We start from the raw sequence: 40,605 nt of genomic DNA, 5'->3' as shown, positions 1-40,605 counted from the left end.
TATAAGGAGTAGAATCTTGGCAGAAAGTTTGGATTTTATTTAAGTTTGGATTTCTGAATTTATGTGGATGAATACGCCGAAGATCTGTCTTTCTTCCAAGCTCCCGGAGTCTTATCTCCACTCCACTGATTTTAAGTCGTTCATTCGGCGCATCGAGAGTCACAAAAAGAGCCGGACTTTCATCGGTTCTCAGTTCAAGATAGTCTTGCAAATGAAGCTTTGCCTTAGCATCAAAGTAGACTTTTCTCTCCTTACCGCCTTTTCCAAACACAACACATTCTCGCTCCTCAAAGTCAATATCGGAAACATTGAGATTAACAAGTTCCCCTACACGTATTCCGGTGGAGTAAAGCAGATCAACTATGGCAAGATCTCTCTTACAGGAACAGTTGTCACGAAGCCTCTCTATATCTTCATCGGATATCACTTCTTTGACCTGCTGATTGGTTTTTATTTTATGAATACGTCGCATAGGACTTTTCAAGATATAATTTTCTTCTTCGAGCCACGAAAAAAAGCTTGAGATATTGCGGCGAATGTTATCTACTGTAACCTTCCCGCAATTATTGATTTTCTGATAATCAGAAAGATAATGTCTCATATCCTCGGTAGTTATTCTCCTGACAGAAAGTTCCTGCTGCTGAAGCATTTTTTCAACGGTTACACGATAATACTGTATAGTTCTCTCAGAACATCCTTCTATGGCTTTGGCATCAAGGAACATACGAAGATATTCTGAATTAGAAATTTCTTTCTTCTCTTCTTCTCTTTCCGCAAAAACTCTCAGCATTACTTCCTGAAGCTTTTTCATTTGCGGAACCGAGAGATACTCTGACATTTCATTAAGAATGGTTACAACCTTTTCCTCCATGCTGGTACGCCCTTTCATTACCAGCATCCTTCAACCATTCTCTTTACTATAATCACTTTCGGCCATTAACAAATTTTTCATAAAATAGGCTTTTACATTAGTAGTCAGCAATAAATCCGAAATAATAATCTTACAGTAAACCGACAGATTGCTAAAAAGATCCCGTTGGTCATTTCATTTTGACCAACGGGATCATCATTATCCTTTCAACAGTTTCTCAAGTTCTTCCATCTCTCTTGCAATATCTGCTTCTATGGCTTTTATATTTGCCATGATTTCTTCTGTTGGCGGGTACTCCACCTTCTGATACTCAACTTCTTTGTATTTGTTGATTGAAAGGTCGTAGTCATTGTCTACGATTTCGTTTTTAGGAACTATAAAAGATTTCTCTGTTCTCTTTCTTTCTGCTTCTTTGTCAAGATTTCTATATCTTTCTATGATATCCGGTATATCATTTTCCGCCACCGGATTACGTTTATCATCAAGGCTGAATCCGTCCGCTGTCATGTCATAGAACCAGACTTTATCTGTTCCGCCATGACCTGTTTTGGTGAAGATCAGAATGGCCGTTGATACTCCGGCATATGGTTTGAAAACACCTGACGGCATGGAGATAACCGCCTCCAGTCTGTTCTCTTCCACGATTTCCTTACGGATATCCTTATGAGCTTTTGATGAACCGAAAAGCACACCGTCGGGAACGATGCATGCGCATCTTCCGCCCACCTTCAGCATACGAAGGAAAAGCGCCAAAAACAGAAGCTCTGTCTTCTTGGTTTTACATACCTTAAGAATATCTCCCGATACGGATTCGGCGTCGAGACTTCCCTTAAACGGTGGATTTGCGAGAATCAGAGAATACTTGTCGTGGTCAGGATTCTGATCTGACAAACTGTCTCTGTATTCTATGAAGGGATTCTCTATTCCGTGAGTCATCATGTTCATGGCGCCGATACGAAGCATAGTTCTATCCATATCGAAACCATGGAACATGGAATTCATGTAATGAGCTTTCTTATCTTTGTTGAAGAATATCTCCTCTTTTCGTTTTTCCTTGAGGTACTCTGCGGCTGATACCAGGAAACCCGAGGTTCCGCAGGCCGGGTCGCATATGATTTCGTCAGCTTTTGGATCTACCAGCTCCACCATCATACGGATGATATGTCTCGGTGTTCTGAATTGACCTGCAAGACCTGCTGATGCAATTTTATTCAGCATATACTCATATACGTCACCGCGCACATCTGTTGACTGAATCTCACTCATTAGCTGATATATTTCATCAAGAGAGTCAACAACCTTGGAAAGAAGTAAAGGCGTCGGCAGTTTGAAGATGGCATCATCCATATATTTGGAATACGCGCTGTTTTTGTCGCTGTGAAGTCCCTTTATAAAAGGAAATACCCACTCCTGCATCACTGTATACATTCTGCCGGCAGGAAAATCATGGAACACTGACCACTTAAGCTGTTTTCCGTCTATGGTTCGTTCACCTATCTTTACTTCCTCAGAAAAGATGCTCTTGTAGGGAATACCCAGCATGGCACTTTCTTTCTCTTTCTTGTTATCTGCATCATCCAAATCCCTGATGAACATAAGATATGTAATCTGTTCGATGACTTCCAGCGGATTCACAAGTCCTCCCGCCGCAAATACATCCCAAAGCCCGTCTATCTTATTTTTCAGCTCACCTGTAATCATTGGTTTTCTCCCATATCTTATTATGCTTTATACCAAGATGTATATTTCCTTCCAATCTAAGCATGCATCATTATACTCCTGATAAAAAAATGTGGGAAGCAGAGCTTCCCACTCATTAAACTTCATTTCTTCATCGATTCTATGGTCGGAAGGTTAATGTAAATCTCGGTGACATTATATTACTCGGAAAATCTCTTAAAAACAAGAAAAGTCCGTTCTTTAATGTCTGCCATTCATCATTTCATCATCCCATTTCTTTTTCCCACACAAAAGGTTCCTACGATATCGCCAAACACATTATTGGCAGTGTTAAGAGGATCTGTTATGGCATCTATACCTATAAAAATCGCAAGTGCTTCCATAGGCACATGGAACTGCATAAGAAGTACTGACATACATATGGTTGAAACACCGGGTATTCCAGGAGCTCCAAAAGAAAGTAAGACAATAGTCACTATCAAAGATACGATCTCGCCGCCCGATAATTCAACTCCGAACACTTTTGCCAGAAACAGCGTGGAGATAGTAAGGACTACTACAAATCCATCCATATTTATGGTTGCTCCAAGTGGAATGGAAAATGAATACAGCTTGGGAGAAATATTAAGCTTTTTATCACAGGTATCCATAGTAAACGGCATGGCAGCGCTGCTTGAAGACAGGGCAAAAGCATTTAGCCAGGCCGGTACGGCATTTTTAAAAAAATCAAAAGGATTGCTTCCTGTCATAATAAAAACTATGGTTAAATAGAACACCAGCATCACTATCATTCCAAGTAAGATACAGAAGAACAATGACAGCAGCGTCTTTATCAAATGGAAATCCATAGTCATAACCATAGATCCTATAAAAGCAAACACTGCTATAGGCAGACACTTTGTAATGGTAGAAGCCACCCTAAGAAACACATCGTTTGCCGCAGAGATAAAAAAAGTGATTTTCTCAGTCTTTTCACCCATAAGCGGCACCACTCCTCCAACAAGTATGCCAAGGAAAATAAGCTGCAGTGTAGCGGAATCAACAAAGGCACCAACAAAATTGTCAGGAACTATCCCGATAATCGTATCAAGGATGCTGACCGTCTCCTGTTCTCCGACCTGTTGTGTTGCACTTATCATGTACGAAAGTTCATTAAAGGTTCCCGGATTTATGATATTATATGCAGTAAATGCAACTATGGTAGCTACAAAGGTAGTCATGGCATAAAAGCCCATGACACGGACACCTATCTTCCCCAATTCACTGAGATCTGTAATGGAAGAAACCGACGCAGCAATGGAAAAGAATATAAGGGGAGCAATAACTGCTTTTAAAGCATTTAAGAATATGGTCTTTATTGTCATAAACACATATTCATTTATTGCGTTACATATATTGCCGCTTAATGCAATTCTCATGAAGCTGCAAAGGATTACCGCAAGAAGCATTGAAAACAAAACATTTATAAGATTCTTTTGACTTGATATTCCCGCAGTTATGACAATCTTATTGGTTCCGTTTCTGTAGCTCTGTCTGATAATATCGCTGTTGGCATTGATTATCATGTTCCTTATAGCAGCCTCGGCATTGGGAGCGGATTCATAGTAGTCGAAGTCAGAATTGAAATTCACTGTCCCTGCCTTTACTTCATTCCTGCTTTCACTCATAAATGTTATGGTGGTTTTTCCCAAAAATCTTTTTACACGTATGATCACAGGACGATTTTCTTTTGTAACCTTAAAGAGCTCAACGAGACACTCCTCCGCAAGAAGCACTGCCTTTGACCTGTCCTTGACACCGGTCTTGCATTCTGTCAGCCTGTTTTCTATAAATTCTATGGCATTTGTTAAGTTTCCCTGCTCCGGCGACACTCTTACAGTAAATTCTTTCATCCCCGCCTCCTATTTTACAATTGAATTCACTTTTTAAACATATTGTTGTTTCATGCATTAAAAATGTCAGTAAATTACTATATCAGTTTTATCGTCACCATCGGATTTCTTATAATTTTTTCGTGAAATGATCCTCATCAGGATGCACATCTATACAAAAAAACTGCCGCATCCGGATTTTTTTATCCTTCATGCGACAGTCTTTGCTTCAGGAAAACGCTGATTAAAGTGTTTCCTTAATATGCTTTATATTTCTGCGGTGTATTTCTTCTCACCTGCTTCACGAGCTCATCATTGCCCTCGATATACATACATACCTTGTTTCCGTTTCTGACATAAATATATGCATATTTCTTATCTTCAGGGCCGTTGCCGGAATAGTCGAGAATCTTTGCATTTCCCATCTCAGTCTTTGCTGCATCCGAGTTCTTCGGTGCAAAAAGAACCAGTTCCTCAGCGTTTGTCTCTACGATCTTTCTTCTGCGGGATTTGTTAAGAACTTCATCCAGCTCGAAACTTCCGCCGAAATAAGTGTATTCGTATTCTACACTTGAAAAAAGCCATATCCCATAGTCTGCGGCGATCATTGCAAGAAGCAAAAGCAGTGCAAAGGCATACTGAAGTGCCAGAAACAGTGATATCACCGTAAGAACCAAAGCTCCCACAAAGGCTGCCTTCCAGTAAACAGGATCATTTCTTTTCACCATGCGCTCTACATATTCATCCATATATCTCTCCGTTCCGCCGGGTCATATGATTCATCGGCATATCTTTTAGTTTAGAAAAAAGCCCGAACTGCTTTTTCGCAGTCCGAGCTTAATTATACGAAATTTATATTCGAGGTGCAAACGTAATGATGCTTCCCTCTACAAGCATAAAGTCCTTAGGATTGCTCCGTTGCTTCGCAACTCTCGCAATCCTACAGATATTCGCAAATCGCTCCTCTCTCTTCGTTCGAGTAGCTTTTTTGCTCATATCTGTTAGCGTCGCCAGAACAAAAGTGCTCTTGAAAGCAAGCTTTCAGATCACTTCCGTTCTGCGACCGGGCTTTATACACTTACATCATTCCCATTCCTGGATTTGGCATAGCTGCAGGAGCCTGAGGTTCCTTTATATCAGCAACAACCGCTTCTGTTGTAAGAAGTGTTGAAGCAACTGATGCAGCATTCTGAAGAGCTGTTCTTGTTACCTTAGCAGGATCAAGGATACCAGCCTCAAGCATATCTACATACTCCTCGTTAAGAGCATCGAAGCCCTGTCCTTCTCCGGACTCCTTAACCTTGTTAACGATTACTGCGCCCTCAAGACCTGCGTTTGAAGCGATTGTGAAAAGAGGAGCCTCAAGTGCCTTAAGGATGATTCTTGCACCAGTCTTCTCATCACCCTCAAGCTCTTCAACAACCTTCTGTACAGACTTCTGAGCGTGGATGTACGCTGTTCCGCCGCCTGCGATAACACCCTCTTCAACTGCTGCACGTGTAGCATTGAGAGCATCCTCCATGCGGAGCTTAGCTTCCTTCATCTCAGTCTCAGTAGCAGCACCTACGCGGATAACTGCAACACCGCCTGAAAGCTTTGCAAGTCTCTCCTGAAGCTTCTCTCTGTCGAAGTCAGAAGTTGTTGTAGCGATCTGCTGCTTGATCTCAGCGATACGAGCCTCGATGTTAGCCTTCTGGCCCTCACCGTCAACGATGGTTGTCTTCTCCTTGGAAACCTTGATTGACTTGGCACGTCCAAGCTGCTCCATAGTTGTATCCTTGAGCTCAAGGCCGAGATCTGAAGAGATAACCTGTCCGCCTGTAAGGATAGCGATATCCTGAAGCATTTCCTTACGTCTGTCACCGTAGCCCGGAGCCTTAACAGCAACAACGTTGAATGTTCCTCTTAACTTATTTACGATAAGAGTTGTAAGAGCCTCACCCTCAACATCCTCAGCGATGATGAGAAGCTTAGCGCCGCTCTTTACGATGTTCTCAAGTACAGGAAGGATGTCCTGAATGTTTGAGATCTTCTTGTCTGTGATAAGGATGTAAGGATCATCAAGATTTGCTTCCATCTTGTCCATATCTGAGCACATGTAAGCTGAGATATATCCTCTGTCAAACTCCATACCTTCAACTACATCGAGCTCTGTAAGCATGGTCTTTGACTCCTCAACAGTGATAACACCGTCCTTGGAAACCTTCTCCATAGCGTCGGCAACCATCTCACCAACGTGCTCGTCACCTGCAGAGATACCTGCAACCTTGGCGATCTGCTCCTTGCCCTTTACCTTTGAAGACTGAGACTTGATTGACTCAACAGCAGCCTGAACTGCCTTGTGGATACCCTTACGAAGGATGATAGGGTTAGCACCTGCCTCAAGGTTCTTCATACCTTCCTTAACGATAGCCTGTGCAAGAACTGTAGCAGTTGTTGTACCATCACCGGCAACATCGTTTGTCTTTGAAGCAACCTCACGAACGAGCTGTGCACCCATGTTCTCGTAAGAATCCTTAAGCTCGATCTCCTTTGCGATAGAAACACCATCGTTTGTGATAAGTGGAGCACCATAGCTCTTATCGAGAACTACGTTTCTTCCCTTAGGTCCGAGTGTAACCTTAACTGTATTTGCAACCTGGTCTACGCCAGCCTCAAGTGCTTTTCTGGCCTCAACGCCATACTTAATTTCCTTAGCCATTTTGAATTCCTCCTAAATGTCTGAATTACTTCTCAACGATAGCGAGAATGTCGTTCTGCTTAACAACTGTATACTTCTGTCCGTCAATCTCTACCTCGGAACCGGCATACTTTGAGAAAAGAACGTGATCACCTACCTTAACCTGCATGGTGATGTCCTTACCATCAACAACTCCGCCAGGACCAACAGCAACAACAACTGCCTGACCAGGCTTCTCCTTGTCATTCTGTCCAGGAAGAACGATACCGCTGGCTGTTGTCTCTTCCATCTTCTCTTTCTCGAGAACTACTCTGTCAAATAATGGAACTAACTTCATCTGATTGACCTCCTAATTTATTACCTTCATAGGTTTTGTATGCGGGTCTTCTGCCAATGCTTATCTATAGACCTTTGTGAAAACCCTCATGGGCACCGGATATCTAAAAATCCGATAACCTTACTATCATTACCTCTGTGCCTTTGACATCTACAACTTATCTCTAGCAACAAATCGTATTATAAAGCCCGCTATTAGCAACGTCAAGCGTCGAGTGCTAATAATTTAAATATTTCACATTTGCTTCACAAATGGATATAAAAAAATCCGCGCTTCTGTTTAAAAAGCACGGATTTTTAACCTTTATCAGCCTATATCCACTTTCGGCAGATCAAGTTCTTTGATCGTTGCCACCATTCTGATGAACACCACACATATGATACTCAGAGACATTGCCACTCCATTTTCAACCTGTGAACGCAGCAGAAAAATATATGTAAGACACCCAAGTATGGATGCTATGGCATATATGTGCTTGCTGAAGATCATGGGTATCCTTTTGACTATTACATCCCTTATGAGTCCGCCGCCGGCACCGGTCATCACTCCCATGAAAACCAAAAGGAAAAGATTGGTTCTATATCCTGCCGCCATGGTCATGTTCACACCATATATACTGAAGAGCCCCAATCCCAGGGAATCAACTATGTTGTTCATGTTTTCGATCTCTCTGGTATGACTTAAATAGTAATCTCTCTGCCGGTAGGCAAGAATGAATACCAAAAGGGATGTGACCACCGATACTATAATATTCGGATAATTGAAAAAATTGGGCGAAGGCACCAGACCAAGCAGTGTGTCACGCATCACTCCGCCGCCCATAGCTGTAATAAGCCCTAAAAGGATCACTCCGAAGAGGTCCGTTCTTTCTTTTATGGCTATCATCGCACCTGAAATTGAAAAGGCCACTATTCCCGCCATATCCACTATAAAAATAATATTATCAAAATCTGTATGCATATACATATTTAATTATTTCGTACCAGTCGGAATAAACTCAAGCCTCAATCGCATCCCAAGGCCTTTTGCAATTCTCTTCACCATAGCAAGACTTGGATTTCGTGTACCGTTTTCTATGCGACTTATATCAGCCTGTGTGATACCGGTTTTTACCGCCAGTTCCCTTTGGGTGATATTCTGTGCATTACGCGCCTCAATTAGTGCCTGTATAATATCATACTCTGGTTGTAATGCATCATACTCTGCTTTTACATCAGCATTTTGCAATGCTTTTTCTTTATAATCTTTATACCTACTCATTGCAATACCTCCGCTCATAATCCGCTTTATATTTCTTTGCTAATTCAAAGTCTGCTTTCGGCGTCTTTTGCGTTTTCTTTATAATAGCTTCAGTATCATAGAATTCAATTTCATACATACTATTTCTCCTATAGTTACAATATGTCGCATTCGACATATTGTCAATAATTTCCATATAAAAATCAATCTATACGGATGATATCAGAGAACCGTAACTTTGCATATTGTCTAAAAAACGACTATATTGCCCCATTTAATCAACAAATTAAATCAGGCAGGAGGGATTTATCCACTCCTGCCCGGTTTGTCATTTTCAGAATTTTCCTTTTTTCCTGTACCACTTATAGAAGCATATACAGATGATGGCACTTAGAAGCGAGCCCGCCGGAGCCGCAAGACCCATGGCGTAAAGTGAATCAGGACTTAATTCCGTTGCAAGCCATGCTCCCGGAATACGCACCAGAAGCACTGACAGCACGTTGTGTATGAAACTTAGTATAGAAACATTGCAGGCGCTGAAATATCCGGAAAATGGAAAATGGATTCCCGCCACAACGCAGTCCAGCACATAGGTCCGCATGTACTGAACAGAAAGCTCACGTACAACAGGGTCTGATGTAAACATTGAGAAAACCGGCCCTGAAATGAACTGAAAAAGTACCGCAAATATAAGTCCGATTCCGGCTGACATCATGACTCCGTACTTCAAAGTCTGACGGGCCCTCACTCTGTCTCCCGCTCCTATGGACTGGGCGGCGATGGTGGAGACTGTGGAAAGCATGCTGGAAGGCACCAAGAACAGGAAACTGATTGTTTTTTCAACTATACCTACCGCCGCAGAAATATCCACGCCTCTTCGATTTGCGATCACAGTTATCACGAGAAATCCGATCTGAACGAATCCGTCCTGACAGGCGATGGGAAAGCCGACCCCCAGTATCTTTTCCAGCACCTTTCTGTCAAGCATGAAATCCGCCTTATGTACAACAAAAAGCTTTTTCTTCACTATGGCCATCAGGGCAATGACTACACTTACTCCCTGAGCCAGCACTGTACCGTAGGCGGCACCGGATGCCCCGAGTGCCATGGGGCCCATGAAAATGAGGTCAAGAACTATATTCACAAAGCAGGCGATGGCGATAAACATTAGCGGACTCTTTGAATCTCCCATGCCTCTGAATATAGAACTCAGTATGTTGTAAGCTATGATGAACGGAATTCCCGCAAAGCAAATGGTGAGATAACTGACGGTTCCCGGCACTGCCTCAACAGGCGTTGAAAGAGCCGAAACTATGGGGTGAATGGTCATGATTAGAATCACAGTAACTATCACTGCGACTCCTGCGAAAAGCGTCACCGTATTTCCGATGGCGCGGCTAACCTTTTTCTCATCCTCAGCTCCCACGAACTGACCGATCATGACTGTCGAACCCATAGCGAGTCCCACCAGCATAACCGTAACCATATGCATGACCTGTGAACCAATGGAAACTGCGGAAATCACATCCGCACCGTTGAACTGCCCTGCTATAAGAAGATCCGCAAGCCCGTAGAGAGTCTGCAGAAAGAAACTGAGAAGATACGGCAGTGAGAACCATATCATATTATGTAAAAGATTTCCCTTGGATAAATTATGTTGTGCCAATGCTGCCTCCCGTAAAAAATGTGTCCTATCTCACAAATTTTAATTTGACGCAAGGGATTTTACAACAGCATTTAGTGAATATCAGGCATAAATCAACTATTAAACTAAATATACGCACGCAAACATTTCGTGTGTATATTTAGTTTAATGAACCACCATGCAGAGTTGGTATAGATATAAATATAAACTGCCGCACCGAGATGGGAGTCCCATCTGTCGGTACGGCAGTTCTATTATGTCCGCTTCTTTTCTTTCTTCTTCCCACCGCGGTTCACATAAACTATCAGCAGTATAAGAAATACCAGTCCGGCGATGGCAGCTGCTATTTTACCTGCAGGAAGCTCCTGCTTTGTGATAAGGATGTCAAGCGTCCTTTCGCCCGTAACAAAGACGAGATAATCTCCGAAATCCTCCGTAGCCTGCTCATGTCCGTTCACAGATAAGCTATATCTGCTCCATTCCGGTTTATGGACGCGGATCTTACGTTCAGTAAGTGCGTCTTCAGGGATCTCAACCAGATAGTGGTTTTCCTCCGGCATGGAGAAGCCGAGCACATCCTCTTCCATGAACTGTCCATCCACCATGATGACAGGTTTATTGCTGTCCTTATAGTTCTCGGGTGCGTTCAGAAGTGCCACCGGCAGATAGTAAGAGGCATTGACAACCAGATCATCCTCGATGACCGTATCCATGGGAGCATCCCACTGTATGAAAAAGCCCTCCTTTTCTTCCGGCTCAGGGAACGGCACATCCTTAAGAACAGTTCCGGGCTTTGCTTCCTGCATGTCAAGCAGCATGCCTCCCATCCTGAACTGTACAAGCAGCGTGCCGATGGGCACAGATGACTCTTCCGCAAGTCCTGCATAGTCTATGTTGTCGATGGCTCCGTAGTTTCCTCCGAAGTAGACATTACCCTTAAGTTCCGAAGCATCCAGCTTCTCAACCTGTCCCGAAACCGCCCCGGCGTACTCCTCTTCTCCGAGGATGGTAACCGCCGCACTGTTGTCAGTCAGTGTCGTTCCGTAGCCGCTGATTCCACCAACATTTTTCTTTCCTGTGATACGGCATCTTGCAGTATTTTTATTGAGCTTTCCATCTGCGAAGCCCGCAATTCCGCCTACAAAATGTCCATCCTGAGCTTCCACATCACCTGTGTTTTTACTGTCTGTGATGTAACCTGTCTCCATCTTTCCGCAGATACCGCCGGCATAGTTTCCGCGACCTTCAACACTTGCCTGATTTTCAGATTCTATCACAACAGCCGACACTCCGAAGCTGTAGTCCAAAGAGCGGTCATTTGATCTCCGTATATCCTTGTCGGGATCAAGGTCGAATTCTATGCCAATAGTACCTACGATGCCTCCGACTCCTATGTCTCCTGAAATGTTTCCCGAATTTCTGCAGCGATAGATCCTGGAGGTTGAATTCTCATTATTTGAAGTGTCCTTAAATAGGTCTTTCTCATCAAGCTTCCCGTTAAGACGCTCACGTTCATTCCGCAGCAGATCGGTAATGCTGTTGAAACGGCTGTTGATAGCACTTAGATTGTCCAGTACCTCGATGCTGTCATCCCGTCCGAAAGCGCTCAGGCTGTCAAGCTGTGAAGAAAGACTGTCAAGCTGTGCATAAAGATTGTTCCCTGCCGCACGCACCACCGGATTACTATCCATATGTATATTGACCCTTCCCGGTAAGCCGGACAGAGTTCCTCCCACAGAAGAGCTGAACCTAGAAAGACCGTAAGAAGCATCATCTATACTGTTCAGAGAATTAAGGAGATTGCTGACCGATGATTTAAGCGCTGTTTCCCTGCGGGAAAGATCAGTCTGTACAGCCCCGGATACTATGAGATCCCTCTGCTGTCTTAATCCATCGAGATAAGTACGTATAGCCTGCACATCCCCCATCATCTGGTTTACATGGGCTACTCCATCTGAAATTCTCGCCTTTCTCTCTTCCGGAGTTTCAGGCAAAAGATTGTTTTTTGCTTCATTTATGAAGTTACTGCTGTAGCTAAGATCCTCTCTGAGCTGATTATTACGGGCAATCAATGCATTTTTATCATCCTCTGACAAAGAAAACGCATACGCAATATCGTCAATCGAGGCATTAAGACTATCCGACATACTGCTGAGACTGTCAAAGCTGTCATCCAGATAATCCATGTCACCGCCTATATCCCCTGTGGCATCAAGTATGGTCTGTGAATTGGTGTTTATGGATTCTGAAAGCTCGTCAAAACGGTCCAGAGAGGCATTGTATATGGTATTTGTGGAGTTCTTTACCTCTGTCAATGTCTTTGAGATCCCATTCAGTCTCGCATAGGTACTGTTGGTTATCCCCTCTGTGGTATTTAGGGTATCCGTAACCAGAAGATTTATGGAATCGATCTCATCCGATATGGAGGCAAGCACATCCTTTGAGAAATCCAAAGTTATCTCCGGCTGCTGCTGTCCTGCTATACCTCCTGTGTCCTTTCGTCCGAACACAGCGCCCTTGTTCACGGAATCCTCGATGGCTCCGCCGTTTCGTCCGGCTATACCTCCTGTGTTGTATCCCAAATGGCTGTATCCTGTGATTCCGGAAGTCTCACAGTTCCGTATGGTTCCGCTCTTCAGGTTATAGCCTGCGATACCACCTGTATCTATCCTTGTCTTGAAATTCTCCACATTATTAATGGAACGGGTTATGAGAATATTTTCCAGAATATCCTTGATGTCCTCAGTGGACACACCTGAATCCCGGACCGAAGTATTGACCCTCGCGGCACTTGTACAATCCTCGATAAGCCCCGCATTCCTTCCGGCTATGCCTCCGGTACCGTTGTCACCCTCCAGAGTTCCGGTCACATGGCATGCACGGATGATACCTGTCTCCCCGTTCACTGCAGCCAGAATTCCCGCCGTGGTTTTTCCGTTCACAGTGCTGTTTACAGTGACACCTTCCACAGTACCGTAATTTTCCGACACAAAGGCAGCCGTTCTGTCACGTTCCGATGTGTTCACAGATGTAAGCTCCAAAGCGAAGACACTACCCTCAGAACCTATGGTACGAAACATCGGATCCTCTGATCTTACATTTGTGATCTTATGATTATTTCCCTTAAATGTTCCGTTAAAGTAGGAAACCGCAGGAAATGTTTTTTCAGAAGAAAAATCCAGATCCGTATTGAGGCTGACTGTCATTCCGTCGGACCAGACATTGGAACGGCACTGCTTCGCAAAGTTCTTATAATCCTCCATTGAGTTAATATCAAAGCTATGGGTCTTACCTGCTTCCGCCGCAAATATAATTCCTGACACCATCACTGAGACAGTCAAGATCATCCCGAAAAATATGGAGGCTTTTACAAGGTATTTATTCATTCTCTTCATGATCCATATACTCCTCGATATTCTGTCCTTCATTCTCCGCAAGCTTCTGAATGTCCCCGGAAATGATTGACGCCCGCACATCTCCGCGCACGATGCCGTGTACTGTACCGATGATCTGTCCGTCGATATGACCTGTTATCCTTCCATCGACCCTGATGATGCCGCTTTCCGCCCTTGCCTTGATGGGTCGCGCAACAGAGAACTTCGTTATGGCGATGATCTTATCTCCCAAAAGGAGGATCTGGGGCAAAACGAAAAGAACCAGAAACATCGAAAGAAGAGTTCCTCTGCCAATGCTTTGCCCGATACCGGCGATGGCTCCGTCGGATGTGAGAAAACCGATAACGGTTCCTGCGATGGCCAGGATGGAGCCCGAAGTAATGATGGTCGGAAAGGCAAAATTTACTGTTTCAATGATTGCCTCCTTACGGCCCATGGTCTTACGATTCTCGTCATATCGCGATCCGATAACGATTGCGTAGTCGATATTTGCACCCATCTGAATGGAAGAAACGATAAGGTAGCTTATGAAGAATATATTTTCCTTCATAATGGTCGGGAATGAGAAGTTTATGAATATTGAACCCTCGATGACCATGATAAGAAGGAGGGGCATTCCCACGGATTTGAAGGTAAACAGCAGGATCACAAGTACGAACAGCAGTGATACCACTGAAACGATGATGTTATCAGTCTCGAACTGGCTTCCCAGATCCATTTCAGATGTGGATTCACCCACTATCAGAACCTTATGAGCAGGATCTTTATCCATTTCATCCTCAAAGATGGGATCTATCTTTCTGTGAAGTCCCCTGAGAAAACTAAAGGTCTCAGCGCTCTCCTCAGGAAGGTTCAGGTATACAAGCATTCGCTCGTAGCTTTCTCCCCGAAGCTGCTTTTTTGCCATCACAAGCTTATCGAAGGTGTCGTCTATTTCCGCACGATCCTCCTCATTGAGTTCCACATAGCCTTCGTCTATTTTATCGTGAAGGAACATGAATACATCGATGAATGGTATCTTGTATTTGTCGATTCCTCCGATGATATGTCCGTATTCATCCCTGTCTGAAGCGTACATGCTGTACACCATGGCCGCCACATCATAGTCAAGATCCGCCATCTCCGAGAACTGTCTCGGAGTCAGAGGCTGCGAAACCATGTACCCTCCCTTGGCTTCAGTATTGGAAAGGGACGTAACACTTTTCACCTCCGGCATGGACTCAAGCGATGCCGCAAGACGTGATATCTTATAGTAATCATGGCTCGGCATGTTAATGGCGATCAGGTTATTGCTGCCAAAGGTATCCCTGATCATATCCTCCGTGATCTGAGCCGCGCTCCTGATGGGAGTCTTCAGATTGGAGTAGCCGTAAACATAAGGACACTTGGAAGAAATGAAATATCCCATAGCGATGATCACCAGAAATACAGGTGGTATAAACTTCTTTGTCGCGTACGCAAAACGTCCCACAAAAGGAATCTTTGGGACAAGATTTTTATGCTTCGTCTTCATCATGATGTTTGAAAACAGCACAAGAAGCCCCGGCATCAGAGTGAATACCGCAAAGAGGCTTATGATGATGGATTTTGTAAGGGTAAGTCCCAGATCTCTGCCCAGTCCGAATCCCATGAACAAAAGGGCCAAAAGTCCCGAAATAGTCGTCAGGGAACTGGATGTGATCTCCGGTATAGAGTGGCTAAGCGCTATGATCACCGCATCACGGGTGTCATAAAACTCCCTCTGCTCCTTGAAGTGATTACAGAAAATGATGGCATAGTCGATGGAAAGTGCCAGCTGAAGAACGATGGCAACAGAGTTGGAAACAAATGAGATAGTTCCCATCATATAATTGGTTCCCTTATTGATAAGAGCCGCAGAACCAAAGGTAAGAAGAAGCACAGGAACTTCTCCGAAGGTTTCAGAAGTCAGTATAAGCACCAGAACAACAACCGCTGCCACTATTACGATGATGACCTGCATCTCCTCTTCGATGGCTTCCGCCTGCACATCTCCAAGAGTCGTTGAGATATGAAGATCGTAGGAGCCAAGAGATTCTTTAAGGGCATTCAGAGAATCCAGACATCGCTCATCATCTTCGGGATATTTGAAGACCACATCAAAAAGCGCGGAAGAATCATTATAATGCTCCCGTATCTCGTCTATGGTGAGTTCCTCATCTTCCTTGGCTATTTCTCCCGATGCCGGATTCAGATATGCCGGAAGAAATCCCGTTTCAAACACACCCGGTGTCCCCTTAATGGTATCACACACGGAAAAGGCCTCCCTGAGGGAAATGTTAGAAACCATGACTTTGGCTGAGCCAAAGGTAGTATACTCACTCTCCATCAGATTCATGGCCTGTTTGGTCTCAGTATCTTCACTGAGATATGCCGAAAGATCATTTTCCACAGACACCCAGTTCTGTGAAAACACCGAGAAGATGATCAAAATGAAATAAATAAGAAAAAACAGATTTCGTTTATCCACGATAAACGAACATATGGCTACCAACGGTGATTTCTGATTTTCCATCCCCAACACTCTCTTTCTAAATACCCGTCTTTTTTCATCAAAACCTCTATAAGTACTATGTGTTTTTCTAAGCAGCGCCCCATAAAACGATACTTACACATATCCTTGTAACTTATTTCGTCTTAAAAAAAAACATAATAAGATATTTTTTCAGGAAAGCTCATCCTCAGGATAAAAGCTTTGTGCGACGCAATTTTCAACAGGCTGGTGCTACAACCTACGCCCTTACGAGCACGACCCACTCAGTGACGCATAACAGTCTTTTCACGAAAAAAAGCCACCGCACACTTACATGTACAGTGACGTTGATGTATCTTCCATTTCAGCCGGAGGAATTATTATTTGCCTGGGCCGGAGGACAATCCATTAAAAAACGTTGAGCGAGGACGTGAAAAATTTAATTCAGCCCCCTTAGAAGCACTTAGTTTATTTTCCTTGACTCCCTCGACAACGCTGAGTTTCCATCAGGGAAACTCAGTGATTGGCGAGGGCTTAGTGCTTCTTAGGGGGCTGAATTTTGATTTTTCCGCCGCAAGCGACCCGTTTTTTGAGGATGTCCTCCGGTCCACGGCTAGAATTTATTTTCCGGATGAACCGTTACAATTCAGCTGAACAGCATCCTGAAGGCTTCCATCTCCGCGTCATCCTGTGAGGAACCATTGTCCTCGAAGTGATTTACGGCAGCCAGGACCTTCTGGTAGTCGTTGGGAACGATCTTCTTGAAGCTCGGAAGGAATCTGTCGAAGTTCTCAAGTATCTCTGTTCCAAGCTCTGAACCTGTTTCCAGAACATAGTCCTTCAGTATATCCTTGAGCTCCTTTATGTCATAACGCTCTGTGACCTCCTGAAGAGATACCATGTCCTTGTTGAGCTTAAGATACAGAGTGTGATCCATATCAAGAACGTAAGCAACTCCGCCGGACATACCTGCAGCAAAGTTCTTTCCGGTCTGTCCCAGGATCACCGCACGACCGCTGGTCATGTACTCAAGCCCATGATCTCCGCAGCCCTCCGCAACAGCCGTAGCTCCCGAGTTCCTGACGCAGAATCTCTCTCCCGCTACGCCTTCCACATAGCACTTTCCGCTGGTCGCACCATAGAGGGCCACATTACCGATGATAATGTTTTCACTCGGACGGAATGCACTGTCCTTAGGAGGTGTAACGATGAGCTTTCCGCCGCTTAAGCCCTTGCCGAATCCGTCATTGGCATCGCCACGGAGTCTTATGGTAAGGCCCTTCGGAATGAATGCGCCGAAGGACTGTCCGCCTCCGCCGTAAGCATTGACAACAAAGGTATCGTCCTCAAGCTCAGGTCCCTTTGCTCCTAGCCAGAAACGGTCTGTGATCTCAGAACCGAGGATGGTTCCGAAGGTACGGTTGGTACTTGAGACCTTCACCTTCTCCTCATGATGCTCACACTTATCCATGGCATCCTTGAACTTGGGAAGAAGTGTGGCCTCATCCACTGTCTTCTCCAGATGGAAATCGTAAACATGCTCAGGATCGAAGTGACGAACATTCTCAGGAAGACCTGCAAATTCAGGATCCAGGATCTTTGAAAGATCAACCTTGGAGGCTCTCTTTGTATAAGAAGCTCTCTCCTCGGAAACTCCGAGACAGTCGGTACGTCCAACCATCTCCTGTACGGTTCTGAATCCGAGCTCTGCCATGATCTCACGCATCTCCTGAGCTATGAACTTCATGAAATTCATAACGTACTCAGGCTTGCCCTTGAACTTGGCGCGGAGCTTCTCGTTCTGGGTGGCTACACCGAAAGGACAGGTATCCTTGTTGCAGACACGCATCATCATGCAGCCGAGGCTTACAAGGGCTGTTGTTGCGAAGCCGTACTCCTCTGCACCGAGAAGTGCTGCGATAACGACATCACGTCCTGTCATGAGCTTACCGTCCGTCTCCAGCATTACCCTGTTACGAAGACCGTTTCGGATAAGGGTCTGATGAGCCTCTGTGATACCAAGCTCCCATGGAAGTCCTGCATGGTGGATGGAGGTCATAGGTGCGGCACCGGTTCCTCCGTCATAGCCGCAGATATGAATTACCTGAGCTCCTGCCTTTGCAACACCGCAGGCAATGGTTCCAACTCCGTTCTCGGAAGCAAGCTTGACCGAGATTCTGGCACGGCGGTTTGCGTTCTTTAAATCATAGATAAGCTGGGCCAGGTCCTCGATGCTGTAGATATCATGATGAGGCGGCGGTGAAATAAGTGACACACCTGGAGTTGAAAATCTGGTCTTTGCGATCCATGGATATACCTTCTTTCCCGGAAGGTGTCCGCCCTCGCCGGGCTTTGCGCCCTGAGCCATCTTTATCTGAATCTCGCTTGCAGAATTGAGGTACGGGCTCGTTACGCCGAAACGTCCCGAAGCCACCTGCTTGATGGCAGAGTTACGCTCTGTTCCGAAACGTGAAGGATCCTCTCCGCCCTCACCTGAATTGGACTTTCCGCCGAGACGGTTCATGGCGATGGCCATGGCCTCATGAGCCTCGAGAGAGATGGAACCGTAGGACATGGCTCCTGTCTTGAAGCGCTTCACGATGGACTCAACTGGCTCGACTTCGCTTAAGGGAACCGGCTCCTGCTTCGGCACGAACTTCATGATTCCTCGAAGTGTATGAGGAACCGGGGACTGGTCCACCATGGCGGTGTACTCTTTGAATTTCTTGTAATCCCCCTTCTGAACAGCCTTCTGCATGGTCATGATGGTCTTCGGATTGTACAGATGGTCTGCCTTGTCCTTGCCGCGGAAGAAGTTTTTGCTGTTAAAGCATGCGGCATCCGGTGCGTCAACATTTTCACCCATAGGATCGAATGCAAGCTCATGTCTCCATGTCACGCTCTCAGCCACATCCTCGATGCCGATTCCTCCGACTCTTGAAACGATGCCCGTAAAATACTTATCAACGAACTCACGGCTAAGACCGATGGCCTCAAATATCTTTGCAGACTGGTAGGACTGGATGGTTGAGATTCCCATCTTTGCCGAGATCTTGACTATTCCGCCCATTACAGCCTTGTTGTAATCCTCGATGGCTGTATGTGTATCCTTGTCAAGTATGCCCGCCTCGATGATCTCCGCTATGCACTCATGCGCAAGATATGGGTTGATGGCTCTGGCACCGAAGCCGAGGATGGTTGCGAACTGATGCACATCACGGGGCTCCGCAGACTCAAGAATAAGGGAAACCGCAGTACGCTTCTTGGTGAGGACCAGATGCTGCTCCACGGAGCTCACCGCAAGAAGTGACGGAATAGCCACATGGTTCTCGTCAACTCCCCTGTCGCTCAGGATGATAATGTTGTAGCCCCTCTGGTATGCACGGTCCACAGAGATATTGAGCTGCTGGAGAGCCTTCTCAAGTGAAGTGTTCTGGTAGTAAAGAAGCGAGATCACTGCTGTCTTGAAGCCGGGCTCGTTAAGCTCCTTTATCTTCAGAAGCTCAACTCCCGTAAGAATAGGATTTGAGATCTCCAGAACCCTGCAGTTGTCAGCATTGTCCTGAAGGAGATTTCCGTCGGAACCAAGGTAAACTGTGGTGTCCGTAACCACCTTCTCACGAAGTGAGTCGATAGGCGGGTTGGTAACCTGCGCAAAAAGCTGCTTAAAATAGTAGAAAAGAGGCTGATATTTCTTGTCGAAAACCGCAAGAGGCGTATCGTGACCCATGCAGGATGTTGCCTCCACACCATTCTGAGCCATTGGCAGGATGATGTCCTTAACGTCGTCGTAGGTGTAGCCGAAGACCTTGTAAAGCTTCTCTCTCATTTCTGCAGAGTGAGTCTCCACCTTATGATTCGGAATCCTGATGTTCTCAAGATGCAGGAGATTTCTGTCAAGCCACTCTCCGTAAGGAGCCTTTTCAGCATAATGCTTCTTTATCTCCTCATCCGAAATGATCCTCTGCTCCTTTGTATCCACGAGGAGCATGCGGCCCGGCTGCAGTCTTGACTTTTCAACTATATGCTTCGGGTCAATGTCAAGAACTCCGACTTCTGAGGCAAGAATAAGCCTGTTGTCATCGGTAATGTAATATCTTGAAGGGCGGAGTCCGTTTCTGTCGAGGGTCGCTCCCACCACATCACCGTCTGAGAAAATGATGGCTGCAGGACCGTCCCATGGCTCCATCATAGTTGCATAGTAATGGTAGAAATCCTTCTTCTTTTCATCCATGAAGCGATTGTGCTTCCATGGCTCCGGAATGGTAACCGACATGGCAAGAGGCAGCTCCATACCGTTCATGTAAAGGAACTCGAGGGTGTTGTCCAGCATAGAAGAATCCGAGCCGTTTCTCTCAACAACAGGGAAGATCTTCTCCACTTCCTTCTCAAGGAACGGGCTCTGCATGGTCTCTTCACGTGCCAGCATTCTGTCAATGTTTCCGCGGATGGTATTGATCTCACCGTTGTGGGCCAGCATACGGTAAGGATGGGCTCTGTCCCAGCTTGGAGTTGTGTTGGTAGAGAATCTTGAATGGACAATGGCTATGGCTGTCTTGTTGTCGGCATCACGAAGGTCGTCATAGAAGGCACGAAGCTGTCCCACCAGGAACATTCCCTTGTAAACGATAGTCCTGGAGCTCAGTGAACAGATATAGGTGTCCTCTGAGGACTGTTCGAACTCTCGTCTCAGGACATAGAGACGTCTGTCGAAATCGATGCCCTTATCATAAGCCTCAGGGCGCTCGATGAAGCACTGCTCGATATGGGGCATACAGTCAAGAGCCACCTTGCCGAGGATCTCAGGATGTGAAGGCACCTCTCTCCATCCGAGAACCTTGAGTCCGTTCTTCTTCGCGATCACCTCGAACATACGCTTCGCAAATGCACGCTTCTTCTCGTTTTCAGGGAAGAAGAACATACCTACACCGTAATCTCCAGCTTCCTTTACAGCGATTCCCGCCTTCTTTGCGGCCTTTTTGAAAAAGTCATGACAGATCTGAATAAGTATTCCTACACCGTCACCCACCTTTCCGGAGGCATCCTTTCCTGCTCTGTGCTCCAGCTTCTCAACGATGCTTAAGGCATCATCAAGGACCTTGGTGTCCTGATGTCCGTCAATGTTTACAACTGTACCTATACCGCAGGCATCGTGCTCCAGATCCTCCGGGTGACGATCCTTAACAGGGTTCCATAATTTGTTGTGGCCGCGATAGGCTCTTGGAACCACATAAGAGTTTCGGTCCCTGGCATCAGCAGCCTTCTGGTTTAATTTTCCATAATTGTCCATTTGTATACTCCCTCTAAACTCGTATTCCATCTCAGGATAGCCGGGATTTTTAAAAGCTGCTGCACTGTCCCAGCCCCAAAATCCCATCAGAGTGCCCGTTAAACGGGCTTACCTGAAATCGGACTATCACTAAAATGAATGTCACTATATCCAACTTTTAGATTTGTCATATCTAAAGGTAATAAAAGTTCCATGTTGCAAAGCATGCAGGAATGAATAATCACTCCTGCATGGTGGGTTTTTACATTTTTGATTTATCTTCAAAAATGTATATTTTTTCATTTTACATATACTTCCGCCCTTCTACACGGGGGGCTTTCGCACATGTGTGAAGGACGAAAGCATTGTTCTTTATCTCAGTGAGAAAAGAAGCTTTGAATATGTAGGATATGGCAGATCGCTCTCAGGGATCATTGCCTCTGCTGCATCCACATGAACTCTCAGAGCATCCATGTCTGAAAGTACGCGGTCATGGTATGCCTTTGCCTGCTCAAGGCTGTCCTCAAGCTTCTCTGTATCTGAAAGGTCTGCTTCCAGCTTGTCAACTCCCTTTCTGATCTCCTCAGCCTCTGCATCAAGCTTTGTGAGGATACCTGTTTCAAGGGCACATGCTGCACCCGGAATCAGCTGCTTCTTTGAAAGTGCTGTAGCTGTTACTGCTGTCTGATACTTGAAAAGACCCTCTGTGAAGTCCTTCTTTACCATCTCAAGCATGGTGAGTGCCTCGATACGGATGGTCTTTGAGTAGTTCTCAAGGAATATCTCATAACGTGAGTCGATCTCAGTCTCAGTGAATACCTTGTGTCTGATGAAGAGCTCCTTGTTCTTCTCAGCCACAAGTCGAGGCATCGCCTCAGGAAGTGAACGAAGGTTATAGAGACCTCTCTTCTCAGCTTCCTCTACCCACTCGTCTGTGTAGCCGTTTCCGTTGAAAACGATTCTTCTGTGCTGGTCGAGAAGCTCCTTGATATATTTCTTTGTGTCTTCCTCAAATGTCTCAGGTGCGAAGGTCTCAAGCTTCGCTGTGATCTGATCCAGAGCCTCTGAAACTGCAGTGTTAAGTACGATGTTAGGATCTGCAACAGAAAGTGATGAACCCGGCATACGGAACTCGAACTTGTTTCCTGTAAATGCAAAAGGTGATGTTCTGTTACGGTCTGTGTTGTCCTTACGGAAATGAGGAAGTACGTGTGCACCTGTCTCCATCTGAAGTGCTGCATCAGACTTGAAATCAACCTCACCGTTCTCGATTGATTCAAGAACTCTCTCAAGAGCGTCACCTACATATACAGATACGATTGCAGGAGGTGCCTCATTTGCACCAAGTCTGTGGTCGTTTCCTGCTGTTGCAACGGAAACTCTCATGAGATCCGCATACTCATCGATACCCTTGATGATGGCCATAAGGAAAAGAAGGAACTGTGTGTTCTTCTCAGGAGTCTTTCCGGGATCCAGAAGGTTCTCGCCCTCTGATGTCACCATGGACCAGTTGTTGTGCTTACCTGAACCGTTGATACCCTCAAATGGCTTTTCATGTAAGAGACATGCGAAGTTATGCTTGTCAGCTACCTTCTTCATGATCTCCATGGTGAGCTGGTTGTGATCAACAGCGATATTGGCAGTCTCAAATACCGGAGCAAGCTCATGCTGTGAAGGAGCTACCTCATTGTGCTTTGTCTTTGCAGGGATTCCAAGCTTCCAGAGCTCTTCATCAAGGTCATGCATGAATGCGGATACCTTTGGCTTGAGAACACCGAAGTAGTGATCCTCCATCTCCTGTCCCTTAGGAGCGCTGGCACCGAGAAGTGTACGTCCTGTAAGAAGAAGGTCCAGTCTGTCCTTGTAAAGATCCTTATCGATAAGGAAGTACTCCTGCTCTGAACCTACGGTCGTGTCAACTCGTGTAACACCTGTCTTTCCGAGTACATGAAGGAGCTTGGTTGCTGATTCGCTGAGTGTCTCCATGGAACGAAGAAGCGGAGTCTTCTTATCCAGAGCCTCGCCTGTGTATGAGCAGAAGGCTGTAGGAATGTAAAGTGTTCCATCCTTGATAAATGCAGGTGATGATGGATCCCATGCAGTATAGCCTCTTGCCTCGAATGTTGCACGGAGACCGCCTGAAGGGAATGATGAAGCATCAGGCTCACCCTTTACCAGCTCCTTTCCGGAGAACTCCATGAGCACGCCGCCATCTGCTGTCGGAGTTATAAAGCTGTCGTGCTTCTCAGCTGTAAGACCTGTCATAGGCTGGAACCAGTGAGTATAATGTGTTGCTCCCTTCTCCAGTGCCCACTCCTTCATGGTTGCGGCTACTGTATTGGCAACGTCTATCTCAAGATGTGATCCGTTCTGGATGGTCTTGTGAACAGCCTTATAGATGTCCTTCGGAAGTCTTTCTCTCATGATCTTGTCACTAAAAACAAGGCTTCCATAAATTTCAGAAATAGTAGATGTACTCATAACTTTCCTCCTTCATACTTCTTGCTTTTATATCTTGATAAAAGTGCAGATTGCCAAGTGTCCAGCACTCCTTCAACTGCATATATAAACAGGGGACAATGGCGCAGAATCCAAAATAGATCCGGAACGCCATTGTCCCCTGTTTTTACTGTATTGATTATAAATTTTATATGGATAGGATATTTGTGCTCCTATCTCTTTAAATCTTATTTATTCGTGACGATTCGTCCGCTCTCGCGGATCACCTTCACTGCCACTTCCCTTCTGGTGACGGAGGTATTCATGGCCTGCCGCTCCAGATATTTGTGGGCTTCCGCCTCAGTCATACCCTCTTTTTCGATGAGCAGGCACTTTGCCCTGCTTACATAACGCTCATCCTCCAGCTTCCTCTGAAGCTTCTGATTCTCATTCATGAGATTCTGCATCTTCCGGCCCATGACCAGAAGCAGGCGGATAGTCGCCGAAAAAGATGTGGGGCTCATGGGCATCGCCAGTATCATGATGCCTGAATCTCCGGCACGATACAGTGCCTGCTGGTACACATCCTTGCTGACCAGAAGCAAAATGCTCATGGCCGGGTACTTGGAAGCGAGATCCATCGCAGATTGAAGTCCAAACTCATCCGGAAGAGGTGTATGGATGATAAGCAGTTCGAATTTTTCCTCTGCAAGTTTCTGCTTGACTTTAGTCATGGAAGGCTGAAATGACATTTTGCCAAATCCGGAAGGCAGTATCCCCTTGATCTGGCCAGCTATCTTTTCGGCAGCAGCCGCAATCATCACGCTGCTCCCTTGCTCCGCTCTCTCCATGTTTATCTCCCTAAAACGGTACTTTTGCAGTACCAGATATCCTCAAAAAACCAGTTCATACGCCCGGCATGCGCCGGACTTCTCATTCTCCGAAATAACTTTCGGAAATTTTTTCATCCTACAGTTCTTCTCCTGAGTAAGCTGCAAGATAACCCTCCGGAAGAAGCATCTTCACAAAGTCTGAACCCTTTGCGTAAGCGATGGCCTCATCAAGTGACTGTGGAAGTCTCTTGAGTCCGTCGGTAATCGTAGTATCCGCCTTGAAAAGATTCACATCCAGCGGCTCCATAGGCTGAAGATGTCTGTCTATGCCGTCGATTCCGGCATAGATAAGAAGTGTGAATGCCAGATACGGATTGGCTGTCGGATCCGGTGAACGAAGCTCGATCCTTCTGAGATCCGATCTTGTTGCCGGAATACGTATAAGCTGTGAACGGTTCTGTTCAGACCAGCTTACAAACTTTGGCGCCTTCATGTCACCAAGTCGCTCATAGCTCTCTCTGGTAGGATTCAGGAACAGTGATATCTCTCTGATATGCTCGAGGATACCTGCCATGAACTGATCCGTATAATCCTTTCCATCCGAAGCCTCTACAGAAATATTTATATGCATTCCGTTTCCCGGCTGATTCGGAATCGGCTTAGGACTGAAATCAGCCCACACACCGTCTGAATTTGCTATGGATTTAACCACCCACTTGAAGGTGGAAGCATTGTCCGCAGCAACCAGCGGATCTGCATAACGGAAATCAACCTCGTTCTGTCCCGGTCCCATCTCATGATGACTGGACTCAGGTCTGATGCCCATATCCACAAGGGCAAGGCTAATGTCTCTTCTTATATTCTCACCGTGATCCTCGGGAGCGATATCCATGTAACCGGCCGTATCCTGAGGGATCATGGTACGGTTTCCGTTTTCATCAAGCTTGAAGATATAGAACTCAACCTCTGTTCCGAAATTTACCTTAATACCCTTATCGGAAGCGAACTCAACAGCCTTCTTCAGAAGCCAGCGGCTGTCTCGCTGAAACAGACTTCCGTCTGGATACTCTATATCGCAGAACATCTTTGCAACTCTGCCGTCGAGAGGTCTCCATGGAACTATGGACATGGTGGTCGGATCCGGTCTCAGGAAAAGATCTGAGTGAACCTCAGCACCAAAGCCTGCCACTGAACTGGCGTCAATGCTTACACCTTCTGTAAATGCACGCTTAAGCTCATCCGGCATGATTGCTATATTCTTCTGTACGCCAAATACATCAAAGAATGCGAGTCTTATAAATTTGACGTTTTCCTCTTCAACAAACTCGAGGACGTCTTCGTACGAATTCATTTCTTCCACCTCTAATTTTTCATAGGTCGTAAATATTGTATTACTTAAATTCATCTTAGTAAACTCGCTTTATTAATTGTAATGTGTTATGAAAAATTTTAAGTGCCGAAGGTGCGAAGAGCCTCGATATCGACTTCCGGCACTCATGTGATCAATATACACTGTTATGTTATGTCTCAAAGTCCCGAAACGAATTTCTCAAATCGCTCCATGGCTTCCTTTGTATTCTCGTGAGTTGAGAATGCTGTCAGACGGAAGAACTTCTCTCCTGACTTTCCGAAGCCTTCTCCCGGTGTTCCCACCACATAAGCCTCCTTCAGAAGCCTGTCGAAAAAGCTCCAGCTGTCCATATCACCCGGGCACTTGAGCCAGATATACGGTGAATTCTTTCCGCCGGTATAGTAAATATGAAGCTTATCCATGGTATCTGTGATGATCTTTGCGTTCTCACGATAATACCTGATGTTCTCCTCTATCTCCTTCTCGCCTTCCTCAGTAAATACCGCCTCGGCACCTCTCTGAGTGATATAGCTTACGCCATTGAACTTTGTAGTCTGGCGGCGAAGCCACATCTTGTTGAGCTTTCCTCCGTCTCTCTCGAGATCCTCCGGAACCACTGTGTATCCGCATCTTGTTCCTGTAAAACCGGCCTTCTTTGAAAGGCTGCAGAACTCGATGGCTACATCTTTTGCTCCAGGTATCTCATATATGCTGTGAGGATAGTCACCTGTGACGAAACATTCATATGCAGCATCAAACAGGATGATGGAACCGTTCTCCTTCGCGAACTCTACCCACTTTTTAAGAGCCTCTCTGTCATATACAGCTCCTGTAGGATTGTTCGGACTGCAGAGATAAATGATGTCAGCCTTGTATTCCGGTGAGGGCATCGGTAAAAATCCATTCTCTTCAGAAGACATGGCGAAAATAGTCTTTCGACCTGCCATCATGTTGGTATCTACATATACAGGATAAACCGGATCGGTTACCAGTACGGTATTGTCCTCGCTGAACAGATCCAAAATGTTTCCGAGATCTGACTTGGCTCCGTCAGAAATGAAGATCTCATCAGACTTAAGCTCTACACCGAACTTTGTGTAGTACTTGCGGATAGCTTCCTTAAGAAAGTCATAACCCTGTTCAGGCCCGTATCCTCTGAATGTCTCTGCCTCTCCCATTTCTTTTGCAGCAGTGACCATTGCATCTACTACTGACTTGGGAAGGGGTCTGGTTACATCACCTATTCCCATACGGATAAGTTTATTTGATACTTCAGGATTCTCAGACTGCCACACACGTATGCGTCTCGCAATCTCAGAAAAAAGATAGCTTTCATTAAGCTTCAGATAATTTTGATTGATCTTTGCAGACATTTTTATACTCCCCAGTATTATTGCATAAGTCCTGTACCACATAGTGCGAAGCCATGCGTAGGACTTATAAGCTGCGTAAAACGACGAAAGGACAACATACCCCCGGTTTAAACCCGGACGCCGTTGTCCTTTGCGTTTCATTATACGGACAGATAATTGGATGTCAAGAAAATTTACCGCAGTAAAAAATCAAATAATTTCATGTCAGATATTCCATGGTCCCACATAAATAAAACTCTTCCTCTAATTAATGAGTTCCTGTTTCACCATCAGTCCGGGGATATAATTCAAAATTTTATATTGACAATCCTTTTCTGCCGCGCAATAATCATGAACCATAAAGACGGCAAAGGAGTCGGTTTTCAACCCGGGTTCTTTGCCGTCTTTTGTTGTTTACAATTATTTTTTCGGGAGTATTAGTATGTGTAGTATCATTGGATTCTGTGACAAGCGCGCGCAGTTCGAAGTCGTAAAGACAGCGCTCTTAAAAACTGTATCAAGAGGACCTGACGCAACAAGGATAGTTGACACAGGTAACGGTTACCTCGGTTTCAATCGTCTTTCCATAATGGGGCTTAATGAAGCCGGAATGCAGCCTTTCAATCTTGACAGTTCATGGGTAGTCTGCAACGGTGAGATCTACGGCTTCCGTTCCATGAAGGAGCGCCTTTCAACACAGGGTTATACATTTAAATCCGATTCAGATTGTGAGATTCTTCTCCCTCTTTATAAAGAATACGGAACAGACATGTTCAGAATGCTCGATGCTGAATATGCTCTCATCATATATGACGCAGAAACCGGGTCTTACATAGCAGCCAGGGATCCTTTCGGAATCCGTCCGCTCTATTATGGAAAGACTGATGACGGAATCATGACCTTCGCCTCAGAGCCAAAGAACCTTGTGGGTCTTTGCCATGAGATCAAGCCATTCCCGCCCGGACATTACTATAAGGATGGTGAGTTCCACTGCTATCATGATATTTCCAGAGTAAATAAATACAACAAGCGCGATGACCTCGAGGCTATCAGCACTCACATCCATGACCTTCTCGTAAAGGGCGTGGAGAAGCGCCTTGATGCTGACGCTCCTGTAGGTTTCCTCCTCTCCGGCGGTCTCGATTCATCTCTCGTTTGTGCCATTTCTGCAAAGCTTCTTAACAAGCCTATAGAGACCTATGCCATCGGTATGGACATCGATGCCATCGACCTTAAGTATGCAAGAGAAGTTGCCGACTTCATCGGTTCAAACCACCACGAAGTCATAATTAACAAAGATGATGTTGTCAATGCTATCGAGCCGGTCATCGCAGCACTTGGAACCTACGACATCACAACCGTACGTGCCTCTATCGGTATGTACCTTTTATGCAAGGCAATTCACGAGCAGTCAGATATCAGAGTGCTTCTTACAGGTGAGATCTCCGATGAGATCTTCGGTTACAAGTACACAGACTTCGCTCCTTCTGCAGAGGAATTCCAGAAGGAAGCCGAGAAGCGTGTCCGCGAGCTCCATATGTACGACGTTCTTCGTGCAGACCGCTGCATAAGCGTAAACTCTCTCGAGGCAAGAGTCCCATTCGGTGACCTTGATTTCGTTGATTACGTAATGCATATCGATCCTGAGAAGAAGCTCAACAAATACAACAAGGGTAAATATCTCCTTCGTCACGCCTTCGAGAAGGATCACATCCTTCCGGAAAGCATCCTCATGCGTGAAAAGGCTGCATTCTCAGACGCAGTTGGTCACTCATTAAAGGATGACATCGCAGAATTCGCCGAGGCACATTACACTGATGAAGAGTTCAAGGAGAAATGTGCTCAGTATACTCATGCCACACCGTTCACCAAGGAATCTCTTCTCTTCAGAGAGATCTTTGAGAAATACTATCCGGGTCAGTCAGAAATGGTCGTTGATTTCTGGATGCCTAACAAGACATGGCCGGGATGCAATGTAAACGATCCGTCAGCTCGAGTACTTTCAAACTACGGAGACTCCGGAAAATAATTTCCGGTCTCAACGGATATGTTCCGCACTCACCTATATTGATACCTTTTTTCTGTTTTTTGGAACTATCCGGTTTTTCAAAAGCCCCGGTGGCTCCCTCGAATCAAAATCGAGGGTAATAACGAAGTTTACGGCTACAGCCGATAAACTTATACTCCCTATAAGCAAAAGCTCCACCTCATTATGAGACGGAGCTTTTGCTTTTCTTATGTTTTCAATCTTTCTTTGCATCCATCAGAGCCCAGTAGGTATACTTTCCTTCTTTATAGGTCTTGAACACACCTGTTACACAGATATCCTCTCCCTCTTCCGGGTAGTCCTCAGGAAATGTATAGTCATCTGTAAGCATGAACTCTACTCCCTGTGAGCAGCAGGCCGTTGCATCCTGAATGATGCAGGCATAATGATCTCTGTTCTTTTCATCATCATGATATATTGTAAAGCTTCCATTCATCCTTACAGTCTTCCCTATGTAAGACATGGGATCCATCATCATGTTGTAGACCTCGGCAAAAACCATGGTACTGGACAGTGCTGTCAGATCCACATCTATACCATCGTTTTTTTCTGAAGCCTCCTCTGAAGCAAGCCCCTGATAGTATTCTAAATATGTCTGATCCTCTGATATCTCTTCATTTACACCGGATGATTCTTCCTTTGACTCTGATTCAGTCCCATTTCCCTTACTCGGGTCAATGTTATCCTTTTTCTTATCCTCTTCTGCCATTCCTGCTGCGAGAACGTCACTGACACCTTTGGTCTGATTTACATTCAGCCCCGTGGCAGCCGCATTATCACCGCATCCCGACAAGCTTGAAATCACCAGAACACAAAGGAATAATCCTATAATTCTTTTATATTTATCCATATATGTATATCTACACTTCCATTGAACATTCCTGATCTCATCGCACCATCCCGATCAGATAACAGACTCCGAAAGCAATCACATCCACCACCACTATAGTGGAACCCACAGGTGTTCCCGCAAGAATCGAAATGATGATCCCGAAGAAAGCACATATCACCGAAAGGACCGCTGAACAGATGGTGACCGCCTTAAAGCTCCGGAAAATGCGCATGGCTGACAGCGCCGGAAAAATGGACAGGGCCGATATCAGAAGTGAGCCTACGAGATTCATGGCAAGCACAATGATCACAGCTATCACCACCGCTATCAAAAGGTTGTAGCTGCCGGCATTTGTGCCTGTGGCCTTCGCGAAATTCTCATCAAAGGTAACCGCAAAGATCTTGTTGTAAAACAGCACGAAGATAACAACTACAGCTACGGACAGCACCGTACAGAGCCATACCTCTCTTTTTGTCAGGGTCAGTATGGAGGTGGATCCGAACAGGGTGCTGCACACATCCCCGGACAAATTTGAGGAGGTTGAAAATATATTCATAATGAGATATCCGAATGCCAATGCTCCTACCGAGATCATAGCGATAGCAGCATCACCCTTTATCTTCGCATCCTGTCCCGTCCGAAGTAGCATAATGGCGCTTATTATGGTGACAGGCAGAACCAGAAGCATCTGATTCGTCAGATTAAAAACACTGGCGATGGCTATAGCTCCAAACGCCACATGAGACAATCCGTCTCCTATGAAGGAAAATCTCTTAAGTACCAGAGTTACCCCTAAAAGAGCCGAGCACAGTGCGATCAGGACTCCAACTATTACCGCATATCTCACAAAAGGATAATGCATATACATCGAAAGCTTCTCTAACATTATGCCGCACCGCCTTTCTGTTTCATCATGAATCTTCTTCCGGCATTACTCTTCAGGTAATCGTTCCTGGTGCCGTAGAACACTTCGTCCCCGATATGAAGAATGTGACTTGCATACCGCAATGCAGCCGAAATGTCATGGGATATCATGATCACCGTGATACCCTCAGCATTAAGTCCGGCGATAAGTTCATACATCTCCGCAGTGACTTTAGGGTCGAGCCCCGATACCGGCTCGTCAAGAAGCAGTATCTTCCTGGTGGCGCACAGTGCTCTCGCAAGAAGAACTCTCTGCTGCTGTCCGCCGGACAATTCGCGATAACAACGATTCCTTAGATCTGTGATACTCATTCTTTCCATATTTTCTTCCGCAAGACGCTTCTCTTCCCTTGTATAAAAAGGTCTGAGACCGCAGCGACTCTGACATCCCGAAAGAACGATCTCCCACACAGATGCCGGAAAATCCTTCTGGACCACAGTCTGCTGCGGAAGATAACCTATCTCATTTTTTCTCAATCCATCACCGGTCAGGATCTGACCGCTGACAGGCTCCTGAAGATGGAGCAATGTTTTCATCAGTGTGCTTTTGCCGGAACCGTTCTCTCCTACGATGCAAAGATAATCGCCCATATTTACAGAGAAATTCAGATTCTCAACAATAGCGCGTGAATCATAACCCAGGGCCAGATTCTGAACAGTAATTAATGCCATAAATTCTCCTTTATTCCTATGTCTGAGACTTTCAAACCCATCCTTTAAATGTCTGTTCCCTACTCTCAGTCCGAAGACCTTCCTTTAATCCAGTGCTTCCTTCAGTACTGAAAGATTGTTTTCCATTACAGAGAGATACGTCGTTCCATTCTTCACATCTTCTCCTGTTGTTGCCTGCATGGAATCCAGCGTAAGTATCTTCTGATTTTTCGCACCGGTATTCTGAACTATAGTTTCTGCGATACGATGATCCGGTCCCTCTATGGTCATGACAGCAGGAAGAGAAAGCTCATCCACCTTCTTTGAGAGGAAGGAAACAGTCTCAAAGCTTGCCTCGGTCTCTGCAGAACAGCCTACAAAAGCGGCAAAATAATCGAGTCCGTAATCATCAACCATATATCGGAACGGGAAACGATCTCCGAACAAAAGTGTGCGGACGGAAGCCCCGTCAACTGCAGCCTGATAATCCGCATCAAGCGCCTGAAGCTTTCCGATGTAGTCAGCTGCATTTTTCTTATAGGTCTCAGCATTGGCATGATCTATGGTCTGTAATCCCTCTGAGATCTTCTGTGTCAATGTCTCTGCATTTCTAAGTGAGAGCCACACGTGCTCGTCGTATTCGATCTCACCTTCTTCGTGATGATGGTCGTGATCTTCCGGCTCATGTCCTTCATGATGCTCACCTTCTGATTCATGCCCATCATGATGCTCTTCTTCATTCTCATGGTCATGCTTTTCTTCAGCATTTTCATGATCATGATCTTCTTCATCATGGTCATGCTCTTCCTCCTGCATGCCTTCCACTACTTCTTCCTCCTTGACGGAATCTCCGAGGCAGTCCAGAAGATTTATGACCACCATGTCTTTGTTCACGGCTTCCTTGAGGGCATCAGCTACCCACTCGTCCGATTCACCGCCCACATATACAAACATGTCGCAGGAGGATATCTTTATGATGTCATCCGCCGTAGGCTGGAAACTATGGAGATCCACGCCCTTGTCGATAAGCATGGTAACTTCAGCATCAGCCGGATTCTCACCGAGGACATTCTTTACCCAGTCATACTCAGGGAAAATGGTTGTAACGATCTCTACTTTGTCATTACCTGACTCAGGCTTGACCTCGACACTGTTAAAACCACACGCAGAAACAGAGGCTCCCATCAAAACGGCAGCCATAGTAAGAGAAATAAATCTTTTCACGATATAAAACCTCCAGATATATTCAATTTTTGATACACAAAAAAGGGTGAACCATCTTTTTCACCTGTACCGGTACGGCGAATTTCAGAATTTTACCGAAAAGAATATAGTCCGCCCATATGGAGGTTTTTTTAATTATTTAAACGGATTTTTCTTGAGACGAGGGTTTCCGCAGTTAATGAAGCCGTAACAGGAAACGCCGCTAAAAGAATAAAAATGAATGGAGCGATAGAGTCTGTATGCAAATCTATCCCGCCGCCAACCTGACGAAGGGTATTCTCACACTGATTGATGCATGCACAAATCGGACACTCTTCGCCTGTACAGTCATGAACGGACTCTGAAGCTATGACAGAAGCAGAAAACAGCACGATAAAAAGCATCATGAATCCCATGATGCCGGCAGCTATTCTTTTTGAATCTGTCATTCTAAACATCGCAGCTTCCTCCATTGAAAAATATAAATACCATTTTTTATGTTCATTTGTCAATCAATTTGCAAGTTATTTTCAAATTATAACCTTATCGCCGCATCTCACAGCTTTGCTGTTCGATTTCGCACGGCCTTATCGCAAAAAAAGACGCAGTCATCAACGACTGCGTCTTCAGGTTTATTAAATTCTTATACAATGAATATTGAAAAATCGACCGCACACTGCATGGATCATCACTTTTTAGCCTTTTTCTCCTCAGGAGTCTCTTCTGGCTTTTTCTCTTCAGCCTTCACATCCTCCTTTGACTCTTCCTCAGCCTTCTTCTCGGTCTCTGCTTCAGCTTCCTTCACAGCCTCTCCATCATCAACCTTCTCAGCTTCAGCTGCAGTTTCCTCAGAAACCTCTGATGCAGGCTTCTCATCCTCCACAGTGTAGAACTCGATCTCTACCTCATCATCGGATACTACATCCTCGTCACAGATATCGAGATCTTCGTCGTCTTCATCATCCTGCTCTCCCAACTTCTCATTGAGAACATCCTTTACTGTTCTGTAGGCATCCTTACCGGCATCAACACAAAGATTCTTTGTATCAATCGCCAGATTCTTGGCAGCATATCCCAGATCCTTTGCTGCAGCCTTTATCTCATCCTTTGCCTGACCGTTCTTAAGTGTAGTATATGATCTCTTGGCAGTATCCTTAACTTCCTGAGCAGAATCAAGAACATCTGTAAAGTCCTTGTCAACCTCCTCAGAAAACTTCTGATACTTGTAAAGATAAGATACCACTGCTGCAACTCCGCCAACAAGTGCAGCCAATCCTAACAGACTACCAAAACCTTTTTTTCTAGCCATATATGTATCCTCCATCCTGGGCAGACACGCCCTTTTAATACTTTATCGAAATATTCAGATATGACTCCATCATATATTTTTCATGGTTCATATTCAATATAAATTATACATGATGCTACTCACAAATAACAAATTATTCTTTTATTTCTGATTGACAATTTATTTTTCCATCTTTAAAATGTCAAAAACAGGTTAGGGGATACTAACCAGAATTAGGCATCTCTAACCGCTCTAACATATCTTTCTTTATCACATGGAGGAACATGAAAAAAATAGCTATATACGGAAAAGGCGGTATCGGCAAATCCACCACCACTTCCAATCTGTCTGCCGCACTCTCAGAGATGGGTCTCAAAGTCATGCAGATCGGCTGTGACCCAAAGGCAGACTCCACCAAAAATCTCATGGGTGGAAAACGGATCCCCACTGTTCTCGATCAGATCTCAAAAAAAGGTGATGACCTCACCCTTGAAGATATAACCTTCACCGGATACGGAAACATAATCTGCGTTGAATCCGGCGGTCCTACTCCCGGAATCGGCTGTGCCGGAAGAGGCATTATAACAGCCTTCGAAAAGCTTGAGGAGCTTCACGCCTACGATGTTTATGACCCAGACATAGTTCTTTACGACGTTTTAGGCGATGTGGTATGCGGCGGTTTTGCCATGCCCATAAGAGGCGGATATGCCGATCAGGTCATCATAGTTACTTCCGGTGAGATGATGGCGCTTTTTGCAGCCGACAACATCTCCCACGCTATCCGTAACTTCGGAAAACGCGGTTATGCCCGGCTGGCAGGTTATATACAGAATTCACGAAACGTGGAAAACGAAGATTCCATCGTCTCACAGGCTGCGTCAGAAAATGACACGGAGGTCCTCTATATAGTTCCACGTGACGGAGCGGTCCAGCTTGCGGAAAGCGAAGGAAAAACCGTAATAGAAGCTCTTCCTAAAAGCGAAATGGCTGAACGCTACAGACAGCTGGCCAGAAAGGTCATGGAGGTGACAGATGCAGTGCTTGTGTAAAGGCGGTCTACATTATGATGCACCAAGTAAGGGTGACTACGGAATATGCCGCATGGGGCTCATGGTCCCTGAAAGCATAGAGCTTTTTGTGGGACCTTCTGCCTGTGGAAGACACGGGGCGCTGGGAGCCATAAAAAACGGTTACAAAGACAGGATCTTTTATCTTTACCTTAGTCAGAGCGATATAGTCAGCGGCTACGACGACCTCATAGGTGATGCTGTGGCAGAGGTCCTTGCTACTCTCGAAAAAAAGCCGAAAGTCATCGTCATGATATTCACCTGTCTCGACGATCTCATCGGAACAGATCACGAAGCCCTGAAGGAAGCATTGAGCGACAGGTTCCCCGGCATAGTTTTCCAGTCATCCCATATGAATCCCATAAAAACAGATACCTCTGAGCCACCTGCTCAGGCGATTCAGAGAGATATTTACAGAACCATAGCTACAGACTTCGAGAACAGGGGTATAAACCCGGCAGATATAGAAAAGGATGCTTATGTCAATATCCTGGGCGCTTATGAACCGCTTCCCGAAAGCTGTGAGCTTAACCGGATCGCTCCTTTAAAGCATGTGACCGGCTACTCCTCTTTTTCGGACTTTACAGCTATGGCATCCTCTCGTCTCAATCTGATACTCACCCCCCTAGGCAGGCTCGCCGCAAAGGATATGGAAAAGAATTTTCATATCCCCTATCTCGAAGTGCCTGTAAGCTTCGACCCGGATGAAATTTCCGAAAGCTATAAAGCGATAGCACAGGCTCTCGGCTTGGAAACTGTCCCTGATCTTGAAGCTGACAGAAAAGCCGCGGAGATAGCTGTGGAACGAGCCAGAGCTCTGGTGGGCGACCTTCCCGTCATAGTGGACTCCTCTGCCACCTATCACCCCTTCGGTATGGCAAAGGCGCTCCTCAGTTTCGGTTTCAATGTTATCCGCGTGGAAGCTGAGGCTGTCATTAAAAGCGATGAAGACCATATGGAATGGATACGGGCTCATCATCCTGAGGTAGAGTTCTACAGACCCGATTCCTGCGAAGCGGTACTCTTCGATCACAGACTCACAGAGAGCCTCTCTATCGGAATACAGGCCGCATATATGGCAAAATCCCGTTATATCGCAGATATGTTCGCAGACCTTCAGATGTTCGGCTATGACGGAATCGTTTCACTTATGAGGCGAATCACAGAAGCTTATCAGAATCCCCGGGACCTGAAACAATTGATCAATGAATATGGATTGGTGATTTAAATGGCACAACTTTGTTTGTATTTACCGCCCTTCTCTCCGGATTATTCCGGTGCAGGGGCAATGTTATTTGACCTCGATGCTCTGACAGTCATGCATGACGCCGGAGGCTGTACAGGTAATTATACCGGTCACGATGAGCCCAGATGGTATGACTCAAAGGCTACCGTATTCTGCTCAGGCCTCCGCATGATAGATGCGATAATGGGAAATGACCAGAAACTTAAGGACAATGTCTACGCCGCAATAAAAACATTAAACCCTGAATTCGTGGCTCTGGTAGGAAGCCCTGTTCCCATGGTCATCGGTATGGACCTAAAGGGACTTGCGCATGAGATCGAATCAGAGACAGGGATCCCTGCCATCGGAATAGAAACCACCGGAACAGACTACTACGATGCAGGCGCCTTTAAGGCGGCTAAAGCCCTCCTTGATAAGTTTTGTCCATCGGAAAAGCAGGCGGACAGAACCGCAGCCGTGAGTCTGAACTCACAGATGACAAAACCGGATACAGAGAATCTGACAGCCAAATCCACAGCCGTGAGTCCTGAAATACAGACAACACCCCAGGCTGCTACATATAATAGTGAACTTTCCGACACACTTCTCTACAACATCCTGGGTGCAACTCCTCTCGATTACGAAAGACCTGAGGACCTCGACCACCTGCAGGATGTCTTGAACAGAAGCGGCTTTTCTCTGATCGCCCGCCCGGGTTACGGCTATAACCTTAGTCAGCTCAGAAATATGGGGCAGGCTCATGTAAATATCGCGGTTTCACATGCCGGATTCCTCACTGCTAAATACATGGAAAAGAAATACGGCATACCCTATCTCTGCGGCGTTCCATTGGGAGAAAAGAATCTTACTCTATATGCGGAAAGACTTAAGGAGGTGGCTTTAAGTAAGAAATCAGAAATGTTCTTCTCTGAACCATTTTCCGGTAATGGCGAAAAAAAGAACGCTCTCATAATCGGTGACCAGATCATAAGCGAATCCCTGAAACATTATTTTAGAGATCATTTCAATGTCACAGTCGGATGCATCTTCACCCCGGACAGGGACATCTCTTCCTCTTCCGTTCTTAACCTCAAGAATGAAAAGGAAATAAAAAAGGCTCTCTGTGATGAAAGGTACAGTGTTCTGATAGCCGATCCTCTGTTTGAAAAGCTTCTTCCGAAAAATCACAAAAAGCTTTTTCTGCCACTTCCTCAATATGCCGTTTCCGGTGATATCTACCACAAAGACGCTAAACCCTTTCTCGGGAAATATTTCGACGATATGCTTCGAAATTCCCCTTTATCTGACATTGCCGGTTCAAATTACCTCTCCTCTATTGCGAGCGGATTTTAAGACCGGCTTACTGAATCACAGAAAAAGTCCATTCAGGGTCATAAATCCCTGAATGGACTAAGTGTATCGAACATTCAAGCAGGTATTTAAGAATCGACTTAAACCTTCGATTCAAAACCATACAAGTTATAAGGAGAAAACAATGAAAAAAAATCTTTATTTAACCCTTGCTCTCGCCGGCATGCTGGCACTCACAGGATGCGGCAATGCCTCCAACGAAGTTCCTGAGGCCGGCTCCACATCTTCTGCAACAGAAACAGGTGAGGCTGCCTCTTCGGAAGCTGCATCAGAGAAACCATCTGATGAAAGTTCAGCTGATGTAAAAGACACTGCTGCTGATTCCGCAGATACTATTACCGTTACAGACATGAACGGCAGAGAGGTAACTGTTCCCAAGGATCCGGACAGCGTTGTTCTCACAGCTCTTCCGCTTCCCAGCATTTACGCCCTGACAGGTGCGCCTATAGAGAATCTGAAGGGAATACATCCGGGCTCAACAAGTGCCATAGCGAACAGCATCATGGGTTCCATGTACCCGGACCTCGTTGGAATCGCAGATAACTTCGTGGAAGGTCAGGACATAAATGTCGAGGAACTTCTGAAGATCGATCCTGACGTAGTCATCTACTGGGGAGAATATGAAAACCAGTATGAAGCATTAAAATCAGTGAACATCCCGGCTGTCGGCGTCTTTGGCGAAAAAGGCGGCAATGTTGTGGATACACTGAAAACATGGGTAGGCATCATGGGTCAGCTTTTCGGAACAACAGGAAACACTGACAAGGTAATCGATTATGCAAATGAGGCTCTCAAGGAGGTAGATGAAAAGGTTTCAACTCTCTCTGATAAGGAAAAGCCAAAGGTACTCTACCTTTATAATCACAGCAAAGAGCAGATCTCTGCATCCGGTTCAGGCTTCTACGGCGGCTTCTGGATCGATGCAGCCGGCGGCAACAATGTTGCTAAGGAGATCGAGAATTTCGGTGACGTAAACATGGAGCAGATCTATGAGTGGGATCCTGACATCATTATCCTGACCACATTTACAGAGACCATGCCTGATGATCTCTACAACAACAGTATCGAGGGACAGGACTGGTCACAGGTTTCTGCAGTAAAGAACGGCAAGGTCTACAAGGAGCCTCTTGGTGTTTACCGCTGGTATGTTCCATGCGGAGACACTCCTCTCATGGTTAAGTGGATGGCAAAGACTCTTCATCCTGAGCTCTTCGACTATGACATGATCGACGAGATAAAGAAGTATTACAAAGAGTTCTATGATTACGATGTAACTGACGAACAGGCTCAGGGCATACTTGATGCATCACCTGAGGCTGCCAAGGGAACAAGCTGGAACGCCACAAGATCGGGTAAGTAATAGGCATGAACAGAGATAAACGTTTTAGGCTTATCTTCTGTATGGCTGCAATTATCACACTTATAGTGATAATTGCAGCTTTGTGCATCGGAAGATACACCATATCCGCAGGAGATGTCATCATATATCTTATTTCCGGAAGGGAAAATGACCCCATGCTGAAAACTCTCATGTGGGGTGTCCGCATCCCGAGAGTCATCATTGCCTTCATCACAGGTGCCGGACTTTCAGTATCCGGTGTTGCTCTGCAGGCCATGTTCGGCAACCCTCTGGTGAGCACCCACGTTCTGGGTGTCTCCTATAGTGCCGGTTTCGGCGCAGCTTTAGGTATACTGCTGTTCTCCCACTTCGCCTATGTGGAGACCTTCTCCATGATATTCGGCTTCGTAGGAATGTGCCTCACCTACATCATCAGCAGAAAAAAGGACACAAACAGCACTCTGATGCTGGTCCTTTCAGGCATCATCGTAGGATCGGTTTTTGAAGCATTGACATCCTTCATAAAGTATATAGCCGACCCCGAGCAGAAGCTTCCATCCATCACATACTGGCTCATGGGAAGCATGGCAGGCTCATCCATGTCCAATGTGCTCTATGCCCTCCCTCTCATCGGCACTGCAGTGCTTCTTCTGTGGCTCATACGATGGAGGCTCAATGTCATCTCCCTTTCAGAGGATGAAGCTAAGTCACTTGGTATAAACCTGAAACAAACGAGACTTCTGGTAGTTATCGCAACCACAGTTATAGCCGCCACAGTGGTGTCCATGTGCGGAGTCATTTCCTTCGTCGGACTTGCCATACCACATCTCACACGTATGCTGGCTGGCAATGATCACAGGCAGCTCCTGCCCTTGAGCATACTGACAGGCGCCACCTACATGATCATCATAGACACCTGCGCCCGGAGTCTCACTGCAGCGGAAATTCCGCTTTCCATACTTACAGCACTGGTCGGAGCTCCTATTTTCGCACTTATGCTCCGCAGAACAGGAGGTGCCTGGAATGCTTAAAGCCAGAAATATCAGTTTTTCCTATAAAAAACATGGTCCCATGCTTTTTGAAGATCTCTCCTTCGATGTACCGAAGGGCTCAACTCTCGCCATACTTGGACCAAACGGCGCAGGAAAGACCACACTGCTCCGCTGTCTCATGCATTTTCTCACTTTAAAAGATGGTGATGTAAC

At 45.6% G+C, this 40,605-nt stretch carries 30 protein-coding genes (1 of these 30 cut by a window edge); 7 read left to right on the top strand and 23 right to left on the bottom strand.

Going from position 1 to position 40,605, the window contains the following annotated elements:
- The 17 genes from BXO88_RS05825 to BXO88_RS05740 all read right to left on the bottom strand — a co-directional run.
- Positions 1-871: tyrosine-type recombinase/integrase (locus BXO88_RS05825; RefSeq protein WP_078036811.1), on the bottom strand; the 871-nt coding region annotated here is incomplete at its 3' end.
- Positions 872-1,069: 198 nt separating this feature from the next.
- Positions 1,070-2,572: a class I SAM-dependent DNA methyltransferase gene (locus BXO88_RS05820; protein WP_078036801.1), complete on the bottom strand. Its 1,503-nt coding sequence runs from the start codon at positions 2,570-2,572 to the stop codon at positions 1,070-1,072.
- A gap of 236 nt (positions 2,573-2,808) precedes the next feature.
- Positions 2,809-4,443: a dicarboxylate/amino acid:cation symporter gene (locus BXO88_RS05815; protein ID WP_078036800.1), complete on the bottom strand. Its 1,635-nt coding sequence runs from the start codon at positions 4,441-4,443 to the stop codon at positions 2,809-2,811.
- 236 nt (positions 4,444-4,679) lie between these two features.
- Positions 4,680-5,171, bottom strand: a complete 492-nt coding sequence (locus BXO88_RS05810) for a DUF6106 family protein (protein WP_078036799.1) — start codon at positions 5,169-5,171, stop codon at positions 4,680-4,682.
- A 329-nt stretch (positions 5,172-5,500) separates the two neighbouring features.
- Positions 5,501-7,123 (bottom strand): chaperonin GroEL, encoded by a 1,623-nt coding sequence (gene groL, locus BXO88_RS05805; RefSeq protein ID WP_078036798.1) that lies wholly within the window; start codon positions 7,121-7,123, stop codon positions 5,501-5,503.
- 25 nt (positions 7,124-7,148) lie between these two features.
- Positions 7,149-7,439: a co-chaperone GroES gene (locus BXO88_RS05800; RefSeq protein ID WP_044993547.1), complete on the bottom strand. Its 291-nt coding sequence runs from the start codon at positions 7,437-7,439 to the stop codon at positions 7,149-7,151.
- A gap of 306 nt (positions 7,440-7,745) precedes the next feature.
- Complete coding sequence (locus BXO88_RS05795) at positions 7,746-8,405, bottom strand: trimeric intracellular cation channel family protein (RefSeq protein WP_078036797.1); 660 nt, start codon at positions 8,403-8,405, stop codon at positions 7,746-7,748.
- Positions 8,406-8,411: 6 nt separating this feature from the next.
- Positions 8,412-8,699, bottom strand: coding sequence for a helix-turn-helix domain-containing protein (locus tag BXO88_RS05790; RefSeq protein ID WP_206099967.1), 288 nt, complete (start codon positions 8,697-8,699; stop codon positions 8,412-8,414).
- Positions 8,692-8,817, bottom strand: a complete 126-nt coding sequence (locus BXO88_RS16965) for a hypothetical protein (protein ID WP_256363650.1) — start codon at positions 8,815-8,817, stop codon at positions 8,692-8,694. Before BXO88_RS16965 ends, BXO88_RS05790 begins: the two co-directional genes overlap by 8 nt.
- Before the next feature lie 195 nt (positions 8,818-9,012).
- Positions 9,013-10,344 carry an MATE family efflux transporter gene (locus tag BXO88_RS05780; RefSeq protein WP_330395090.1) on the bottom strand — a complete coding sequence of 444 codons (1,332 nt, stop codon included), beginning with the start codon at positions 10,342-10,344 and terminating at the stop codon, positions 9,013-9,015.
- Between the two features lie 233 nt (positions 10,345-10,577).
- The gene (locus BXO88_RS05775; RefSeq protein WP_078036796.1) at positions 10,578-13,718 is read right to left on the bottom strand and encodes a hypothetical protein; all 3,141 of its coding nucleotides are present in this window, start codon (positions 13,716-13,718) and stop codon (positions 10,578-10,580) included.
- On the bottom strand, positions 13,702-16,251 hold the full coding sequence (locus BXO88_RS05770; protein ID WP_078036795.1) for an MMPL family transporter: 2,550 nt from the start codon (positions 16,249-16,251) through the stop codon (positions 13,702-13,704). Before BXO88_RS05770 ends, BXO88_RS05775 begins: the two co-directional genes overlap by 17 nt.
- Positions 16,252-16,855: 604 nt before the next feature.
- A complete protein-coding gene (gene gltB, locus BXO88_RS05760) occupies positions 16,856-21,499 on the bottom strand; it encodes a glutamate synthase large subunit (protein WP_078036808.1) in 4,644 nt (1,547 codons plus the stop codon).
- Between the two features lie 351 nt (positions 21,500-21,850).
- Positions 21,851-23,959 (bottom strand): glutamine synthetase III family protein, encoded by a 2,109-nt coding sequence (locus BXO88_RS05755; RefSeq protein ID WP_078036793.1) that lies wholly within the window; start codon positions 23,957-23,959, stop codon positions 21,851-21,853.
- 206 nt (positions 23,960-24,165) lie between these two features.
- Positions 24,166-24,768, bottom strand: coding sequence for an ANTAR domain-containing response regulator (locus BXO88_RS05750; protein ID WP_078036792.1), 603 nt, complete (start codon positions 24,766-24,768; stop codon positions 24,166-24,168).
- Positions 24,769-24,886: 118 nt separating this feature from the next.
- Complete coding sequence (locus tag BXO88_RS05745) at positions 24,887-26,101, bottom strand: glutamine synthetase family protein (RefSeq protein WP_078036791.1); 1,215 nt, start codon at positions 26,099-26,101, stop codon at positions 24,887-24,889.
- 176 nt (positions 26,102-26,277) lie between these two features.
- Positions 26,278-27,474 (bottom strand): LL-diaminopimelate aminotransferase, encoded by a 1,197-nt coding sequence (locus tag BXO88_RS05740; protein ID WP_078036790.1) that lies wholly within the window; start codon positions 27,472-27,474, stop codon positions 26,278-26,280.
- A 421-nt stretch (positions 27,475-27,895) separates the two neighbouring features.
- Between BXO88_RS05740 and asnB the strand changes: the two genes are divergently transcribed.
- Complete coding sequence (asnB, locus tag BXO88_RS05735; protein WP_078036789.1) at positions 27,896-29,482, top strand: asparagine synthase B; 1,587 nt, start codon at positions 27,896-27,898, stop codon at positions 29,480-29,482.
- 214 nt (positions 29,483-29,696) lie between these two features.
- On the opposite strand, the gene BXO88_RS05725 is transcribed toward asnB, so the two are convergent.
- The 6 genes from BXO88_RS05725 to BXO88_RS05700 all read right to left on the bottom strand — a co-directional run bounded on the left by BXO88_RS05725 (position 29,697) and on the right by BXO88_RS05700 (position 34,419).
- Positions 29,697-30,350, bottom strand: coding sequence for a hypothetical protein (locus BXO88_RS05725; protein ID WP_078036787.1), 654 nt, complete (start codon positions 30,348-30,350; stop codon positions 29,697-29,699).
- A gap of 37 nt (positions 30,351-30,387) precedes the next feature.
- Positions 30,388-31,218: a metal ABC transporter permease gene (locus BXO88_RS05720; RefSeq protein WP_078036786.1), complete on the bottom strand. Its 831-nt coding sequence runs from the start codon at positions 31,216-31,218 to the stop codon at positions 30,388-30,390.
- A complete protein-coding gene (locus BXO88_RS05715) occupies positions 31,218-31,928 on the bottom strand; it encodes a metal ABC transporter ATP-binding protein (RefSeq protein ID WP_078036785.1) in 711 nt (236 codons plus the stop codon). Before BXO88_RS05715 ends, BXO88_RS05720 begins: the two co-directional genes overlap by 1 nt.
- An 84-nt stretch (positions 31,929-32,012) precedes the next feature.
- The gene (locus BXO88_RS05710) at positions 32,013-33,131 is read right to left on the bottom strand and encodes a metal ABC transporter substrate-binding protein (RefSeq protein ID WP_242945162.1); all 1,119 of its coding nucleotides are present in this window, start codon (positions 33,129-33,131) and stop codon (positions 32,013-32,015) included.
- 131 nt (positions 33,132-33,262) lie between these two features.
- Positions 33,263-33,568 carry a hypothetical protein gene (locus BXO88_RS05705; protein WP_078036783.1) on the bottom strand — a complete coding sequence of 102 codons (306 nt, stop codon included), beginning with the start codon at positions 33,566-33,568 and terminating at the stop codon, positions 33,263-33,265.
- Between the two features lie 230 nt (positions 33,569-33,798).
- Complete coding sequence (locus BXO88_RS05700) at positions 33,799-34,419, bottom strand: hypothetical protein (RefSeq protein ID WP_078036782.1); 621 nt, start codon at positions 34,417-34,419, stop codon at positions 33,799-33,801.
- 263 nt (positions 34,420-34,682) lie between these two features.
- On the opposite strand from BXO88_RS05700, the gene BXO88_RS05695 reads away from it, so the two are divergent.
- The 6 genes from BXO88_RS05695 to BXO88_RS05670 form a co-directional block, all read left to right on the top strand.
- On the top strand, positions 34,683-35,447 hold the full coding sequence (locus tag BXO88_RS05695) for a nucleotide-binding protein (protein WP_078036781.1): 765 nt from the start codon (positions 34,683-34,685) through the stop codon (positions 35,445-35,447).
- On the top strand, positions 35,431-36,693 hold the full coding sequence (locus tag BXO88_RS05690; protein WP_078036780.1) for a nitrogenase component 1: 1,263 nt from the start codon (positions 35,431-35,433) through the stop codon (positions 36,691-36,693). Before BXO88_RS05695 ends, BXO88_RS05690 begins: the two co-directional genes overlap by 17 nt.
- Positions 36,694-38,043, top strand: coding sequence for a nitrogenase component 1 (locus tag BXO88_RS05685; RefSeq protein WP_078036779.1), 1,350 nt, complete (start codon positions 36,694-36,696; stop codon positions 38,041-38,043).
- A 142-nt stretch (positions 38,044-38,185) separates the two neighbouring features.
- Positions 38,186-39,421 (top strand): ABC transporter substrate-binding protein, encoded by a 1,236-nt coding sequence (locus BXO88_RS05680; protein ID WP_078036778.1) that lies wholly within the window; start codon positions 38,186-38,188, stop codon positions 39,419-39,421.
- Between the two features lie 5 nt (positions 39,422-39,426).
- Positions 39,427-40,431: a FecCD family ABC transporter permease gene (locus tag BXO88_RS05675; RefSeq protein WP_078036777.1), complete on the top strand. Its 1,005-nt coding sequence runs from the start codon at positions 39,427-39,429 to the stop codon at positions 40,429-40,431.
- A protein-coding gene (locus tag BXO88_RS05670; RefSeq protein ID WP_078036776.1) for an ABC transporter ATP-binding protein crosses the window boundary here: on the top strand, positions 40,424-40,605 show its beginning. Its footprint extends 652 nt past the window's final position; the window shows 182 of its 834 coding nt (coding positions 1-182); the start codon lies at positions 40,424-40,426; its stop codon lies beyond the right edge, outside the window. The genes BXO88_RS05675 and BXO88_RS05670 overlap by 8 nt, the downstream gene beginning before the upstream one ends.

The organism is Oribacterium sp. C9, from assembly GCF_002007235.1.
Classification (GTDB): Bacteria; Bacillota; Clostridia; order Lachnospirales; family Lachnospiraceae; genus Oribacterium.
Note: the sequence above shows the minus strand (reverse complement) of the source record. Positions and strands in the feature narration are given on the sequence as shown.

Coding starts and splice junctions, on each gene's coding strand:
- BXO88_RS05820 (WP_078036801.1), bottom strand. CDS start 2,572: ATGATTACAGGTGAGCTGAAAAATAAGATAGACGGGCTTTGGGATGTA.
- BXO88_RS05815 (WP_078036800.1), bottom strand. CDS start 4,443: ATGAAAGAATTTACTGTAAGAGTGTCGCCGGAGCAGGGAAACTTAACA.
- BXO88_RS05810 (WP_078036799.1), bottom strand. CDS start 5,171: ATGGATGAATATGTAGAGCGCATGGTGAAAAGAAATGATCCTGTTTAC.
- groL (WP_078036798.1), bottom strand. CDS start 7,123: ATGGCTAAGGAAATTAAGTATGGCGTTGAGGCCAGAAAAGCACTTGAG.
- BXO88_RS05800 (WP_044993547.1), bottom strand. CDS start 7,439: ATGAAGTTAGTTCCATTATTTGACAGAGTAGTTCTCGAGAAAGAGAAG.
- BXO88_RS05795 (WP_078036797.1), bottom strand. CDS start 8,405: ATGTATATGCATACAGATTTTGATAATATTATTTTTATAGTGGATATG.
- BXO88_RS05790 (WP_206099967.1), bottom strand. CDS start 8,699: ATGAGTAGGTATAAAGATTATAAAGAAAAAGCATTGCAAAATGCTGAT.
- BXO88_RS16965 (WP_256363650.1), bottom strand. CDS start 8,817: ATGTATGAAATTGAATTCTATGATACTGAAGCTATTATAAAGAAAACG.
- BXO88_RS05775 (WP_078036796.1), bottom strand. CDS start 13,718: ATGAAGAGAATGAATAAATACCTTGTAAAAGCCTCCATATTTTTCGGG.
- BXO88_RS05770 (WP_078036795.1), bottom strand. CDS start 16,251: ATGGAAAATCAGAAATCACCGTTGGTAGCCATATGTTCGTTTATCGTG.
- gltB (WP_078036808.1), bottom strand. CDS start 21,499: ATGGACAATTATGGAAAATTAAACCAGAAGGCTGCTGATGCCAGGGAC.
- BXO88_RS05755 (WP_078036793.1), bottom strand. CDS start 23,959: ATGAGTACATCTACTATTTCTGAAATTTATGGAAGCCTTGTTTTTAGT.
- BXO88_RS05750 (WP_078036792.1), bottom strand. CDS start 24,768: ATGGAGAGAGCGGAGCAAGGGAGCAGCGTGATGATTGCGGCTGCTGCC.
- BXO88_RS05745 (WP_078036791.1), bottom strand. CDS start 26,101: ATGAATTCGTACGAAGACGTCCTCGAGTTTGTTGAAGAGGAAAACGTC.
- BXO88_RS05740 (WP_078036790.1), bottom strand. CDS start 27,474: ATGTCTGCAAAGATCAATCAAAATTATCTGAAGCTTAATGAAAGCTAT.
- asnB (WP_078036789.1), top strand. CDS start 27,896: ATGTGTAGTATCATTGGATTCTGTGACAAGCGCGCGCAGTTCGAAGTC.
- BXO88_RS05725 (WP_078036787.1), bottom strand. CDS start 30,350: ATGGATAAATATAAAAGAATTATAGGATTATTCCTTTGTGTTCTGGTG.
- BXO88_RS05720 (WP_078036786.1), bottom strand. CDS start 31,218: ATGTTAGAGAAGCTTTCGATGTATATGCATTATCCTTTTGTGAGATAT.
- BXO88_RS05715 (WP_078036785.1), bottom strand. CDS start 31,928: ATGGCATTAATTACTGTTCAGAATCTGGCCCTGGGTTATGATTCACGC.
- BXO88_RS05705 (WP_078036783.1), bottom strand. CDS start 33,568: ATGTTTAGAATGACAGATTCAAAAAGAATAGCTGCCGGCATCATGGGA.
- BXO88_RS05700 (WP_078036782.1), bottom strand. CDS start 34,419: ATGGCTAGAAAAAAAGGTTTTGGTAGTCTGTTAGGATTGGCTGCACTT.
- BXO88_RS05695 (WP_078036781.1), top strand. CDS start 34,683: ATGAAAAAAATAGCTATATACGGAAAAGGCGGTATCGGCAAATCCACC.
- BXO88_RS05690 (WP_078036780.1), top strand. CDS start 35,431: ATGCAGTGCTTGTGTAAAGGCGGTCTACATTATGATGCACCAAGTAAG.
- BXO88_RS05685 (WP_078036779.1), top strand. CDS start 36,694: ATGGCACAACTTTGTTTGTATTTACCGCCCTTCTCTCCGGATTATTCC.
- BXO88_RS05680 (WP_078036778.1), top strand. CDS start 38,186: ATGAAAAAAAATCTTTATTTAACCCTTGCTCTCGCCGGCATGCTGGCA.
- BXO88_RS05675 (WP_078036777.1), top strand. CDS start 39,427: ATGAACAGAGATAAACGTTTTAGGCTTATCTTCTGTATGGCTGCAATT.